Origin of the sequence: Streptomyces sp. NPDC002884 (assembly GCF_040295245.1) — a bacterium.
GTDB lineage: Bacteria > Actinomycetota > Actinomycetes > Streptomycetales > Streptomycetaceae > Streptomyces.
Window position 1 is genome coordinate 1 of the sequence record NZ_JBEOVB010000042.1, and the last position, 57,671, is coordinate 57,671.

Consider the following 57,671-nt stretch of genomic DNA (forward strand, 5'->3'; position numbering starts at 1 on the left):
ACCGGTCTGGTCGACTTCGACACCACGCTGTTCACCCAGACCACCCCGCCGAAGCTGCCCAAGTCGGACATGACCCCGCCGGTCCCGCCCGCCGGTCAGCCGCTGGTCGTCCTCACCCCGCCGCCGACCGCCACGGCCACCCCGGTGGACCTGGGCCCCGCCATGAACGGGCCGGCCGCCAACGGCGGCTGAGGCGTGTCGCGCCACGGGGAGCCGGCCCTGAGCTGAAGCCGAGAGCTTGGGGGTGCGTGCCGGGCGTCGGGGGGTGTCGGGGTGGGCGTCGGAGTCGAGGGCGCGACGGGGTCGGGGGAGCGGCGGCGCGGGCGTTGCCTGTCCGGGGACTAGCGTGTGGCGAGCCGTTCCAGCAGGGCGGCGCTCCGGGCCAGCAACGACCGTTCCTCATCCGTGAGTTCCGCCTCGATGGCCTGCGCGAGCCAGCCGGCCCTGCGGCCGCGCTCCGCTTCGAGCGCGGCCCGGCCCGCCTCCGACAGCTCGACCAGCGACTTGCGGCCGTCCGTGGGGTGCGCCCGGCGCGTGATCAGGTCCTGTTCCATGAGCAGCCCCACCGCTCGGGCCATCGACTGGGGGCGTACGCGCTGATCGGCGGCGAGGTCGCTGGTGGTCATGGCGCCGTTGCGGTCGAGTGCACCGAGCACGGCGGCCTGGCCCAGCGGGATGCGGTCCTCGTGTTTGACGCGTCGGGTGAGCTTTCCCATCGCGGTGCGCAGTTCGGCGGCGATGGCGGCGGCTTCCGAGGTGGGCATAGGGCACTTTACCCCGCTGATCAGCAGTGTTGTGCAGCTGATATGTACAGCATTGCTGTACAGCAAAACTGAGCAGCATTGCTGTACAGTTTGGCTGTCGGGCTCAGCGCCAGCGTTGCCGCAGCCGGGGCCACGGCACACGACAACGGGAAGGGACTCCCATGTCCGCAAAGGCAGCCGGAACCGTCGACGCCGCCATCGAGACCGTCACCGCCCGCCGGATCATCGACAGCCGGGGCAACCCCACGGTCGAGGTCGACATCGTCCTGGCGGACGGGTCCCTGGGGCGAGCGGCTGTCCCCTCCGGCGCCTCCACCGGCGCCCGGGAGGCCGTGGAACTGCGCGACGGCGACTCCGCGCGCTGGCACGGCAAGGGCGTCGACCGCGCGGTGGCCCACGTCAACGGGGAGATCGCGGCGTCCGTGCGCGGCCGGGACGCGGCGGACCAGGCGGGGCTCGACGCCGCGCTGGTCGCCCTCGACGGCACCGCCACGAAGTCCCGGCTCGGCGCCAACGCGATCCTCGGCGTCTCCCTGGCCGCCGCCAAGGCGGCCGCGGCGGCCCACCGCCGGCCCCTCTACCGCTACCTCGGCGGCGCCGACGCCCACCTCCTGCCGCTGCCGATGATGAACATCGTCAACGGCGGCGCCCATGCCGACAACCCGCTGGACTTCCAGGAGTTCATGATCGCGCCCGTGGGCGCGGACACCTTCGCCGAAGCCGTCCGCATGGGCAGCGAGATCTTCCACACCCTGCGCCGCGACCTGCTGGCCGCCGGGCACTCCACGGGCGTCGGCGACGAGGGCGGCTTCGCGCCCGCGCTGCGTACCGCTGAGGAGGCGCTCGACTTCGTGATGACCGCCATCGAGCGCACCGGCTACCGCCCCGGCACGGACATCGGCCTGGTCATGGACCCGGCGTCGTCCGAGTTCTTCCGCGACGGGATGTACGACTACGCGGGCGAGGGGGTGCGCCGGACCCCCTCCGAGCACGCCGACTACCTCGCCAAGCTCATCGACGCCTACCCGGTCGTCTCCATCGAGGACCCGATGGCGGAGAACGACCTGGACGGCTGGCGCGAGCTGACCGCCCGCGTCGGCGACCGCTGCCAGCTCACCGGCGACGACGTGTTCTGCACCGACGAGGCGCTGCTGCGCGAGGGCATCCGCACCGGCGTCGGCAACTCGGTCCTGGTCAAGGTCAATCAGATCGGGACTCTGACCGAGGCGCTGGCCGCGGTGACCACGGCCCACGAGGCGGGCTGGACGGCTGTCATGTCGCACCGCTCGGGCGAGACGGAGGACACCACCATCGCGGATCTGGCGGTGGCGACCGGCTGCGGTCAGATCAAGACCGGCTCGCTCTCCCGCTCCGACCGCACGGCGAAGTACAACCAACTGATCAGGATCGAAGAGGAGCTGGGTGACTCGGCGCGCTTCGCGGGCCGCTCCGCACTGCGTCGGGCGTGAACAGCGGGCAGAGGTGAAGACCACGCGGGCCTCCGATCACGATCGGGGGCCCGCGTGCGGGCAGCAGCCGTTGGGTGGCCCCGTTCGCCCGTGAGGCTGTCAGCACCACGGCGTGTCGGCGCCGTCGATACCGGCCTCGTGGTGGCCGAGGCGGTGGAGACGATGCTGGCCAGGACGGCCTACCGGCCCGACGCCGCCACCCCCGACGCCGCCCCCTCCCGGCACCGGTGCCCGGCCCGTCGCTTCGGCGTGTCCGTCAGCGGAGGGCGGACTCCAGCACCGTCAGTTGCCGTGCCGTCGGCCCCAGCGTGACCAGTCCGCTCCCGGCGCCGGCGACCTCGTCGGCCGCCGGCAGCAGCTGCGTATGCGCCCGCGCCATGACGGCCCGGTCGCCGACGGCGACCGCCGCGCGGGCCGTCAGACACCACAGCGCCTCGAACATCAGGTCGCGCGGCGGCGGTGCGGTGCCGTGCAGCGCCGCGCGCGCATCCCCGGTCCGCCCCCCTTCGGCCAGCAGCAGGGGCCGGACCCACGGTTCGTACGGTCCCCAGTCGGCGGCCTCGTCGAACCCGTCGAGTGAGGCTCCGTGCCGCAGCCGCAGGCAGAGCCGGGCCAGTGGCAGCAGACCCCGCTCCAGGCCGGGCATGCCCGAGCCGCGCAGCGACGCGGCGGCCTCCTCGTAGGCGTCCTCCGCGGCCTCGCGCGAGCCGGTGGTGGCCGTCCGCAGCGCGCGGTACCAGGTCGTGAACACCGACACCAGGGGCAGGTCGTGTCTGGCCGCCAGCCCGTCCACCGCGGTCGCGTGCCGGTCGGCCCCCGCCAGGTCGGCCAGCGCGCAGCGCGCCTGGATGCGGACGAGGTGGCCCAGCACCTCGTACCGGACCAGATCGTGGTGGGCCGAGAGTGCCTGGATCTCGGCGCCGATCGCGTCGCGGCGGGCGGCGAGTCCGGCCCGGTGGAAGGACTGCATGAACGTCCCGTTCAGGGCGAAGGCCAGCAGCCCGGCGTCATCGAGACGCCGGGCGATCTCCTCCGCCTGACCGGCGGCCTGGAGAGGACGGGCCAGGATCCCGGACGGAGCCTCGTCCGCGGGGAGGGTGCCGCGCGACTCGACCGCGATCGTCGCCAGCAGGCGGCAGCGTGCCGCTTCGTGGGTTCCCGGGGCCAGTGAACGCAGGGTGCGCTCCGCGGTCTCCACCAGTAGGCGCGCCTGCGCGGGATCGTCGGAGCGGGTCCAGATCGCGGGGACGTCGTAGACGCCGATGACGCGGGCCGTCAGCTCCGGGTCGTCGAGCTGCTCCGCAGCCGCGACGGCGGCCACCCGATGACGGCGGGCCGCCTCCAGACCGCCCCCGCCGGTGACGGCGAGGTCCCGCATCAGGCCGACCGTCGACTCCAGCCGGGTTCGGGCACGGGAGCCCAGCACCCCCTCGTAGGCAGCCGTCGCCTCCGCCCACACCCGGTCCACGGAGGAGACCCCGGCGTCCGGGTCCAGGTGGTCGGCCTGCCGCAGGACGTCCTCCTCGAGCCGCCTCAGCCGCGGCCCGGGGTCCACGCCGAGCCGGTCCCGGAGCATGCCGCGCGCTCGGCGCAGCACGGACAGGGCGTCGGTCTGCCGTCCGGACCGGTAGAGGGCCAGCGCGAGCAGCCGCCAGGCGTCCTCACGCCACGGATGGTCGGTCACGTGCGCGTCCAGGTCGGGTACGGCCTCGGCCGCCCGTCCGAGGGCGATCCGCGCCTCGGCCCGGCGTTCGACGGCGTGCAGACGAAGTTCGGTCAGCCGGGAGCGCTCCGAGCGCAGCCACCGCTCGTCGCCGAAGTCGGCGAACGCGGGCCCGCGCCACCAGCCGAGCGCCTCGCCCAACCGCTCCGCCACCCGCGCCGGACCCGCCTCCCCGAGAGAGTCGACGACCTGCTCGAACCGCCAGGCGTCGACGTCGTCCTTGGGCACCCGCAGGACGTATCCGGACCCTTCCGTGATCAGCAGCCGGGGCGGTGTCCGGGGCGGCCGGTCGGGCTCCAGGGCGCGCCGCAGATCGCCGACGAAGGTCCGCAGCGAGCTGACGGCGTCACCGGGCGGCTCCTCCCACAGGTCCTCGGCGAGCCGTGCCACGGGAACGGCCCGGCGCCGGGCGACGATCAGCCGGGCCAGGACCGCGCGATGCCGTGGCCCCTTGAGGGCCAGCGGCTGCCCCGCCTCGTCCCACGCGGTCACCGCACCCAGTACCCCGAACTCCACGCGCACGCCGTCGCCCGTTCCTCGCAACCCTTTGAACAGGTCAAACCTACAAGCGTTCATCCGCTGCTGATTCGCCGCCCACAGGCTGAGGACATCGGCCGGGGCGCACACCGCCAGGGCCGAGGGCATGCAGGACATGCCACGCGGGGGAGGGCCGGGTCCGCCCGGATCCACCCCCGCCCGTCATCGAAGCGGGCCCGCCGGACGGGCGGGCCGCAACAAGGAAAGGCGCACAGTCATGACCTACGGCATCGCGGGATTCGACTACCGGCGAGTGGAGGTGGCGGACGGCGTGGAGCTGAACGTCGCCGTCGGCGGCTCCGGCACTCCCGTCGTGCTGCTGCACGGCTTTCCGCAGACGCACCTGATGTGGCGGCACGTCGCGGGGGACCTCGCGGCCGACCACACCGTCATCTGCCCGGACCTGCGCGGCTACGGCGACAGCGACAAGCCCGCCGAGGACGGGCCGGACGTGTACTCCAAGCGGACGATGGCCGACGACATCGTCGCCCTGGCCCGCGCACTGGGCCACGAGCGGTTCGCGCTCGCCGGACACGACCGGGGCGCCCTGGTGGCGTTCCGCGCCGGACTCGACCACCCGGACGTCATCACCCACCTGGCCTGCCTGGACGTCCTGCCGACCCTGGACATGTGGGAGGCGCTGCACGGCGTGCAGGCGGCCGTGGGCTTCCACCTGTACCTGATGGCGCAGCCGCCCGGCCTGCCCGAGCAGATGATCCAGAACAGTTCGGACGCGTTCTTCTCGTACTTCCTGGACGTCTGGGCCAACGACCCCGAGGCGGTGCCGCCGGGCATCCGCCAGGTCTACCTCGACGCCTGTCGCGCGGCCGTTCCGTCCATCGTCGCGGACTACCGGGCCTCGGCCGGCATCGACATCGAGCACGACCGGACCGACCGGGCGGACGGCCGCAGGCTGGCCATGCCGGTCTCCGTGCTCCAGCAGGACTGGGGCGCGGCCCTCGGCTACGAGGCCGCCACGCTGTGGGGCGCCTGGGCCGCCGACCTGGACCATTCGACGGTCTCCTGCGGTCACTTCATGGCCGAGGAGGCACCCGACGAGATCGCGAAGGCGCTGCGAAGCCTGCTGGCGCGCTGATCCACGCGAGCCGAGGCCCGGCCGTCACCCCCGAGGGGCGACGGCCGGGGGAGGAGCCTCCGGGAGGCGCTCCAAGCCGCCCGGAAGCGGCGCGGTTCACGGACGGTGTTCGGTTTCCGTCCCCGCGGCCGGGCGTGCGGGGACGGCACGGATCCGCCGTCCCCGTGTGCTCGGCGATGGTCAGGCAGCCGCGGTGAAGGTGTAGCTCCCGGCGGGCAGGTGATAGCTCGCCGGGCCCGTCGGGACCGCTTGGGGCGGGGCGACGACCGACTCCGGGCGTGGGGTGGGCACGGTGACGTCGGCGAAGGTGTTGACGGGTACGGTGACGTGCAGTCTCAGCCGACCGTCGGAGACCGACCACCTGCTCGCCGCGGTGCCGTAGGGGGTGGCGTACGTGCTGTCGGCGGAGGTCAGGCCCCCGCCGGGCAGCGGTGCGATGCGCAGGGAGGCGTAGCCGGGGGTCGAGGGGCTGAGTCCGCCGACCTGGCGGTAGAGGAAGTCGCCGACCGAGCCGAGACCGTAGTGGTTGAAGGAGTTCATACCCGGGTCGTTGAACGAGCCGTCGGTGCGGATGCCGTCCCAGCGCTCCCAGATCGTGGTGGCACCGTGGTCGATCATGTAGCCCCAGCCGGGGAAGCCGCGTTGCAGCAGTATCCGGTAGGCCGTCTCGACATGGCCGTGGTCGGCCAGCACGGGAAGGAGGTTCTCCACGCCGAGGAAGCCGACGCTGAGGTGTCCGTCCGTCGCCGCGACCTTGGCGGCGAGCTTGTCCGCGGCCGGCCGGGCCAGGGCGGCGGGCAGCAACTCGAAGGCCAGTGCCAGCACATAACCGGTCTGGGTGTCGCCCCGGACGGTGCCGTCGTCCGTCACGAAGCGGGTGCGGAAGGCCGCTGCCACCTGGTCGGCGAGCTGTCCGTAGGCGGTGGCCTCCGCGCTGCGGCCGGTGGCGGCCGCCATACGCGACACCAGGCGGGCCGACCAGGCGAAGTAGGCCGTGCAGATGAGGTCCTGGGCCGTGTTGTCGTTGACGTTGAGCCAGTCGCCGAAGGTCTGCCGATCGCGTATCAGGTCGCTGCCGGACGTGTTGCGCAGGTAGTCGACCCATTTGGCCATGGCCGTGAAGTGCCGTTCGACGACGGTGAGATCGCCGAAGCGCTGCCACAGCGTGTAGGGAACGATGGTGCCGGCGTCACCCCAACCGGCCGTGCCGGAACCGCCGATGACCGCGGGCGCGACGTCCGTGAAGGCGCCGTCGGCCTGCTGGGCGTCCACCAGGTCGTCGACGAACTTGGCGAGGAGGGCGTGTGTGTTCAGGTTGAAGGCGGACGTCGCGCAGAAGGCGGCGATGTCGCCGGTCCAGCCCAGCCGTTCGTCGCGCTGGGGGCAGTCGGTCGGGATCGAGAGCATGTTGCTGCGCTCTCCCCAGACGATGTTGTGCTGGAGCTTGTTGACCAGCGCGTCCGAGGTGCTGAACGTGCCCGGCTGCCCGGCGTTCGTCCACACCGCGCGACCGGTGACGGTGGTGTCGCCGGGCCGGAAATCGGAGGGCAGCCCGCTGAGTTCGACGTAACGGTAGCCGTGGACGGTGAACCTGGGCTCGTATGTCTCGATGCTCCCGGTGCCGGCGAGGGTGAAGACGTCGGTGGCCTGGGCGGCGCGCAGGTTCGTGGTGTAGAGCGTGCCGTCGGGGTTGAGGACCTCGCCGTGCCGGACGGTGACCGTGGTGCCGGCGTCCCCGCGGACGGCGATGCGGTTCCACCCGGTGAAGTTCTGTCCCATGTCGAAGATCCACACCCCCGGCTGCGGCTGGGTGAGCGACACGGAGCGGAACTCCTGCTGGACGGTGACACCGTTGTCGACCTGGGCCACGAGAGGGGGAGTGGGCCCCTCGTGGACGACGACGGTGGCCCAGCCGCTGTCGTCGAAGCCGGCCGAGTCCCAGCCCTCGGCGTGCAGTCGTGCGTCGTAGGTTTCGCCGTGGTACAGATCGTCCGCCGTGATGGCGCTCGTGCCGGTCTTCCAGCTGCCGTCGGTCTTCACCAGCTGAGTGGATCCGTCGGTGAAGGTGATGAGCAGCTGCGCCGCGTAGAACGGCTGGGTGCCGTATCGCCGGCTGCCGGCGAAGCCCAGACTGCCGGAGTACCAGCCGTTGCCGAGCCAGGCCCCGAGCGCGTTGGTTCCCCGCCGGACGTGCGCGGTGACGTCGAACACCTTGTACTGCACGCGCTTGGTGTAGTCGGTCCACCCGGGAGCCAGCACATCGTCGCCGACCTTCGCGCCGTTGAGCCGCGTCTCGTGCAGACCGAGCGCGGTGGTCAGCAGCCGTGCCGAGGCGATTCGCCCCCGCACGGTGAAGCTCTTGCGCAGCAGGGGGGCCGGCCCGACGACCCGTACGTTGGACGCCCACGGTCCGCCACCGTACGAGGCGACCGCGCGTGCGGCGGGCCAGTCACCGTCGTCGTATCCCGGGCTCTCCCACCCGGAGGGCGCGTCCTGGTGCGCTTTCCACGATCCGTCGGTGACCACGGTCGGGCCGCCGGGCACCGTGAGTTTGGCGATCATCCCGGCCGGCGACTGGCTCGTGTTCCGGCTCGCGACCGCGATCGTGTTGTCGCCGCCGCGAAGGTGCGCGGTGACATCGACCAGGGCTGCGCTCTTCCACGAGTCGGCGACCCGTCGTGAGGTGCTCACCGGGGCTCCGTTGACCCAGACATCCGCGGTGTCGTCCCCGGTGACGATCAGGGTCGCCGAGGCGGGGGCGCCCGCCAGGCTGAAGGTGCGCCGGAAGAAGCGGGTCGCGGCGGGTACTCCGGCCGCCGGATCGCCCTCCGGGTACCAGATCCAGGTGGCCCCGGACAGATCCGGGCCGGGAGGCCGCCCGATGAACGCGGCGGCCCACTCGTCCGCGGCGGCCAGCAGCCCGGTCTCGAACCACTGCGGCTTGCTCCACGAGGACGCCCGGCCCTGGACGTCCCAGACACGCACCCGCCAGAAGTAGCGGGTCAGGCTCGTCAGGGGCTTGCCCGCGTAGGCGATGTCGATCTGCCGGTCGGACACGACGCGGCCGCTGTCCCACAGGTCGCCCGAGCCGCGGGCCGTGGACGAGACCTGGATCCGGTAGCCGCCCTGGCGCTGCTGCTGCTCCGTCGCGTCGAGGACCCAGCCCAAGCGCGGGTGCGCCGTGTCCACGCCCAGCGGGCCGGCGAGTCGCTCCACGGTGCAGGCTGCCACGCTCAGCGGCGAGGGGGCCGCGAGATCGGGGGCGCTGACCTGGGTGTACCAGGGGGCTGTTCCGTAGGCGCCGAGATCGCGGGCGGCCGGCCAGCCTTCGACACCGAAGCCGGGCCGTTCCCATCCCGCGGCCACGGCCTTGCCCGCGGCCCAGCGACCGTCGGTGACGACATCGGTCGTGCCACCGGTGGTCAGGACGCGGAGCCGCCCGATGACGCCGGCGGCGCCGCCCCGGGTCCGGCTCGCCAGCGCGATGGTGTTGACACCCGTGGTCACGGCAGGCCGCAGGTCCACGTACAGGGCGTTGCGCCAGGAGCGGGCGGCTCTGGGAGAGCCGGCCAGAGGCTTTCCGTTGAGCCATACGTCGACGGTGTCGTCGCCGGTGACGACGAGCTGTGCGTCGGTCACCTCGCCCTCCGCGACGGTGAACGTCGTGCGGAAGTAGCGGTGTCCGGTGGGGGCCTCGGTGCCCGGATCCCCCTCCGGGTACCAGATCCAGTGGGCCGGGGTCAGCTCGACGGGAACGGCGTGCGGTGTGCCGGTGGCCGCCTGCGCGCTGCCGGCGAGCGTGCCGGCGGCTCCCGTCGCGAGGGCACCCGCCGCCAGGGCCGACGCCGTGCTGAGGAAGTGGCGTCGGCTGAACGGGGGCCGCTCGTGCGGCACGGGCGAGTCGGGGGTGGGGGGAGTGGACTGACTGGCCAACGGAGTACTCCTTCACGCGGGTCGGGCGAAGCAGGACGGCCGGGCTGAGCGGTGGACTCGGCGGCGACTCCCGGTCCGGGCGCAGCCTGTGGCGGATGGGCGAGCGAGGATCGGGGCAGCACGAACCAAGCGTCCAGTGGGATTGAATCGTTTCAAACGGTCAAGACGCTGGAAAGCTATGAGAGTTGACGGGTGTCGTCAAGAGATGCGCCACATGGTTCCCCGGCGTTGTGTGCCCCATTCGGTCACAGCGCGTGGTGGGTCCGGTCGGATACCAGGGCATAGCAGAAACGGTGGGGGTGGAAGGGAGCGAGGGGGTGGAAGGGGCCGAGGCGGCGGAGGGGGGCGAGAGGGTGGAGGTGGCCGAGGAGGCCGAAGGCGTCGGGGGAGGCGAGGAAGCCGAAGGATCCGAGGAGGCCGCGGGGGGAGGGCGCCGGCCGGCGCGGTCGTGCGAGCGGAGAGGAGACCCGAGTGCCGGATCTTCCGCAGACGGCGGCACCTGCCACCACGCCGAACCCCGGACGGACCGCCACCACGCCGAACCCCGGACGGGCGGCGCCGAGAAGCTCCTTCTCCTCGCCTCCATGGCCGCGACGGCCACAGCCGGGCGCAGCGACACTTCTGCGCCCGCCAGGCCGTAGCGTGACCGCGGCAGTGCCGTTCACCGTCATCAGCCGCAGGTGGCTCTGCGTCCCCCACGCGCGGGAGGGGACGGAGAAGCGCCCCCGAAGCGGTCCGGGGGCGCCTCGGTGGTCAGCCGTCCAGGCGCCGTGCGCTGAGCCAGCTCACCATCGCCGGGTCGCGGTGGTCGAAGAACAGCGTCGCCCCGGTATCCAGCGCCGCGACGGCCGCCATCTGGTCGTCGGTGAGCTCGAAGTCGAAGACGTCGAAGTTCTCCGCCATGCGCTCGGCGCGGACCGACTTGGGGATCGCGACGACCCCGCGCTGGGTCAGCCACCGCAGCACGACCTGCGCCACGGACTTCCCGTGCTGTGCGCCGATCCCGCTCAGGACGGGATGGGAGAAGATGTCGTTCTTGCCCTCGGCGAACCCGCCCCACGACTGGATCTGGACCCCGTGCTCGCGCATGAGCTCCTGGTCGGCGGTGCGCTGGAAGAAGGGATGGGTCTCGATCTGGTTGACCGCGGGGGTGATCTCGTTGTTGAGCACGAGGTCGAGGAGCCGGTCGGGGTAGAAGTTGGCGACGCCGATCGCCTTGGCGCGGCCCTCGCGGTGAAGGACCTCCATGGCGCGCCACTGGCCGTAGACATCGCCGTAGGGCTGGTGCATCAGGTACAGGTCGAGGTGGTCCAGGCCGAGCTTGGTCAGGGATGCCTCGAAGGCACGCTCGGTGTTCTCCTGGGCGGGCGCGTCCTGGACCCACAGCTTGGTGGTGACGAACAGCTCCTCGCGCGGGATGCCGCTGCTCTTGATCGCACGGCCGACGGCTTCCTCGTTGCCGTAGGCGGCTGCTGTGTCGAGCAGTCGGTAGCCGGCGGCGAGGGCCTCGGTGACGGCCTGCTCGGTCTGCTCCGGCGGGATCTGGTAGACGCCGAAACCGAGGATCGGCATCTGGACGCCGTTGTTGAGGGTGACGGTCTGCATGGGACGTTCCTTGCCTTTCGCGGGTTCTTCGAGCATCCCGCCTTTCCGGCCCGGTCGGCAGGTCGAGCTGTGCCGGGGAGCGGCGTTCGGGGTAATGACAGGGCCCCCCACGCTCCTGCCACGCAGGTCAGTGCGGTGTGAGACTGGTTGCATGGCATCCGAGCAGAGCACAGACAGGAGCGGCGGCGAGCTGGGCCGGTTCCTGCGCGCGCGGCGCACGCAGACGAGCCCCGACCAGGTGGGCCTCACCGTGGGCGCCGGGCTGCGCCGCACCCCCGGTCTGCGCCGCGAGGAACTGGCCACGCTCTCCGGCATCAGCATCGACTACTACGTCCGCCTGGAACGCGGCAAGGAGACCCGCCCCAGCCCTGCCGTGCTCGACGCCCTCGCCCGCGCCCTGCACCTCGACGACGCGGAGGCCCGGCACCTGCGCGAGCTCGCCACCCGGGCCGCGCGGTACGCCCCCGAACCCCCGCTGCCGCCGAGCCGCACCGTGCGCCCGCACCTGAAACTGGTCCTGGAGACGCTCCGGCCGAGCCCCGCCTACGTCGTCAGCCGCAGCATGGACCTGCTCGCCTGGAACCCCGGCGGCCTCGCCCTGTTCGCGGGCCTCGCCGACTGGCCCGCCCCCCGGCGCAACATCGCCCGCTACCTCTTCCTCCACCCCACCGCGCGCGTCCTCTTTCCCGACTGGGACTACCAGGTCCGCGGCTGCGTCGCCCGGCTGCGCGCCCAGTCCGGCATGGACCCGGACGCCCCCGACCTCACCGACATGGTGGGCGAACTCCTGCTCAAGAGCCCCGACTTCGCGGGACTCTGGGAGCGCTACGACGTCGTCGGCCGCAAGAAGACCCAGAAGACCTTCCACCACCCGCAGGTCGGCGTGCTCACCCTCAGCGGCCAGAGCATGCACATCGAGGACACGCCCGGCCAGCGCCTCGGTGTCTACACCGCCGAACCCGGCACCCCCGACCACGACGCCATGCTCCTGCTCGACCTGACGTCTCCCCGACCCGCCGCGGATCCGGACACGATGGCCGAACAGCGACGGCGTACGCGATCGTGACCAACACGTCGTACGGCTCCAGGCACCGGTAGCCGAGGACGACCCGGCCCGTGCCGCGGCCGACGATCCCGACATCACGACCGGTCGTCGCGTGCCGGCGTCCGCTTCGCGGGCTGCTCCTGCCCGAGCAGGTCGAGCAGGACCATCGCGTCGTGATCCGCGGTGCCGGGCTCGGCGTAGTACGTCACCATGCGGTGGCCGGGGGTGCCTTCCAGTTCCATGGACTGGTAGCCGAGGGTCAGGTCGCCGATCTCGGGGTGGTGGAAGGTCTTGCGGCCGTAGGAGTGTCCCTTGACGTCGTAGCGCTCCCACAGGCGGGCGAACTCCGGGCTCTTCAGCAGGAGTTCACCGGCGAGCCGGGTGAGGTCGGGGGCGTCGGGGTCGGTGCCGGCCAGGGCGCGCAGCCGGGCCACGCAGCCGCGGACCTGGGTGTTCCAGTCGTGGAACAGCTCCCGTGAGGCGGGGTGGAGGAAGAGGTAGCGGGCGATGTTGCGCTCCCTGGGCGGCCAGTCCTGGATGCCGGGGAGGAGCCGCAGTCCGCCGGGGTTGGCCGCGAGCAGGTCGTCGGTGCGGCTGACGACGTGCGCGGGGTGGGGGCGCAGGCTCTCCAGGAGCAGCTTCACGCCGGGCCGGACGGTGCGGCTCGGCGCGGCGGCCGGCGCGGGCGCACTGCGCGCGGCACGGGCGGCCAGGCCGCGCAGGTGCTCGTGCTCGTCCTCCTCCAGCAGGAGGGCGCGGGCGAGGGAATCGACCACGGACGCGCTGGGCCGGGTCTCCTTGCCGCGCTCCAGGCGGACGTAGTAGTCGATGCTGATTCCGGCCAGGGTGGCCAGCTCCTCGCGGCGCAGCCCGGGCGTACGGCGCAGGCCGGAACCGGCCGTCAGGCCGGCCTCCTCCGGGGTCACCCGGGCCCGGCGGGCGCGCAGGAAGCGGCCCAGCTCGGTGCCCGCGCCGTTGTGCTGCTCGCTGTTCATGTCTTCCAGTCTGCGGGCCCCACGACCCGTGCGGCATATGGGTGGGGGGCCCTGTCACACCCCGGAACGCCGCTCCCCGGCACAGCCCGGCCTGCCACATGGCGCGCGGATCGGGGAGAGTCGATGGCATCGAAACCGGCACGGGGTCGCCGCGAACCGCTTCAGGGAGCACCTCGCGATACGTGAGGGGACCGGCGACGGCAGCCCCGAGACCGAGTGGCTCGAAAAGGCCCCCGACGAGGAGTACGACGCTCCGCGCAGGCGCACCCGGGGACCGACGGACCCGCGGTCGCTGTCCCCGGCCGGTTTTTGATCGTGGCGACCCCTGATCGTCGCGACCCCTGATCGATACCCATTCCCATCAACACAGCAGGGAGAAGTCTCATGCGAGCAACGCTGATGTACGGCGCCGGAGACGTGCGCGTGGAAAACGTCCCCGACCCGAAGATCCAGGACCCCACCGACGCCGTCGTACGCGTCGTGCGCTCCTGCGTCTGCGGCAGCGACCTGTGGCCTTACGGGTCGATGCCCGCCTCCGAAGCGGGCCGGCGCATGGGCCACGAGTTCCTCGGCGTGGTCGAGGACGTCGGATCGGAGGTGGCCGGGCTGAAGTCCGGTGACCTGGTGGTCGCACCCTTCGTCTGGTCGGACAACACCTGCGACTTCTGTAGCGAGGGGCTGCACACCTCCTGCCGTCACGGCGGCCAGTGGGGCCCGAACGGTGTGGACGGCGGCCAGGGCGAGGCCGTCCGCGTACCGCAGGCGCAGGGCACGCTGGTGAAGCTGCCGGTGGCCGAGGACTCGGCTCTGCTGCCGTCCCTGCTGACGCTGTCCGACGTGTACTGCACCGGCCACCACGGCGTCGTGACCTCCCGGGTCGCGCCCGGGAAGTCGGTGACGGTGATCGGCGACGGCGCGGTCGGACTGTGCGCGGTACTGGCCGCCAAGCGGCTCGGCGCGGAGCGGATCATCCTCATGGGGCGGCACGCGGACCGTACCGACCTGGGCCGGGACTTCGGCGCGACCGACGTCGTGGCCGAGCGTGGCGAGGAAGGCGTCGAGCGGGTGCGGGAGTTGACCGGTGGCGACGGTACGCACGCGGTGGTGGAGGCCGTCGGCGCCACACAGGCGATGGACACGGCGCTGAGCATCGTCCGCCACGGTGGTGTGATCAGCCGGCTCGGCGTCGCGCAGTACACCGGGATCCCGCTCGGGTTCGAGTCGATGATGGGCAACATCACGGTCACCGGCGGCGCCGCCCCGGCCCGCGCCTACATCGAGGAACTGCTGCCCGACATCCTCGACGGCACGGTCGATCCCGGCCGGGTCTTCGATCACACCGTCGGCTTCGACGGCGTACCGGACGGCTACCGGGCCATGGCCGACCGGACGGCCCTGAAGGTCCTGATCAAGCCCTGACCGACCGTCGTCGACGCGGACCGGTGGGCGAGGGCGAGTTCGCCGACGTCCGGAGGCGGACGGTCTTGCTGCCGTGGGTGTGCGCCCGTACGTCGTAGCGGCCCCAGAGCCCTACGAACTCCGGGCTCTCGGCCGGCAGTTCGTCGAAGAGCCCGAAGAGCCCGAAGAGCCCGAAGAGCCCGACGAGGTCGGGGCATCCGGGTCGGTGCCGTTGCCGCCGTTGCGCCGCTCACGTGCCATGGAACCAGTGCGGCGGGACGGGCAGGCCGGACAGGACAAGTGGGACGGGCGGGACGGTTCCCCGCGCCGGGTCGGGGGCCCTGTCGCACCCCCGAACAGCGCTCCCCGGCACAGCTCGGCCTGCCACGCGAGGCGTCCGGCGCGCAGGCTGGACGGCGCGGTTGAAGCACTCGTCCCGCCGCGGAGAATCCCTTTCGCCTCGTTCTCAGGAGAACCACTCGTGTCCAGTTCTGTCGCATCGGACAGGCCGTCGTCCGCCGACACCGCCGCCGGCCGACCCGGCACCGCGAACGGTGCCCGGTGGGCGCTGGCGGCCGCGCTGCTCGGCTTCTTCGTGATGACGCTCGACGCCCTGATCGTCAACGTCGCGCTGCCCGAGATCGGGCGCGGCTTCGGCGGCGGGATGACGGGGCTGCAGTGGGTGGTGGACGGCTACACGCTGATGTTCGCCGCGCTGCTGCTGTCCGCGGGGTCGGTGACCGACCGGATCGGTGCGCGGCAGGCGTTCGGCGCGGGGCTCGTGGTGTTCACCGTCGCCTCGGCGGCCTGCGGTCTCGCACCGGACCTGGGTGTGCTGGTCGTGGCGCGGCTGGTGCAGGGCGCGGGCGCCGCGGTGATCGTGCCGGCGTCGCTGGCGCTGATCCGCGAGGCGTTCCCCGACCCCGCCCGGCGTGCCCGGGCGATCTCGGTGTGGGCGATGGGCGGCTCGGTGGGCGCCGCGGCCGGGCCGGTGCTGGGCGGTGTGCTCAGTGAGCTCAACTGGCGGATGATCTTCTTCGTCAACCTCCCGGTGGGTGTGCTGGCGCTGTTCCTGCTCACCCGGACCGCCCGCTCGACCCGCCGGGGCGACGCCCCGTTCGACTGGACCGGGCAGATCGCCGCGGTGGCCGCGATGGGCGGCCTGACCTACGCGGCGATCGAGGCCGGCGCCGTGGGCATGGGCGCGCCGCGGGTGCTGCTCGCCCTGGCGGTGGCCGTTGCGGCGGCCGTGGTCTTCCTGGTGGCCCAGGCGCGCGGCCGCAACCCGATGGTGCCGCTGGAGCTCCTGCGCGCCCGGACGATGGCGCTCTCGGCGGCCATCGGATTCGCGCTCAACGTCGGCTTCTACGGGATGATCTTCCTGCTCGGCCTGTACCTCCAGCAGGACCGTGGCCTGTCTCCGACGGCCACCGGGCTGGCGTTCCTGCCGATGACACTGCTGACCGCGGTCGTCAGCTCGACGGCCGCCTGGTTCGCCGCGAGGTTCGGGCCGCGGATGCCGGTCGTCGCCGGGCAGCTTCTGATGGCCGTCGGCCTGGTGGCGCTGGGCGTGGTGCCGGCGTCGGCGCCCGCCTGGCTGCTCGTCGTGCTGATGGTGCCGGTCGGAACCGGCGGCGGCCTCGCCGTACCGGGTGTGACCTCACTGCTCCTCGACCGGGTCCCCGCCCGGCGCGCAGGTACCGCGAGCGGCGTGCTGAACGCCTCCCGCCAGCTCGGTGGCGCCCTGTCCGTGGCCGTTTTCGGCGCCCTGGTCTCCCACCACGCGCACTTCCTGCACGGGCTGCGCACCAGCCTCCTGATCGCCGCGCTGCTCGTGGTCCTGACGGCGGCGGCGTCCGTACTCCTCAAGGAGAAGACCTCATGACCCCGGCACCGGCGGGATGACGAGAGACGTGACGATCGTCGACGCGGCCGACGCCGACGACGTCGCGGAACCCCTCACGCCCACGACCGTCGAGCGCCGTGACGTCGGCCCGCGGCGCCGGCCGGCTCGGAGCGGGCCTCCGTACCCGGCTCGATGCGGTGCACAGGTGCTCCTTGCTCGTCGGATGTGCCCGCGGACCGTCGTGGCCTGTCGGTCTCAGGCGGGACTTGGCTTGCCCGCCCCCGCCCCGGCCCCGGCCCCCGCCCCCGCGGCCGCCGCCAGGCTCGGCTGGAGCCGGCGGGCGGCGTCGAGGTGGTCGGCGGTCCAGATCATGCGTACGGCGGTGTCCGTGGCCTGCCCGTTCTCGTCGCTCAGATCGCGGCGGAGCGATGCGACCAGCTCCGCCTCGGCACCGGGGTTGCGCGGCAGCGGATCCAGGACGGGGGTGTCCTGACCCAGACCGGCGGCGAGGTCCCGGTACCAGCCGGAGACGCGGCCCACGGTGCCCAGGAGGACGACACGAGCACCGGCCCGGTCAGGCTCGGGCCGCAGCTCGCCGGCGCGCTGCCACAGTCCCAGCACCGCGTCCGCCGCCAGGCGCAACCCCACGATGCCGGTGACCAGGGTGGTCATATCGGCCAGAGGCACCGGTTTGGGGCCGTGCTCGGCCAGATAGCTGCGGAAGGCGTCGTCGAGCCTTCGCGCGGCGGCCGCGGCTTCGAGGCGCTCCTGCAGCGCGGCATCGGCGGAGACGGGCTCGGTACCGCAGCGGCCGACGGCGTATTCCACCGCGCATGCCAGGTACCGGGCGCTCTTTCGGTACGCCTCGGCCAGCGCACGGTCGACCGCGGCGGCCGCGCCGCGAGGCCAGAAGAAGAGCCCCACCAGCACACTCACCGCACAGCCGATCGCGATGTCCTGGATCCGCAGGAGCACGATGTGCCAGTCGGGGTCCTGGCCGATGTTGAACAGGATGACCAGCGTGATGGTGAAGGACGCCTGACCGGCGGCGAAGGAGATCGCGGCGGGGGCGATGCCGGCGAGGAGCACCGCGAGGGGCAGCAGGAACCAGAGAACCGTGCCGTGATGACCGATGAGCTGCAGCAGCACGGTGCCGATGATCGAACCCGCGACGGTGCCGCCCAGGGCGCGCACCGCGTTCTGCCCGGTGTTGAGGGCGTTGGAGCGCAGCACCGACAACGTGCCCAGAAGAACCCAGAACGAGTGCTGGACGCCCGTCACGTTCGCGAGGGCGACCGCGATACCGAGACCGACCGCTCCCCGCAGACTGTTGTGCAGCCAGACGGACTGCGGCTTGAGGTGCGCGGCGGCCCGCTCGCGCGCCGAGGCCAGCGGCGCGGTCGCGGCACCGGGCTCGCCGCCGAGCACTCGCTCGAACCAGCTCCGGCGTTCGGCCGCTGCGACCAGGTCCACGTTGTCGGCGATCTGCAGCGCCGCGAAACCCAGCTCCTGCGCCCGGAACGACAGGTCCAGGGCGCCGATGACCGGGTGCACCTGGGAGGGTGTGCCGGTTCCGCCCCGGTTCACGGGCAGCCGGGTGGTGGCGTTGCGCTCCATGTCGGCCATGTCCGTGCGCAGCTTCTGCGCAGCGGAGTGCAGCCGGTCCGGGGAGCCGGCCGGGGCATCGAGCAGCGTGGCCACCTCGTCGAGCACGGCCGCGGCGGCCCGCCGTACGGACCGGGCGTCGGCGTCGCACGCCGGACGGCCGTCCGGAGAGGGCGCGCTGTCGGCCAGGATGCCGCTGAGCCACGTCAGTTCGTCGACGAGACGGACCGTGGCGCGCGAGCTGGTGGACAGGCCGGTGGGGCGATAGGGGGTGGCGTCGAACACGGTACGCAGCCCGGCCGCCGCGGCCGAGGCCTCGTCGGCCGTCGCACGGCACTGCCCGGTGCTCGGCGCGCCCTGACCGCCGGCCAGGAGGGACGCGTCGGTGCGCAGTTGCGCGGCGGCGGCACGGCAGACCTGGGCGGCGGGTGCGGCGAGCGGGTCCGCGGCGGGGCGGGGCCACAGGAAGACGATGGCGAGCAGGGAGGCGGCCGCCGCGAGGCCCGCGCCCGCGAGCCGGTCGGGAAGGTCGGAGAACGGGGCGGGTGAGGTCACCGGGAGGATGAACGCCAGCAGCAGTGCGGTGGACGCGCCCGCCAGTACGGAACTGACCACGCCGGAGAACAGCACCAGGAAGCCGATGACGACCATGGCGGTGACCGCGAGCCAGGTCACGTCGGCCACGAGCGTCCCCAGGCAGATGAGGACGGCCCAGGCCACCGCCAGACCGAGGTGTGCCCGGAGTCGCTGCACCATCGGGCCGGTGAAGTCCACGAACAGGAGCATCGAGAACGAACCGAACGCGGCGAACGTCGCCATCGTCGGTGAGCCGATGACCTGGCTGCACAGGGCGAACAGGGCGGGCATCACGATGGCCGTCCGCCCGGCACGCCGGGTGGCCGCCAGTTCGGGATCGTGGTCACGCAGCCACGAGGGCGCCGACCTGAGCCGGAATCGGCTGAGCATCTGCACGGGACCGTGTACCTCCTGTCGCCATGGCGTCCGGCTTGTCCGGCGCGACGCCTCTTCCAGCCTTGCATCTCACGGACGCGCCCACGTTCGTGACCCCCGGGAGGGGCAGCGGGTGTCCGCCCCGGAGCCGGCGATCACCAGCGGCGGCAGTGGAGAGATCGACTCGGCAGGCGCCCCGAGGGCGGGTCACGAGAAGGTGCGGTGCGATCCGGCGACCTGGTCCGACGCCGAGAGGTGAATGCCGGTGCCCCTGGACCGGTACACGGGCCGGGCCGCTACTGCAGGGCGTGGACCGCGGCCGAGAACAGCGGGGGCATTCGGGACGCCGCGGGGACGATGAGGCGGGCGGTGCCGGCACGGCGGCTCGCGGCCAGCAGGGCCCCGGTCAGTAGCCGGTGTCGTCGGGTCAGCCGCACCCAGGCGCGCTCGTACGCGGCCGGCCGGCCGTCGGTCAGGCAGCGGACGGCGGCGCCGGCCGTCGCCAGCGCGAGAGCGATGCCCTCGCCGGTGAGGGCGTCCAGGTAGCCGGCGGCGTCGCCGACGAGCAGGACACGGCCGGCGGTTCTGCGCCGCACCCGCTGCCGCAGTGGTCCGGCGCCGCGTACCTCCGTCGCGGCCGGGCCGCGCAGCGACGCGGTGAGGGCCGGGAAGGCGGCCAGGTGTCCGTCGTACCCGCAACGGTTGCGGCTCAGGATCGCGACGCCCACGAGGTCGTCGTCGACCGGTGTCACATAGGCCTCGCCGTGCTCGGACCAGTGGACCTCCACGAAGTCCGTCCACGGCGCGGCGCGGTAGTGCCGGCGCAGTCCGTAGCGGCCGTGGGGACGGCCCGGCAGGTCCAGCCCCAGGCCGCGACGCACCGGGGAGTGCAGACCGTCGGCGGCGATCAGCCAACGGGCCGTGATTCCCGCGGCCGTGACCGTGTCCGTGCTCTGGCGCACCTCGCCGACCTTGCCCGCCAGCATCCGCACACCGAGGCCGACAGCGCGCCGGTGCAGTGCGGAGTGCAGCGTCGTACGGCGGATTCCCAGCCCGTTGCTGCCGCGGAAGGACGCGTCGGCGCTGGTGGTGCCGTCCACGTAGCGGATGCCTCGCAGTTCGCGGCCGGTGACCTCGACGCCCAGTGCGCGCAGCGCGGCGACACCGCCGGGCATGACGCCCTCTCCGCAGGCCTTGTCCACGGGCGAGGTGCGGGGTTCGACGACGACGGCCTCCAGGCCGGCGAGCGCGGCGTGGATGGCGGCGGCCAGACCGGCCGGTCCGCCGCCGGCCACCAGGACGTCGATCACGCCGGAGCGGTCGTGGTCGGCGTGGCCGTGGTCGAGGGCGTCGCGGCGGCCAGCGCCCGGTTCTCGCAGCGGATGCGTACGGTGAGCAGGGCGGCGTCGAGCGCAGTGAACACGGCCGCGGTGACCCAGGCGGTGTGGACGAGGGGCAGCGCCGCGCCCTCGGCGACGACGGCCACGTAGTTCGGATGCCGCAGCCACCGCCACCGGTAGGGGCCGTCCGTCACCAGCGGCAGGCCGGGTACGACGATCACCCGGGTGTTCCAACGGGGGCCCAGGGTGTGGATGCACCACCACCGCAGGGCCTGGGCGCCCGCCAGCACGGCCAGCATCGGCCAGGCCAGGGCGGGTACGAAGGGGCGGTCGGCCAGCCAGACCTCGACCGGGCAGGCGATCAGCAGGCCGGTGTGGAGGGCGACCATCGCCGGATAGTGGCTTTGCCCGGTCACGGTCGCGCCGCGGGCGGCGCTCCACCGTTCGTTGCGGCGGGCGACGACGAGTTCGGCGACGCGTTCGGCGGCGACGACGGCCACCAGCAGTCCGTACCAGATCATGTGTCCCGTGTCCCTCGTCGTGTCCCTCGTCGGTCCGGACTACCAGCGCAGCAGGACGAGTTCGCAGGCGAAGCCGGGCCCCATCGCCAGCAGCACACCCGGGGTGCCCGGCGGCGGTCGGCGCTCGGCCAGGGTGTCGCGCAGCACGTGAAGCACCGAGGACGAGGACAGGTTGCCGACGTCGGCCAGATGACGCCACGTCATATCCAGGGCGTCGTCGGGCAGTTCGAGGCTCTCGGTGACGGCCTGAAGGACCTTGGGGCCGCCGGGGTGGCACACCCAGGCGGTCACGTCCTTCGGCTTCAGGCCGTGGTCGCCGAGGAACCCCTCGACGTCGTCGGCCAGGTACCGGCGCACCACGTCGGGGACCCGCGGGTCGAGGACGACCTGGAAGCCCGAGTCCTTGATGTCCCAGCCCATGACGCGCCCGGTGTCCGGGTACAGGTGGCTGCGGGTGTCCACGATCACCGGGCCGCCGGTGTCGGCGGGGCGGTCCGCGCCGCACGCGACGACCGCGGCGGCGCCGTCGCCGAACAGCCCGGTGGCGACCAGGTTGGCCATGGAGGCGTCGTCGCGCTGGAAGGTGAGCGAGCACAGTTCGACCGACAGCAACACCGCCACGTGGCCGGGACGGCCCAGCAGATAGTCGTGCGTACGGGCCAGTCCGGCGGCGCCGCCGGCACAGCCCAGGCCGAACAGGGGCAGCCGCCTGACATCGGGCCGCATGCCGAGGCGGCCGGCCAGACGTGCGTCGATCGAGGGGGTGGCAATACCGGTGACGGAGGTGAAGACCAGCAGGTCCACGTCGGCCGCGGACAGACGGGCCGCGTGCAGTGCCTCGCGGACGGCCTTGGCGCCCAGGTCGGTGGCGGCGGCGATGAAGACGTCGTTGGAGGAGCCGAATCCGTCCAGCTCGCCGTACCGTTCGAGCGGCAACGTCATATGGCGCGAGCCGACCTTCGCGCTGCGGTGCAGCCGGTCCAGGACCCGGCGGTCGGCGCCCTCGGGCAGGCAGGTGCGGGCCACCATGTCGGTGATCTCGGACTGGGTGCGACGGTGCGGTGCGAGGGCACCGTGAACGGCGGCGATCCGCGTCATAGGGTTCCCGTCCCGTTACCGACTGGGGTGAGTTGCTCTCCACATGTTCCCCGGCACGCGGCTCCGACACCATGGATCGCCCGTCCGGCCGTCCGGCCGCCCGTCTCGGGGGCGCGCGGCGCACCGGCGGGGCGGCGCCCGACGCCTACGATCGGCGGGTGGTCACTCCCCAGCAGTCGACGACCGGCGGCCCGGCGGCGAGGGGGGCCGGCCGGGTGACCGGCCTGGCCGGAGCGTGCCATCCCGGGCCTGTCGTGGCGGTCACCGCCTTGATGGCCGCGCTGGCCGTGATCGCGGGCCAGGGCGCCGCGCGGTGTGTTCTGACCGCTGCCGCCGTGCTGGCCGGGCAGTTGTCCGTCGGCTGGTGCAACGACGCGTTCGACGCGCGCCGGGACATCGCCGCCGGCCGCCGTGGCAAACCCGTCGTCGACGGCACGGTCGGTGTGACGGAGGTGTGGGTGGCGGCGGTGGCCGCGCTGGCACTGTGCGTGCCGCTCTCGTTCGCCTGCGGCTTGTGGGCCGGCGCCGTTCACCTGACCGGGGTGGCCGCGGCGTGGGCGTACGACCTGTGGCTCAAGGCGACTGCGTGGTCGTGGGCGCCGTACGCGGTGGGTTTCGCCGCGCTTCCGGCGTTCGTGGCGCTGGGGCTGCCGGGACGACCGTGGCCTGCCTGGTGGGTCGTCACCGCCGGGGCGCTGCTCGGGGTCGGCGCCCATCTGGGCGATGTGCTGCCGGACATCCGCGCGGATCTGGCGACGGGCGTACGGGGGTGGCCGCACCGGCTCGGCCCGCGGGGCGCGCGACTGCTGCTGCCGGTGCCGCTGGTGACCGCGTCCGCGGTTCTGGTGCTGGGGCCCGCCGGACCACCCGGCCGATGGGGAACGGCGGCGCTCGCGGTGGCCGGCCTGGTCGCGATGGCGGGGACGGTGCTGGGACGCCGCTGGGAGCGGGCGGCGTTCGGGGCAGCGGTCGCCGTGGCGGCGGTGGACGTGGCCTTGCTGCTGCTGCGCGGCACCGGAATCGCCTGACCGTACGGCCGGCCTCGCCCAGGCGTGACCGGGACTCGGCCCGGGGGAGCCGGTCGAACCGTCGGCTGCTGACGCCTGTCCGGAAGATTCATGCACCTGCAATGATCCGGCTCGGGCTTGCCTGGTACACATGGCGGGTGAGCATCCCAGTGCTGCTGTACCGCAGGTTGTACGTGGACCTGGCGCGCGTCGTCGCGGCCGCGTGTCGCCGCGTCTGACGTCGCCTTCACCTGTCCGGCAGAAGGCGACCCCAGCGTGACGTCCCCGTAACGGCAGCACACCGAGGGAGAGCCATGAGCACTGTCGCGAGCCACGAGATCCGACGGGCGGGACCGCGTTTCGGTGCGGAGGTGACCGGCATCGATCTGAAGGCCGGCGTCGACGACCGGACCGCCGAGGAGTTGCGCCGCGCGTTCCGCGAGCACAAGGTGCTGGTCTTCCGTGACCAGCACCTGACTCCCGCTCAGCACGTCGAGGCGGTACGTGTCTTCGCGGAACCGTTCGACCATCCGACCGCTGTGAAGGACTCCGCCCATCCTCTGGTCTACCCGTACAACGTCCGCAAGACGGGCAAGGCCAGTACCTGGCACATCGGCGGTCTGTGGCGGCAGCCCGTGTTCGCGATCGAGTCGCTGACCTACGAGGTGGTGCCCGAGCTGGGCGGGCACACGCTCTGGGCCGATCTGCAGGCGGCGTACGACGACCTGTCCGAGCCGTTCAAGGTGCTGCTCGAGTCGGTCGGCGCGCTCTACGACGGAGCCGCGGAGAACTACGCGCAGGGAAGCAGGCGGACCGCCGCCGGGGAGCCCGTCGAACATCCGGTCGTGCTCCGGCATCCCGAGACGGGCCGGAAGGGGCTGTTCATCAGCACGTCGGCGATCGGCCTGACCGGCGTCACGGCACAGGAGGGGAAGGTGCTCCTCGACCATCTGCTCCGGCACGCCTCCTCGCCCGACTACACGATCCGCTTCGGCTGGAACCCGGGCGACTTCGTGCTCTGGGACAACCGGGCGACCTGGCACTACGCCGTGGACGACTACGGCGACGGCGCCCGCGCCTACCGCAAGGTGATCGGAGTGGAGCCGGTGCGGCAACCAGCGGCCTGACCGAGGTCGACCAAGTCCGCCCCGTCATCGCGGACTTGGTCTCCCTCCGTACCGCTCTGGTCGTCGTCACCCGAGAGACCGGCCGTTCCCGCGAGACAGCCGACCGGGTCGTCCTCATCGAGGCGGCGAGATCGTCGAACAGGGCCCGCCCTGCGAGGTCTCGACAAGCCCCAGTACGAGCGGACCGAGGACTTCCCGAGCAGGGTCGTCCGACCGACCGCATTCCACCGCGACCCCACGGCGCATCCACGATCTCCCCCCACTCCACCACCCTCTCCCGAGCGACAAGGAACGGCCATGTCTATCCACTTCACCCGACGTAGCCTGGTACGCGGCATCACCGCGGCGACTGCCGTCGTCACCCTCGCCACCGGGCTCGCCGCCTGCGGTGGTGACAGTGACGCCGCCACCACGACGGACAACGCCGCCTCCGAGAGTGTGACCATCGGTCAGTTCTCGAACGGCGCCGCCACGGAGACCACCCTCAAGGTGTCCGAGGTCCCGTCGATCAGCGCCGAACTGCCCGATGCCATCAGGAAGAGCGGCAAGCTGGTGATCGGCCACGGCGCGCTGCCCTCCGGCTCCGCCCCGCTCGACTACGTGGGCGACGACCAGAAGACCCTCACCGGTTCCGAGACCGACATCGGCCGCCTCGTCGCCGCGGTCCTCGGCCTCGAGCCGGAGAGCAAGAACTTCACCTGGGAGAACCTCTTCATCGGCGTCGACAGCGGCAAGGTGGACGTGGCCTTCTCGAACGTCACCGACACCGAGGAGCGCAAGGAGAAGTACGAGTTCGCCTCCTACCGGCAGGACAACCTCGCCTTCGAGGTGCTGAAGTCCAGCAACTGGAAGTTCGACGGCAACTACGAGAACCTCGCTGGCAAGACCGTCTCGGTCGGCTCGGGCACCAACCAGGAGCGCATCCTCATCGAGTGGCAGAGAAAGCTGCAGGGCGAGGGCAAGAAACTCACCATCAAGCGCTACCCGGACAACAACGGCGCCTACCTGGCGCTCAGCAGCGGCAAGATCGATGCCCACTTCGGCCCCAACCCGACCATCTCCTACCACATCACCCAGACCGCGAAGACGGACAAGGCCACGGCCAACGCGGGCACGTTCTCCGGCGCGGGCGCTTCGCTGCAGGGCCTGATCGCGGCCACCTCCAAGAAGGACAGCGGTCTCGCCAAGCCGGTCGCCGACGCGATCAACTACCTGATCAAGAACGGTCAGTACGCCAAGTGGCTGGCCGCCTGGAACCTCTCCAACGAGGCCGTCGCCAAGTCCGAGATCAACCCGCCCGGGCTGCCGCTCGACAACTCCTGATCCGCTGCCCGCTCCCGGGCCCCGCCGTCGCCACCTGCGGGGCCCCGGAGCGGGCTCCGCCGCACCCGGCCGTGTCCTCGTTACGGAGAAGCCGAACCGCCGTGTCCATCAGCGTCCCCCGTCCTGTGCCGCGCGGTCCCGCAAGAGGGCTGCCGGCCTCCTCCGACGAGCTCGCCGTGAGCCTCGGCACCGCCGTGGTGATCGCGGACGCCGCCCGTACCGTGCGACCCGGTGCCTTCGGCGATGTGCCCGAGGAGATGCCGTACGCCGTCCACGACCCGTACCAGGGCTCGATGGGCACCAGGCTCATGGGCACGGCAGGGTTGCGATGATCACGCCGGCGGACTCGTCCGCGTCGACCGACCGCTGTCCGGCGCCCTCCGCCGGGCGGAGGCGGGCGGCGATAGCCGGCGCCCTGATCGCCGCGTTCGGTGGCTTCGCCGGCTTCAACCTGATGCTCTCCGCGATGCCCGCGTACGCCGTCCGCTCCGGCGCCGGACCGTCGGGAGCCGGCACGCTCACCGCCACCATGATGGCGGCCACCCTGGCCGTCCAGCCCCTCACGCCGTGGCTCTTCGCCCGGCTCGGACGCAGGCGCTCACTCGCCATGAGCGGTGCGCTGCTCGGGCTGCCGTGCCTGATGCTGCCCACCGCCTCCACGCTGCCCGCCCTGACCGGCCTCGCGGCAGTACGCGGACTGGGCTTCGGCGTGTTCGTCGTCGCCGGTGTCACCTTCACCGCTGAGCTGTTCCCGTCCGGCAACCGGGGGCGAGCCATCGGCTGGTACGGCGCGGTGGTCGGTGTCGCCGGCGTCCTGGGGGCTCCGCTGGGCATCGCCCTGGCCCGGCAGGAGGCGTACGCGCTCGCCTTCGCCCTGGCTGCGGGCACGGCCGCCCTGGTGCTGGCCGGCTCGTTCGGCTTCCCCCGCGCCGCGGCGCCCGCCCGGCCGGCCGGGCCGCGCGCCGGCCGCCCCCGGACCCCGCGCGGAACATTGCGGTCGCTGCGCGCCATGACCGGCCCCCTCATGGTGGAGGCCGCGTCCACCACGGCTTACGGCGTCGTCTTCACCTTCCTGCCGCTGACCGCCTCGGCCGCGCCCGCCGCGCTGTTCGCCGCGCAGGGCTCCACGGTGCTCTCCCGGCTCGGCGCCGGGTGGCTCATCGACCGGTACGGAGGCCGCCGGGTGCTGACACCGGCAGTGCTGGTCACCGCGCTCGGGACCGCCGCGGGCGCGGCCCCGCACGAGCCGGCTCTGCTGCTGGCCGGTACAGCCCTGTTCGGAGCGGGCTTCGGCGCGGTCCAGAGTGCCACCCTGGTGCTCGCCCTGCAGGCGGCCGGCGACCACCCCGGCGGTCTCGGCGTGGCCGGTGTCGCGTGGAACGTCGCCTTCGACGGCGGCACCGGAATCGGCTCGCTCGCGGGCGGCCCCCTGCTCTCCCTCGGCGGCCCGTCCGCCCTCTTCCCGGCGACGGCGGCCGTCCTGGCCGTGTTCCTCCTCCTGGACCTCCGCACCGCACGCCTGCCGGATTCGAAGAATTACGGTTCATCGCGGGACGGCTGACCGGCCGCCACTCCCCATGCATTCGTCTCACCGTATGCCTTGCCGACAACTGCACGTCGATGATGGGTAGTTGCTAGTGTTGGGTCATGCGGATCGGCGTGAATGTCCCCAACTTCGGCCCGGGTACGAACCCGGATATCCTGGCCCGCTGGGCCAAAACCTCGGAGGGTCTCGGTTTCGACCTGTTGATGCTCTCCGACCATGTGGCGATCACCTCGGATGTCGCCAGACAATATCCCGCTCCATTTTACGAACCTGTCACAACTCTTGCCTGGCTGGCCGGAATCACGACCAGGATCGGGCTGGGCACGACGGTTCTCATCGCGCCGTACCGGCACCCCCTGTTGGTCGCCCGCATGGCGGCCAACCTGCAGCAACTCAGTGGCGGCCGACTGATCCTCGGCGTCGGCGTCGGTTGGGCCCGAGAAGAGTTCGAGGCGCTGGGCGTCCCGTTCGAACGGCGCGGCGCTCTGACCGACGAACACCTGCGGACCATACGCGCCGCATGGGAAAACGACGCCGACTATGGCTGCGGACAGATTCCGATCTGGGTCGGTGGCAACAGCGACGCGGCAATGCGGAGGGCCGTACGGATCGGTTCTCCGTGGCATCCGCTGCGATTCACGATGCCCTGGTTCAGGGAGGCCCTGGATCGACTGAAGGATATATCGGCCGAACGCGATCAGCCGGTGCCTGAGTTGACGCCGCGCATCTATCTACGGCTCACGGAAAAGCCGATCGACGACCCGGATCGCCGGGCCGGCGAGGGCACCCTGGAGCAGGTTCTCGAGGACATCGAGGAACTGCGCCTTGCCGGTGCCGAAACCGTGCTGCTCGATCCGTACCACGGCGATCCCAACGAGACCCTGCGGCCCGAGGCGGCGTGGCAGGCACTGGCGACCGTGGCCGCCCACCGGCCTTAGCAGACACCCCAGAAGAGACGGAGTCACAGTGGCCCTCAACGACCACGACCTTCCCGAGAGCGGCACCGGCAGTGGTACCGCCGCCACCGTCGACGAGGCCGACCTGCCCTATCTGCGCCGCTGCATCGAGCTGGCGGCCGAGGCGGTGGAGGCCGGCGACTGGCCGTTCGGATCCGTGCTCGTCGACGCGGACGGCAAGATCCTCGCCGAGGACCGCAACCGCGAGTCCACCACGGGCGACCCGACGCGGCACCCCGAATTCGAGCTCGCCCGCTGGGCCGCGACCCACCTGACCCCCGAGGAGCGGACCACGGCGACCGTGTACACCTCGGGGGAGCACTGCCCGATGTGCGCGGCCGCGCACGGGTGGGCCGGACTGGGCCGCATCGTGTACGCGAGTTCGTCCCAGCAGGCCCGGGACTGGAAGGCGGAGTGGGGCGTGCCCGTCACCTCGCCCCTGAGTCCGCTGTCCGTCCAGGACGTCGTCCCCGGCATCGAGGTGGCGGGTCCGGTCCCTGAACTCGCCGAACAGGTGCGCGAGTTGCAGTGGCGGTTCCGTAACCGGGACAGCGTGGGCGACTGACGGCCGCACGAGCAGGGCCTGGCGGCGAAATCGCCGCCAGGCCCTGCTCGTTGCCGCGGGTGCGCGGGTCAGACCATGAACTGGTCGTACTTCGCCATGTGCTCCTGCAGTTCCTCCAGGCTGGGGTTGCGCCCGTTGGCCGTCAGGCGCCCCAGGCCGCGGAAGTAGTCCTCGCGGTTGTAGATCGGGTAGAACATGATCAGCAGCGTGGCGTCCTCGTTGCCCCTGTTCGTGAAGCCGTGCGGCTCGCCCTTGGGTATGTAGGCGAACGCGCCGGGCTCACCCACCACCTTGCGGTCGCCGATGGTGAACTCGATCTCGCCCTTCACCACGTAGAACATCTCGGTCGACTGCTTGTGGATGTGCGGGCTGGCACCGCTCGCCTCCGGAGCCATGTGGTGCTCGAAGAAGCCGAACTCGCCGTTCGAGTCCGCCGTGGTGAGCTTGAGGTACGTCCTCTTGGTGTCCCGGATGTTGACGAACTCGCCTTCGCCGGACGGAACATACAACGGAACGGACATTTCTCTCCTAAATGGTGATCAACTGTGCCGGCTCGTCTGCGGGGCCGGCGTACATGGGTGGTCAGGTGGCTTCGGCCAGGCTCGGGTCCGGTCGGGGCCTGCTGTCCGCCTGTGCCTGCGCCCATCGGCCGATGACCGGCGCGGCGAGGCCGCAGACGGCGAACAGCGCGGCCAGAACGGTCCATCCCGTGCTGCCGCTCGTGACGACCAGGCTGACCAGGACCGGTGCCGCGATCTGCTGGATGGCCACGCCGAGCCAGAAGACCGAGAGGTAGACGCCTTCCTGGCCGGGCAGCGCGAGCAGATAGGAGCCGCCCCAGCCACCGGCGGACTGGAACAACTCGCCGCCGGTCAGCGCGACCATGGCCAGCAGCAGCACGCCGACGGCCAGGACGACCGGCAGCTTCGGCACCGCGACCAGCAGCAGGCAGCAGACCGCCAGGGAGATGCCGGCCCATACCAGGGCCCGGGCGGCGCCGGCGATGGTCTCGGTGCCCCGGCTGGCCCGCACCTGCAGGGCGACCGCGAGCACGGTGTTGACCGCCACCAGGGGGGAGATGAACGCGGAGGAGACGTCGGTGTGTCCGACGATCCACAGCGGGATCCCGATGCTCAGCAGGGTCATGTGCATGGTGAGCACGGCGTTGATGCCGGTGAACGACAGGAACGACCCGTCCCGCAGCACACTGACCGAGAAACGCCGGCGCAGGCTCTTGGCCGGCGCACTGAGCACCGGCAGCCGGAAGGCCAGGCTCGCGAGCACGGCGAAGGAGGCGGCGTTGACCAGCAGGATCGCGGTGTAACCCGCCCGGGTGTCGATCAGCAGCCCGATACCGCCCAAGAGGGCGCCGACGGTGAAACCGACGTTGCGCAGCGACCGAAGGATCGCGACCACCCTGACCCGGTCGTCGGTCGCCGTGACCTGCCCGACCAGGGCCTGTTCCATCGGTGCCGCCGCCTTGTCGACCAGGCCGAGCAGACACACCACCGTCAGGAACTGCCACAGGTTCTGGACGAGCGGGTAGACCACGAAGCAGGCGCAGCGCCACAGGCTCACCCCGACCAGCACCTTCTTCGGGCCGGTCCGGTCGGCCAGGATGCCGATCGGGATCGCGGTGGCCAGGGCGATGGCGGCGGACAGGGTCAGACCGAGACCGAGGTTGCCCTCCGACAGGTGGACCGACCTGGTGATGAACGGGACGGAGACGGAGAGGAAGGCACCGGTGCCCACCGCGTCGATCATCGCCATCACGGCCAGCCGTAAACCGACCGATCCTCCTGGCATGGACCCGCGCCATCCGCGGACGCGTTGCCACAGAACAGACATGTGTGTTTCCTCAATCGGTAGCGATGCGGATGGCGGCATCCGCGTCCAGGACGCGCCGGCGGGCGGTGTCCGCGTCCGGCCCGGTCACGATGACGTGGCCGGCCCGGTCCCAGGAGGACGCCCACGGCCGGACCTCCTGGCCGGCCTCGACATCCACCTCCGCGACCTGGACGCCGGGCAGCCCTCGTGCCGTGTCCACACCGGCGACCTCCGTCACGGTGCCCGGCCCGGCGGCCAGGAACCGGATCGCCGAGGTCTGCCGCGCGGATCGGGGCAGCGTGACCGTACGGCCGGCGAGCAGGTCGATGAGGGTCAGCCTGATCTGTGTGCCGTACGCCAGGTCGACGAGGTCGATCAGGTAGTCGCCGGGGCAGCGGCCCGCGCTTTCGACCAGCGTCGGGCCCGACTCGGTGAGGATCCACTCCGCGTGCAGGATGCCCGTCCGGAAGCCGATCGCGGCGACCAGCGCCCGCATGGCCGTCTCGAACGCGGTCTGCGTGTCCCGGTCGAGCGGGGCGGGCAGCAGATGGCCGAGTTCGACGGGATACGGCCCCGGGACGACGGTCTTGGCCGTGATGTTCTCGAAGATGATCTCGCCCCGCCGCACCAGCGCCTCCACGCTGTACTCGGGGCCTCGCAGGCGTTCCTCGGCGAGGAAACGCCACGCCAGCTGCCGGTCGGGCACCTGCTCGTACTCGGCGGCGGACGAGGTCCGTTCCCATGCCTGTGCCGCGGTGGCGGCGTCGACCGAGTCCAGCAGCTGCACGCCGACACTCGCCTGCCGGTTCGCCGGCTTGACCACCACCGGTCCGTCGCCGGCGAACTCCAGGATGTCCGCGGGACCGTGCACCTCGCGCCAGCGCGGATTGCGGACGCCGCCCGCGCCCGAGACCTCGCGCAGCCGGACCTTGTCCCGCAGCGCCTGCGCCGCTGCTTCGGTCGCTCCCGGCAGACCGAGCTTCTCGGCCAGCGCGGCCGCCGCCGGCACCGCGTACTCCAGACCCGGGACGACGGCGGCCACCGGGCGCGTGGCTGTCAGCTCGGCCGCCAGATCGAGGGCCCCGGCCGACTGCTGGTAGCTCGCCGGGACGATCCGGTCCAGGCAGCCGAAGCGTGCCGCCGCGTCCTGCAGTTCCCGCTTGCGGATGATGTCGGGTTCCTCGATCACCACGACCGACCCGTTGGGCACGCTCCCGTCGATCGCGCGCAGGTAGGCCGCGTTGTAGCCGACGAACACCACCTGGGCGTCGGTGGCTGGGCTGGTCATGGCGACCTCCTGGTCGGGGGGTTGTACCACTGCATGGTCACTGCCTTTCTTCGGGGTGGGGGGACTCGTGACCGACGGTGCTCATACGGGCGTCCCGAGCGCCCCGGCGTGCCCGTCCGCCCGTACGGGCGTGTGGTCGATGACGACCTCGATGGCGGCGAGCACCTCCGCGCAGCGGGCCCGGGCCTCCTCGGGAGAGGCGCCGAGGACGATGACGTGCCCGTGCCGGCTCTTGGAGTCGCGGACCGCCGGCACGGTGTCACCCGGGCGCAGCCGGAGGCTCAACTCGTCGACGTGCCCGAGCCGGGCGGCTGTCTCCAGACCGTGGATCGCGTCGACGCGGCCGGGCGGAAAGGTGAAGAACCGCACGATCGCGGTCGCCGTCGGCTCGGCGGGCACGGCCGGCCCGCCCGCCAGGGCGGCGAAGATCGCCTGCTCGATGTCCAGCCCGGTGGCCAGCTCGACGAGTCGCGGTATCCGGTCACCGCCGAGCCGGGCCTGCGACTCGACGATGCGCGGGCCCTGCCGGGTCCAGATCACCTCCGTGTGCGCGGGACCGAACCGGTACCCGCATGCCGTGAGGAACTCCGTGGTGAGTTCCTCGACGGCCCGCCGGCGGTCCTGCGGCAGCGGCGCCGGATGGACGTGCCCCACCTCCACGAACAGCGGCGGGGGTCCCAGCAGCTTCTCGGTGATGCCGATGACCTGGTGCCGGCCGTCCGCGCTCAGCGTCTCCACGCTGTATTCGGGACCCCGCAGATACTCCTCGACCAGGAACGGGCCGTCGTAGCCGTACTCGTCGACGAGTGCCGTCCAGGCCGCCCGGTCCTGCGCCTCCTGCCACAGGAACACGCCTCGACTGCCGGCGAGCGCGGCCGGCTTGACCACGGCCGGGTAGCCGATCCGCTCGACCGCGTCCGGCACCTCGTGCCGCGTCGGCGCGGCCTCGAAGGACACCGGGGACAGCCCGCGCCGGGCGAGCAGGTCCCGCATCGCGTGCTTGTCGGCGAGAACGCGGATCGCCGCGGCCGGGTTGAGTTCGGCGTGCAGCTCCTCGGCCACCTCGTAGGCGGTGACCATCGTCTCCTCCCTGCCGATGTGGTAGATCACCGTGGCGCGGTGCTCCCGGGCCACCTCGCGCAGGGTGCGGCGCAGCAGCTCCGCATCCCGGAAGTCGGCCGACACGAACAGGTCCGCCAGCGCGCGCACGTCGTCGAGGTACTCGGGCGACTCCAGCCGGGGGTCCCAGACCGCACCGACCCAGAACCCCTCGGCCTGTGCCTTCCGCACGAACTGGCGGTACGGCATCACCATCAGCAGCCGCGGCCGGTCGTCGGCGGGTCCGGGCGCCGTCACCGGACACCGCCGCCGGCGGCAGCCCCGGCGGGTACCGGCTCGGCCTCGCGACCGAGCAGGCTCAGGTACCGCTCGCCGGTGTCGGGCAGCAGGGTGACGATGCGCCGGCCCCGGTACTCCGGACGGGCGGCCAGGACACCGGACGCGTGGACGACGGCGCCGGCCGAGACACCGACCATCAGGCCGGCGCGCAGCGCGAGCCGCCGGGTGGTGTCCAGGGCGTCCGCGTCGGAGACCGCGATCACCTCGTCGATGAGGTTCCGTTCCGTGGTGGGCGCGATGAAGCCGCCGTTGAAGCCCGGGATGGTGTGCGTGCCGGGCTCCCCGCCGGACAGCAGCGGCGAGCCCGCCGGTTCCACCGCCACGATGCGGACCGCGGGATGGCTCTCGCGCAGGTACCGTCCCGCGCCGCTGAGCGTGCCGCCGGTACCCACTCCGCAGACGAACACGTCGATCCGCCCGTCGGCGTCGCTCCAGATCTCCGGGCCGGTCGTCTCGTAGTGCGCCCGTGTGTTGTCCGGGTTGTCGTGCTGGCAGCAGAACCACGACCCGGGGGTCTGCCGGTGCAGTTCCCCGGCCTTGTCGACCGCCGCCTGGTAGCCGCCCGTGTGCGGGGTCCGTACCACCTCGGCGCCGAGCGACCGGAGGATGGCCACCCGCTCCTGGGTGGCGTTGTCCGGCAGCACGATGACGCAGCGGTATCCGCGGGCCGCCGCCAGCGCGGCCAGCGAGATACCGGTGTTGCCCGAGGTCGCCTCGATCACGGTGCCGTCGCCCGGGGTGAGCAGCCCCCGCTCCTCGGCGCCGCGCAGCATCGACAGCGCGGCCCGGTCCTTGCTGCTGGACCAGGGGTTGAACAGCTCGAGCTTCGCGAGCACCTCGGCATCGGCCGGGACACCGTCCACGATGCGGTGAACCGGCAGCCGCAGCAGCGGCGTGCCGCCGATCAGGTCGACCAGGGAGTCCGCGACCGGGCGCCGGGTGACCGGCTCGGTCCGGATGCTGATCTCCTGTACGGCGGCCTCCGCGGTGCGCGCCGCGAGCTCGGCGGTCTCGGCCACCACGAGCACATGACCGGCGCGGTCGCCGTTGCGGCGCAACTCCCGTACCACGGAACCCGGTTCAGGCTTGACGACGACCTCTTCGACGCCGGGCAGGGCGGCAGCCCGCTGCCGGCCGCTGACCGACACGACCCGGCCGGGCCGCGCGGTCAGGTAGCGGATGGCGGCGCCGCCGACCGGCCGCTCGGGCAGCACCCGGGCCGGCAGCGGCTGCCCGAGGTACTGCCGGGCCACAAGTTCCAGGGACCGGATGCCGAGAGCGCGGTCGACCAGGTAGGTGATCTTGCCGCCGGCGGGCCTCGGGTTGATCTCGATGAGCTTGGGCCCGGACCCGGTCACCTTGATCTCGACGTGGGCCATGCCCAGGTCGAACCCGACCGCGCGGAGCGCCTCCACGGCCAGGTCGCCGCAGGCGCGCACCACCGACTCGGGCAGGCTGGAGGGGAAGGTGTGGGCCAGTTCGACGAAGTAGCCCTGGCCGACGACCGACTTGTCGGTCACCCCGAACACCTCGTACCGGTCGCCCTCGGCCAGCACCTCCACACTGACCTCGGGACCGCTCAGGTACTCCTCGACCATCAGCTCGTGGTAGCGGGCCTGACCGCGGGTGTTCTCCACCCGGGACCGGATCAGTGCGACATGCTCGGCGGCCTGCGCCGCGGTCTCCACCAGCCGGACGTCGGCACTGCTGGTCTCGTCGGCCGGCTTCACCACGCAGGGCAGGCCGATCTCCGCCGCGGCCGCCTCGGCCTCGGCGGGGTTCCGCACGGTGCGGAACGCCGGTATCGCGACGCCGAGTTCGGCACAGCGTCGGCGCATCAACGCCTTGTTGCGCGCCGTCGCGACGCCGTCGACGCTGACCGTGGGGAGCCCGAGGTGGACCGCCACCTCGGCGGCCACGACCACGTCGTACTCCGCCAGGGTCAGGAACGCGTCGAAGGGGTGCTCGGCCCCGGCCGCGTGCACCTGCGGCAGGAGCTCCTCGAAGATGTTCGTCTCGCAGTGGACGATCTCGTCGACGTAGTTGTCGAAGTAGGCCGGCCCGCCCGGCACTTCCAGGTACCGGTCCAGGTCGCGGGTGAAGAAGGTGACGCGGCAGTCGAGTTCCTTGATGATCTGCAGGCCTTCGAAGCCGGATCCGGAGAGGTTGCTCTCCACGACACCGACGTGAATCATCTATGCCTCCGATGGCAGGCCGACACGTGGCCGGCCAGAACGATGAACAGGGAACGGAACCGGGCGGGCCGTCACCAGCACCCGGAGGTGGCCAGCGCGCGCAGCAGTTGGTCGGCCTCCTCGCGATCCGCGGCCGACAGCCGCTGCACGACCTCGGCCGCGGGGGCCATCACCCGGGCACCTGGCGGCACATCGCGCAGTACGAGCGAACCGGCGCCGATCAAGGCGTCGTCGCCGACGGTGAGCGGACCGAGCACGATCGCGCCGGCGCCGAGCACCACCCGGTCGCCGACGACCGGATGCCGGCGGGCACCGGGTTCGCGGCGCCCGTCCCGCCACCAGCCGACCGCGCCCAGCGTGACCTGATGGAAGATCGTGACATCGTTCCCGACCTCGGCCGTCTCCCCGATGACCACCGCGGCCCCGTGGTCGATGAACACGCGCCGACCCAGCGTCGCGCCCGGATGGATTTCGATGCCGCCGGTCACCGCGCGGGCCAGGTAGGCCAGGATCCGGGCGAGCTGACGGTGTCCACGGGTGTACAGGACATGTGCCAGCCGGTGGGCCCACAACGCAGGCAGCGCGGGATGCAGCAGCGCCTCCGCCCGTGTGCGGATCGACGGGTCCCGCGCGACGATCACGGAGAGGTCTTCCCTCGCCCTGATGATCACCCTACGCATGCGATCCTCCGTAATGTCTTGCCCTGGTCTTCCGATGGCATCGTCGAATTCGACGGCCGGTCTCAGTAGTTCGGGGCTTTGACCAGGTTTCCGGTGCCTTTGACGATCTCCGGTATGTAGACCCGCTCGGTCCAGGCGTCCTGGGCCACCGGTTCGAGGGCGATCGACACAGCGCCCTCGTCGACCGAGAACGCGGTCCGCACCGCGCTGGTGATCGCGTCGACAAGAGCCGATATCTGGTCGGCTTCGAGGTTGTTCGGGAAATGCTTGATGCTGACGTGAGGCACTCCGATGGCCTTTCTGGGGAGTCGTGCGGCCTGAATGGCGGTGACGAGTTCGGCTATTCCGCCGGTGCGCAGCAGTTCGTAGTGATCAGCTCTGAGCCGGCTGCTCCCGAGGGACGTGCTCGACAGCGGATGGCCGGAGTCGACGAAGGAGTTCTGGTCGCCGTCGGCCCGGAACACCGTGATCGGCGCCGCGATGCTGCGCTCGGCCAGTTCGTGAGGGGCGTACTCGAAGAGGAAGGTCTGCCGCACCACTCCGACGATCCTGCGCACCAGTTCACGGTCCAGGTGTTCGAACCGACCGCAGACGAACGCGATGAACGAGTCCTCGTCGTGGGTTGCGGCCAGGCACGCGTCGACCGCCGTCTGTTCGAGGTTGCCGGCGAACACCGAATAGAGAATCGAGAGGAAGGTGCTGTCGGTGAAGCTGACCGCCGCCTCGGTGGGCGACTCGTCGCGGACCGCCACGGGCGGCTTGCCCGGCGCGATCAGGATCACCTCGTCGACCCGCTCGCCGGCGCGTTCCAGTTGATGGGCCGCCTCGAACGCGACCCGGGCCCCGAAGGAGTAACCCCACAGGGTGTACGGGCCGACCGGCTGGACCTGCCGGAGCAGTTCGATGTCCTTGGCGACCATCTCGTCGAACGTCGGGTACGCGATCTCGCCCGCGTTGATGCCGTAGGCCTGGACACCGAGGAACGGCCGGTCCAGCTCCAGCCTGCCGGCCAGCAGCCGCAGGCTCATCGGGTAGCCGCCCAGCCCGGGCCAGCAGAAGACCGGCCGCCCGCCGTCTCCCGCTCGCAGCCGCGCGAGCCTGGGCAGCGCGGTCGAGGGCTCACGGTCGACGCGTCGGGCCAGTTGGGCGATGGTCGGCGCGTCGAACAGCACCTGGAGTGGCAGGGAACTGCCGAGCTCCCGGTTGATCCGGCCGACCAGGTTGACCGCGGTCAGCGAGTGACCCCCGGCGGCGAAGAAGTTGTCCCGGATCGAGACCCGTTCCTGCCTGAGCACCTTGCGCCACAGCGCGGCGATGGCTTCCTCGGTGGGCGTACGCGGGGGGACGACCGGTGCCTCGGTGCCGTCCACGGCGGCCTTGTCCAGCTCGCGCAGGGCCTGGTGGTCGATCTTGCCGTTCGGGGTGAGCGGGAAGGCGTCCAGTACGGCGACCCGGTTGGGCACCATGTACGGAGGCAGGGATTCGGCGAGGTTGTCCTTGACGATCTCGGCCGGCCCCCGCATGTGGACGGAGTCCTCCTTCATGCCTTCGCTGAGCCGCTGCTCGGCACTGATACGGCCGCCGACGGCGAAGTAGGAGGCCGTGTCCGGGCCGAGGCCGACGAGGTCCGCGATGCGCCGGGCGGACGGCAGCGGGTTGCCGGTCTCCGAGCTGTAGCCGGAGGACATCAGTCCCAGGTCGAGGCCGTTCAGCTGCAGGCGCTGCAGTTCCCGGCCGAGATCGATGTAGCGCTGCCACGGCCCGGACGCGCGGCCGATCATGCTGATCCCGAAGCTCGCGCGGTCGTAGACCTCCTGGTTGATGGCGATCACGTCCTGCTTGCGGACCAGGTGGTCGGACACGCGCACCAGTTCGCCGCCGTCGTACCGGTACTGGCCGGTGTCCAGATCGGCGATCCGGCCGGGATGGGCCTGCACGTACAGGTCGACCGGACCGTCGACGGCCGGGGCAGCGGCCGTCAGCACCTCGTACGTTCCCAGGTAGTAGTCCTCGTCCGGGCAGCGCAGGACGTCTTTGACCTCGGGCGCCGCCGGGCGGGCGTTGATCCGCAGCCCGTACTCGGGGAGGACATGGTCGAACAGGCCGACCAGGTGGCCGACTTCGAACTGCAGGACTTCCTGGATGTTGTTGCGGTAGACGGGCTCGATGGCCGACCGGCGCCCGACGAAGTGGACGCGCAGCCTCGGCGCGCCCACGGGAGCGGGGCCGATCAGCGTGAGCCGGTGGTTGATCGGGTGGTGGTAGTAGTAGCCCGGTTCGAGGCCCGCGATGCCGGACAGCTCCAGGTACGACTGCGCCGCGTACAACGAGCCGGGGGAGGCGTACCCGTACTTCGGCAGCAGCCGTTCGCCGCTGGGGAACTGGCCGAAATAGCGCAGCAAGGTGCCGAGTTCGTCGAGCGTCAGGGTGTCCGGGTCCCGGGGCGCGACCGGTTGCCGAGTCCGGTGGCCGAGCAGGTCCATGAGGTCGGCCCGGGTGACCTCGCCCCCTTCGAAGAATCGGTACGTCTTGCGGGCGAACACCGTGCGCCGCTGCCTGGCCGTCGCCGAGCTTCCGGGCAGCTCGACGACCGCCGCTCCGTCTTCCTGACGGACACCCAGATTCGCCAGCTGCGCCTTGAGCTGAAGCCTGCTCTGCTTCGACTGGTGGTGGGCACCGTGGTTGCCCTGGTCCATCAGCGCGGCCCGCTGGGGGTCGAGCTCGATGAACGCGATGAGATTGGCGCCGATTCTGGCGTCGTCCCGGACCAGGACGGCGGCGCGCTTCACCCAGTCGTGCTTCTCGATGGACACCTTGATCTCGTCCAGCTCGACCCGGAAGCCGCGCAGTTTGACCTGGCTGTCGGTGCGGCCGAGGAACTGCACGGTGCCGTCGTCGTTCCACCTGGCCAGGTCACCGGTGCGGTACAGGCGGGCGGACTCGGGATCGGTGGAGAACGGGTTGGGGAGGAACCGTTCGGCGGTCAGCTCGGGGTTGTTCAGGTAACCGCGGGCGAGTTGGCGTCCCGCGATGTGGAGTTCACCCGATTCGCCGGGTGGCACAGGCCGGCGGGCGGTGTCGAGGATGTGGAAGCTCATGCCGCGGACCGGTCGGCCGATGGAGATGTGGTCGGGACCGCGCTGGACGGTGTCGCGGTCCACGGTGTGGGCCGACGCGTTGATCGTGCACTCGCTCGGGCCGTACAGGTTGACCAGTTCCAGGTCCGGTAACGCGTCGAGCAGCTCGATCGCCAGGTTCCTGGTGAGCGCTTCACCGCCGCTGAAGACGTGGGTGAGCGAGGTGCAGTCGGACAGCCGTCCGGTGTCGACGAGCGCCTGCAGCAGCGTCGGCACGCCCTGAAGGGTGGTCACCCTGTTCGCCACGATCAGCTCGACGAGCCCGCCGGGGTCGGCGTAGCGGCCCGGTTCGCTCATCACCACGCTGCTGCCGCAGGCCGGTGCGAGGATCTCCCACTGGGCCGCGTCGAAACTCAGGGGCGTCTTCTGCAGCACCGTCCTGCGGTCGTCCAGGCCCTGTTCGTCGGCCAGCCAGCGCATCTGGCTGACGATGCTGTGGTGTTCGATCCCGATGCCCTTCGGGTTGCCCGTGCTCCCCGAGGTGTAGATGACGTATGCGAGGCCGTGGCCCTGTGCGGGTGCGGGTGCGGGTGCGGGCGGAGCGGCGGAACCGATGTCCGGCTCGCCGTCCAGGTGGGCTCGGGTCTGGGCGACGGTGACGATCTTCGTTCCCGGAGGCGTCATCGCGGCCAGTCGGGATGCCAGGGACTCGTTCGTCAGGATGACCTTGGTCTGCGAGTCCGCGACCATGTAACGGACCCGTTCGTCCGGGTACTCCGGCGACAGCGGCAGGTAGGCGGCGCCTGCGTGCAGGACCCCCCAGACGCTCGCCATGAGGTCGACGGACGGTTCCATGAAGATGCCGACGGGTTCGTCCGCCGCCGCACCGAGCCGCCGCAGGTGGCCGGCGATGTTCCTGCTGGCCTCACCGAGCTGCTGAAAGGTCAGCCGCTCCGTGCCACAGGAGACGGCAGTCCGGTCGGGCTGGGCGACGGTGGCCGCGCGCAGCATGTCTGACAGGGACAGTTCCTCGGACCCCGTTAGTTTCGCCATTTTCCTTCGAACCTGGAATCGTCATGGTGAGTCGACGCGCGTAACACGCCCGCGGAATCAGGCATGAGAGAAGCGCGATCGGTGATGGGCTTCGCCCGACTGGAAGAAGTCGGAAAGAATCCGACGTTCACGTGATCGGTCGCGGAAAAAGCGTGCCGGAACCATACGGTCCCAGGGCGACGCTCAGAGCCTCTCCGTACATCGACCACAAGGGTTCTGCGTTCGCTCAAGAGGTCGTACAGACATGCCTTTTACGCCTCCCCCAACCAATCCGTATGCCTGTGGCGATCTTGCGCCGTCCCCCCGGAGGGCGCTGCGCAGGCCAAAACAAGTCAGTCATCCCCGTAATGAATCGGAACGTACACGATGGAGATGTCCGACGTGAGATTGAGATACGGACCCGCTCATCCCATTTGGGCCGATTGTCACCGCCGCCCTTTCGGCCGGTCAGGGGTGGCCGAAGTGTTGCGAGGTGCAAACAGAGGGGCCTTGCTCCGGTTATGTGCCGGCGACGCGACACGGAGGGACCTTCATCCGGGTGCTGTTGCGGCGGCCTGGCCCAGGACGGTCGACGCGAGTCGGCCGGTCACCCCGCGGGCATACGAACATGTGTGGCCGTCTGCTGCTGTGAATGTCCCCTGCAGCCAGTTCCGCATTGCGGTCGGCCGGTGAAGCCGGAGCCTTAAAGAAGCGTTCACGGAGTTGCAACGGAGGGCGCCGGCGGAGCAGTTGATACCGCTTCAGCGCAGAAGCCTTCTCGGCAACGCGGTGGCTGAGGCTGGTGAACCGGCCAGGTGTACGCCTCGGCCGGTGGCTGGAAGCTCACATGGTGGGGAAGTGGTCAACGAGGTCGTGCGGGCGCGCGTTTCGAGTGGACGGCGTGCTGGCGTGAGGGTAAGAACCGCGCCCATGGCTCCGGTTGAAGCCGGGCGCCGCGATGTCGCCGGTGCGGAAGGGCCGTTGGTCGGTGCGGCCCTAGACGGCCTCGGGGATCGCCTCGCGCCGGGCGTGGCCGGCGCGAGGCGGGCGGGGGGACCGGACGGCAGGTGACGGGTCAGGCCTTGACCCGCCGCACGGTGATCTCGTACTGGTCCACGGCACCCTCCCACCGGGCCACCAGCGTGCCGCCCTCTTCCCGGGACTCGCGCATGGCGTGAGGGCAGAGGGCGAGATCGTCGGAGTAGCGGCTGCTGAAGGCGCGCAGGTGTGCTCGGATGCCGGCGTGTGCCACGGCCGAGATCGCCGCCTCCGTCTCCGGGTCCGTCTCCTCGCACGGTACGAGGCTGTCGAAACCCTTGCCCATGCCGGTGGCGACCCGGAGGGCGTCGAGAAGCGTGCCGTCCGAGGCGATCCTGGCATCCGTCACGCACCAGGTCCGTGCGGGCAGTTGCGGTGAGGTGAGGTCGATGTCATGACGTGCTGTCAGGCGTGCCAGTTCGACGCCTCTGACCCGGGACATCTCGCCGGGACCGGCCAGGTCGACCGCCGCCAGGTCTTCGGTGAAGGCGGCGGGGAACCGCGCCGTGGCGTCGATCTCGAACAGCGACCGACTCGCGTCGAACCGGAGCTCCGGGTAGCCGGTCTCGTCGAGCAGCAGCAGGTTCTCGTCGGATGTCGTCGTCCTGCCGGTGAGCGCGGCCGGCTCCAGCCATGCGGGGTTCCTGTCGAACCCGGTCTCGTAGAGCCAGTTCCCGCTGTAGTAGGCCGCGTATTCGGCGCCGGAGTCGAGGTCCGCGAGCGGGTGGCCCAGCAGGACGCCGAAGGCCTGGGTCAGTGACGACTTCCAGTCGTCGGCAGTGGTGGGGGTGGGGAGGTCGGGCATCACGTTCACGACTTTCCTGGGCGGGGACCGTGACGCCGGCGGACGAGGTCCACGGTCCGGAGGAAGGGATCCGGACCGACTGTAGGAGTGCCCACTGACATCGCCCGGCAGGGGCTCTTGGTGAACGTGGCGCCTCCTGAGCCGGCGCGCGGAGGGCGATGGTGTGCCGGGCACGGACAGTGACCGGATGGGGGCAGGGCGGTCCTCATGCTTCAGGCGTGTGTCATTGAGACGGGCTGTCTCACCTGCCGAGAAGCCTGTTTGACATCAGAGGATCTTATGGTTGATAAAGAAGATGCTTTGGCCATCTATTAACGATCCGTGATGGCCGTCTCCTTCTAGCCGAATGAGTACGCCGTGCCCCAGCCCAGCGCCGCCCCGGCCTCCGTCGACCCCGGTGAGGAGTGGAACGCCTGGCGTGCCGCGCGCCGCCGCGCGCTCACCTCCCCGACCGGGAACCTGGCCCTCGTGGAGACCCGCTGGCTCCCGGCCGGCGAGCAGCCGGACGCCGAGGCGGCGCGTGCCGGCTGGCGGGACACCGTGACCGTCACCACGCTGCGACGCACCGACATCGTCACCGGCGAACCCGAGCACGGCCTGCGGTTCTGGGACGCGGACGCGCCCGCCCTCCGCGGCTTCGAGGACGTCGAGGCCTTCCCGTACGACCCCGCCTGGGTCCTGGAGGCCGCCTACACGCCGGTCCCCGGCGCCCGACGCGTTCCCTTCGAGCACATCCGGGACAACGGCGGCGCCCGCGAACTCGTCGTGCCGGGGGACATCACCCTCACCGTCGACGGCCGCGACTACACCCTCAGCGCCTTCGACGACGACGGCACCCTGCTCCTCGTCTTCGGCGACCCCACCAACGGGGACACCACCTACGGCGCCGGCCGCTTCCTGTTCGTCCGGCGCACCGACGACGCGGGCCGCGTCGTCCTCGACTTCAACCGGGCCTTCGTGCCGCCCTGCGGATTCTCCGATCAGTACAACTGTCCGATGCCGCCGCGGCAGAACCGCTTCCACCTGCCCGTCGAAGCCGGTGAGAAGCGCCCCGTCTTCCGCGACGGCTTGGCCGCACAGCACTGACCGGCCCCGCAGCCCGCCTCTCCCACCCCGCACGAAAGCGCCCTTGACACCATGAGACTCAACCAGTCGACCCGCTACGCCGCCGCGACCACGGCCACCCTCGCCCTCACCCTCACGGCCTGCGGCGGCTCCGGGGGGAGCAGCGCCTCGTCCGGTGCCTGGGACAAGAACGCCACCGTCAACATCGGCTCCCTGTACGAGCCGCAGAACCTCGACAACACGGCGGGCGGTGGCCAGGGCGTCACCGAGGCCCTCAACGGCAACGTCTACGAAGGGCTGTTCCGGCTCACCGACGACGGCAAGGTCGACAAGCTCCTCGCCAAGGACTACCAGGCCGGCGCGGACGGTCTCACCTACACCTTCACCCTGCGCGACGGCGTGAAGTTCCACAGCGGCAAGGAACTCACCAGCGCCGACGTCAAGTACAGCCTGGAGAAGGTCCTCGCGGACGACTCGCAGTCCGCCCGCAAGAGCAACCTCGAAGTCGTCAAGGACATCGCCACCCCCGACGCGCACACCGTCAAGATCACGCTGTCGAAGAAGTCGATCTCCTTCGTCTACAACCTCTCCTACGTCTGGATCATCAACTCCCAGGCGAAGGACCTGAAGACCGGCGAGGACGGCACCGGCCCCTACACGCTCGCCAAGTGGACCCGGGGCTCGGCGCTGAGCCTCGACCGCTTCGCCGGGTACTGGGGCGACGCGGCCGCCAACAAGAAGGTCGTCTTCCACTACTTCAAGGACGCGACAGCGCTCAACAACGCCCTGCTGACCAACGGCGTGGACGTGGTCACCAGCGAGCAGTCGCCCGACGCCCTGGAGCAGTTCAAGAGCAACCAGAACTACAAGGTCAACGACGGCGACTCCACCACCAAGCTCCTGCTCGCCTTCAACGACAAGGCGAAGCCGTTCACCGACGTCAAGGTCCGCCAGGCCGTTTCCGCGGCCATCGACGACCAGAAGCTCCTGGAGTCCGTCTGGGGCGGCTACGGCAAGCTCATCGGCTCGATGGTGCCGCCCACCGACCCCTGGTACGAAGACCTCACCGAGGTCAACGCCTACGACGTCACCAAGGCCAAGAAGCTGCTCGCCGAAGCCGGTTACGCCAAGGGCTTCTCCTTCACCCTCGACACCCCCAACTACGACCCGCACCCCACCGCCGCGACCTTCATCAAGTCGCAGCTGGCCAAGGTCGGCATCACCGTCAAGATCAACACGATCACGCCGGACGAGTGGTACACGAAGGTCTACAAGAACCACGACTTCACGGCCACGCTCCAGGAACACGTCAACGACCGCGACCTGGTCTGGTACGGCAACCCGGACTTCTACTGGGGCTACGACAACAAGCAGGTCACGCAGTGGGTCGAGCAGGCCGAGGAGGCCTCCACCACCGCCGCGCAGACCGAACTGCTGAAGAAGGTCAACCGCCGGACCGCCGAGGACGCGGCCAGCGACTGGCTCTACCTCTATCCGCAGATCGTCGTCGCGAGCAGCAAGCTCTCCGGCTACCCGCTCAACGGCCTCAACTCCCAGTTCTACGCCTACGACATCGAGAAGAAGGGCTGATGGGGCGCTATCTCCTGCGCCGCCTGGCCTTTCTCCTGGTGTCGCTGGCCCTGGCGAGCGTGGTGCTGTTCGTGCTGCTGCGCCTGCTGCCCGGCGACCCGGCCAACGCGCTCACCTCGGTGGGCGCGACCCCGGAACAGATCGCCGCGGCCCGCCACTCCATCGGCTCCGACCGCCCGCTGCCCGAACAGTTCACCCACTGGCTCGGGCAGCTGGCGAGCGGCGACCTCGGCACGTCCTTCGTCAGCTCACTGCCGGTGGGCCCCGAGGTCGGTGCCCGTCTGAACGTCACCGTCCCGCTGACGCTGGCCGCGTTCGTCCTGGCCGTCGTCATCGCCGTACCCGTGGGTTTCGTGGCCGCCTACAAGCGCCACACCTGGTACGGCGCCGCCCTCAGCGGGATCTCCCAACTCGGCATCGCCATACCCGTGTTCTGGCTCGGCATGATCCTCGTCGCCGTGTTCGCGCTGAACGCGGGCTGGCTGCCGTCCGGCGGCTTCCCGCAGGACGGCTGGGCCGTGCCCGCCGACGCCGTGCGCTCCCTCGTCCTGCCGGTGGTCACCATCGCCCTGGTGATGAGCGCCTCGCTGATCCGCTACGTGCGCTCCGCCGCCCTCGACGTCCTGGGCAGCGACTACCTGCGCACCGCCCGGGCGCTGGGCGCGTCCTTCCCGGCCGCGATGTGGCGGCACGGCCTGCGCAACGCCTCCGTCCCGGTGATCTCCGTCCTCGGCATCGAACTCGCCTCGACACTGCTCGGCGCGGTCGTCGTGGAGTCCGTGTACGCCCTGCCGGGCCTCGGCTCCCTGCTCGCCACCGGTATCGCCCAGCACGACTACCCGGTGGTCCAGGGCGTCCTGTTCGTCTCCACCCTCGCCGTTCTCCTGATCGGCTTCGCCGCGGACCTCGTCCAGCGGATCATCGACCCGCGGCTGCGCGGGCGGCTTTCGGGAGGTGCCCGGTGACCGTGACCGACGTCGTTGCGCGCGAGGAACCGGCCACGCGCCGCAGGCGCTCCGTCACCCTGGCGGCCGGCTGCGTACTGACCTCTGTGATCGTGCTGCTCGCCCTCGTGTCGTTCCTCTGGCTGCCCTACGACGCCGACGACACCTCCGGCGGTCGTCTCGCAGGCCCCGGCGACGGGCATCTGCTGGGCACCGACAAGCTCGGACGCGACCTGTTCACCCAGCTGATGACGGGTTCCCGTATCGCCCTGGAGGCGGGTCTCGGCTCGGTGCTGATCGCCGCGCTCCTCGGCGTCGCCCTGGGCGTGCTCGCCGCGTTCGCGCAGGGCTGGCTCGACGACACCCTGGCCGCGTTGCTCGACATCCTGATCGCCTTCCCGACCCTGCTGCTCGCGATGCTCGTCGTCGCCGCCCGCTCGGCCACCCTCGGTTCCGCGATCCTCGCCATCGGCCTCGCCCAGAGCGCGGTCGTCGCCCGCCTGGTCCGGATCCTGGTCAAGCGGGTCCTGGCCCAGGACTACGTGACCGCCGCCCGCACCTCGGGCACGTCCTGGCCGCGCACGGTCGCCGGGCACGTCCTGCCGAACATCTGGCCCACCCTCGTCGTCAACCTGGCCCTCCAGTTCGGCCTCGCCGTCCTCGCCGAGGCCGGCCTGTCCTATCTCGGGCTCGGCGCACCGCCGCCCAACGCCTCCTGGGGGCGGATGCTCCAGGAGGCCCAGGCCACCTTCACCACCGCGCCCGCGGGCGCGGTCGCCCCCGGCGTCCTGCTGGTCGTCCTCGTCGTCGGCGTCAACCTCATCGCCGACGGACTGCGCGACACCCTCGACCCCGCCTCCAGAGGGAGGCGGGCATGACACTCCTCGACGTCCGCCGTCTCACCGTGCGCACCGGCGACGGGCGCACCCTGGTCGACGACCTGTCCTTCACCGTCGAGGCAGGCGAGCGCCTGGGCCTGATCGGCGAGTCCGGCTCCGGCAAGTCACTGACCACGCTCGCCGTCCTGGGCCTGCTGCCCGAAGGCATGACCGTGACGGGCAGTGTGGAACTGGCCAGCACACAGATCGTCGGCGCCCCCGAGAAACGACTCACCGCCGTACGGGGACGCGACGCCGCGGTGGTCTTCCAGGAGCCTCTGACCGCCCTCGACCCGCTGATGCGGGTGGGCCGCCAGATCGCCGAGCCCCTGGCCCGCCGCACCGGGCTGAAGGGCGGAAACCTCCGCGCCGCCGTCACCCGAGCACTCGAACGGGTGAAGCTGCCCGAACCCGGGCGGATCGCCCGCGCCTTCCCGCACGAGATCTCCGGCGGCCAGCGCCAGCGCGTCGCCCTGGCCATGGCGCTGGCCTGCGAGCCGAGTCTGCTCATCGCGGACGAGCCCACCACCGCGCTCGACGTCTCCGTACAGGCCGAGATGCTGGAACTCCTCGACGCCCTCGTACGCGAACGGGAGATGGCCGTGCTGTTCGTCAGCCACGACCTCGCCGTGGTCGCCCAGGTGGCCGACCGGGCCCTGGTGATGAAGGACGGCCGGGCCGTGGAGGAGGGACCCGTCCTGGACGTCATCCGCGCACCCCGGGCCGAGTACACCAGGACGCTCGTCGCCGGCGCCCGCAAACTGGAGTCCGCCCTGGACCTGAGGAGCCCGCGATGACACCCCTGCTGGAACTGACGGACGTGGCGGTGCGCTACCGGGGCGCCGACGCGGACGTGGTACAGGACGTGTCCCTCGCCGTCGAACAGGGCCGGTCCCTGGCACTCGTCGGCGAGTCCGGGGCGGGCAAGACCACGCTGCTGCGCCTGCTGCTGGGATTGATCCGTCCCACGGCCGGGAGCGTCAGCTTCGACGGCGAGACACTGTCCCTCCGTGACCGGCAGCAGATGCGCCGCTTCCGGCGCAGCGTCCAATGCGTGTTCCAGGACCCGTACTCCTCCCTCGACCCACGCCGTCGAGTGGCCGCGATCGTCGCCGAGCCGCTGCGCTCGCTCGGTCTCGACACCCGTACGACCGCGGCTTTCAAGGTGGCCGCCGCGCTCGAACGGGTCGGTCTTCCGGCCGACGCCGCCACGCGCTACCCGCACGAGTTCTCCGGCGGCCAGCGTCAGCGCATCGCCATCGCCCGTGCGATCGTGTGCGACCCGCGCGTCCTGCTCGCCGACGAACCGGTCAGCGCGCTCGACGTCACGACCCGGGTGAAGGTGGTCGACCTGCTCGCCGAGCTCAAGGAGGAGCGGCAGCTGACGCTGGTGATGGTCTCCCACGACCTGTCGGTCGTGGCCTCCCTGTGCGAGCGCACAGCCGTGCTGGCGCGTGGCAGGCTGGTCGAACAGGGCGACACCGCCCAGGTGCTGGGCGCCCCGGCCCACCCGTACACCAGGCGCCTCATCGACAGCGTCCCGCGCCTGCCCGTCTGAACCGCACTCCCGGCGGCGAACGTCGGCGAACCACGCTCAGGGGCGTCCCGCGGCGTCGGGGCTGCGGGTGTCACGGTGCGCGGTTCCCGTCCTGTGGTGCCAGGGTTCTTCCGTGGCCTCGGGACGGGTGCGGCCGACGAGGCCGAGCAGGAAGCCCGCGGTGATGGTGATCAGCCCCGGGGTCTGGAGCGGGAACCAGTGGAAGTCGTGGTCGGGGAAGAGCGCGGTGGGCGTGCCCGAGACGGCGGGGGAGCCCGCCAGGAGCAGCGCGATCAGGGGCAGGGTCCCGTAGACGGTCCAGCGCGCCCCGGTGGCGTTGTGGCCGGGCAGGAAGAGCGCGTACAGCAGGACCGGAGCGAGCACCGATGCCGCGACGGTGAACGACAGCGAGATCAGCGTCAGCCGTCCGCGGTCCTGGACGATCACGGCCAGCACGACGGCGGCGGCTCCGACCAGGACGATGCCGATCCTGGCCCGGCGGATCTCGCCGCCGGGCGAGCGGCGCGCGGTTCCGTGGACGGGCCGGCCGCCGAAGTCGCGGACGAGGCTGGAGGCGGCCGCCAGGGTGATACCGGCGACGGCCGCGAGTGTGGTCACGAAGACGGCGCAGGCGACGGTGGCGAACACCATGCTGTGCCGGACGCCCCCGGCGACCGGGTCGAGCGCGCCCGTCAGCATCAGCAGCGCGGTCGCTCCGCCGGGATCGGCGGCCCGCAGCAGGTCCCGGCCGATCAGCGCGGAGGCGCCGAGTCCGGCCACCACCACCGCGGCGCACACCACCGCGACGGGGCCCACGGCCCAGCCGACGGCACGGCGAGCGGTACGGGCGTCGCGCAGCGGGTGCAGCCGCATGGTGAGGTGCGGCAGACAGGCGGCCCCCAGCAGGAGGGTGGTCTCGAAGCTGATCAGGTCGAGGCGCCCGGCGAAGGAATGGCCGAAGTGCAGCCCGGGGAAAGCGTAGTCGGCACCCGCCTCTGAGCGGTCCCGGGCGGCGTGGAAGAGGCCCGCCGGAGACCATCCGTACCGGGCCAGGACGAGCCCGGCCACGAGCAGCACCGCGGTCAGCACGACACCGACCTTGAGGACCTGCACGTAACCGATGCCGCGCATCCCGCCGAACGCGGCGTAACAGACCATCAGTGTCCCGGCGGCGACGGTGCAGCCGGTGAGCGCGCCGTCGGGGAGACCGAACATGGCCACCATGATGTGCCCCGCCGTGGAGAGCTGCACCAGGAGGAGCGGGGTGAGGACGACGAGGGTGGCGACGCCGAGAGCCCGGCGTACGGAGAGGTCGCCGAGCCGGTCGGCGAAGAAGTCCCCCAGGGTGAACACGCCCCCGCGGCGCAGGGGTTCGGCCAGGATCCGCATGACCAGGTAGAGCGAGACGACGGTGGCGCAGGCGAAGAGGATGCCGTCGGCGCCGTCGAGGGCGACCGAGCCGGTGGTGCTGAGCAGGGTGGCCGCGGAGATGTAGTCGCCGGCGATGGCGAGTCCGCTGCCGGCCGGGCCGAAGGCGGCGCTGCCACCCGCGTAGAAGTGCTCGGGGTCGTCCAGGTCGGCCGCTGCCAGCCCGCACATCAGCAGGGACACCGCGACGAAGACGAGGAAGACCACGATGGCGAGCGAATGCCCGTCGCCGGTGCTCATGCTCGGCGCCCCGGTGCCGCTTCCGGGTACGAACTCGTCGCAGCGGACGGGGCTTTCGGCGCGTGGCCCATCGGTGCGTCCGGGTCCATCGGTGCGTCCGGGCCCGGCGGTGAAGAGGATGCGGAAGACATGCCGGTCATGCCACCAGCCGACCGGGGCCGCGTACAGCGGACGGGCCACGCCGGAGGCGGTGACACAGCACGCCCGCGGCGAGGCTGTGCGGGGGCACAGGCCCGCCGCGACGGCCCTCCCCGCGTCCGCACGCGGCCGCGAAGGAGAGGCAGGGGCCTGCCCACGTTCTTCAGCTACGAGGAGTCGGGCCTGCTCGTCGAGACGTTCGAGCACTCGGCCCGGCATCTCGGGACACGGCGCCGCCATGGCACGGACCGGGAGGATTCCTCATACGCGGCTTCTCCGCAGCCGGCCCTCAGACAAGATCGCGCTGTGTCGCCGCCATCAGGTCGCGCTCGTACCAGGTCCCCGGCTTACCGCCGATGTGGGCTGGGTCGACGGGGCCGGCGGGTACGAACCCGGCTTTGGCCAGCACCCTTTGGGACGCGACATTCCGGCGGGCCGTGGCCGCGCGCAACGTGCGCAGCCCGTGCCGGGCCGCCGCCAGTCGGCACACTTCCAGGACGGTCGCGGTCGCCACGCCGCGGCCGGCGACGTGCTGTGCGACCCGGTAGCCGAGTTCCGCGGTGCCGTCCTTCAGGTCGACCAGGTTGAACCTGCCGAGTACGGAGTCGTCCTCGCCGACGAGCACGTAGAAGACACAGATGCCCGCCTTCTGCTCAGCCAGCAAGGCGTCGTACCTGTCGGTGAACCGGGCGAAGTAGTCGTCGCCACGGTCCGAGACCGAGGCGGTGAAGTAGGCGCGATTCGCCGACTCGAAGGCCAGGACCGCGGGGGCATGGCTGAGATGCAGCTGCTTCAGCTCGGGCATTGGCCAACCCTACTCAGGCGGTACGCCGAGGCAACCTGGTTTCTGCCGGCGGCAGGCAGTCCCCGTCGAACCCACGTCGGCCGTGCGGAGGGCCGCGACACTCACCACTCTTTGGGCCAGGCCGCCGCCGTGGCGGCGCAGGCAAGGACGTGGAGGGCGGCCAGGCCCGCGAAGGCGGTGATGCCTGGTTCCACATCGGTGTCGTTCAGACGCTCGGTGGCGATGGGCGGGGCCCAGTGGTCCGGGACCACGGAGACGGTGATGACCGCGCCGACGCGTGTGCGGGTTCGTGGTCCGTGCCGCATCGACCCGAGGTCATGCCCGGTCGTCGCGTCGGCGAGGCGGTAGCGGGTGAGCCAGGTGTCCTCGTCCTCCATGTCGAGGACGGGCTCGGCCTCGACGACACGGGCCGAGACAGGCCGCCCGGCCAGATCATGGAGGGCCCAAGGAGCCAGCCACGGAGCCGTGATGAGCAGAACGGCGGCGGTGAGTCCGGGCACCGCGGTGAAATGATCCGACCCGTACCAGGAACCGCCGATCGCCACGGCGAGGACGACCGAGGCAACGGCGAGGGCGAGGAAGGCCAGCACCCATCCACCCCCCTCGTTGCGCGAGGCGAAGGGGACCGCGACCGGTACGACGGCCAGGGACCACAGCATCACGGCCGCGAAGCGCCCCTTGCCTTCCCTGTCCGACCACCAGTTCGCGACCGGTTCGACGACCAGGTTCAGCAGCATCACCGCCGCGCGGCTGCCTCTTCCGAGCATGGGCCGCCCCCTACTCCCGCTGTTCTTCGGCCGTGCCGTGCAGCGAGCGGGTGATCTCGTCGAGTGTGTCGAGTCCGGCCTGCACCGCCTCCAGTTCGTGGTCGAGAGCGGTGAGGTCCGTCGGGACGGCGGAGACGTCCGTCGCGGCCTGGAGGGACAGCAGCATGGCACCACGCTCGGCTGCGGCCTCCAGGCGCAGGGCGGTGGCCTCCATGGTGGTGATCAGGAGCCGGCGCAGTTCGGCCAGGCGCTCCAGGGTCGCGACGCGTTCGCCCGTCGCGCGGGCAGCGTCCTGCTTGGCCCGCCGCAGCGGGCCGTCCTGAAGGGCTCGGGCCTCACCCTCCAGGCGCTTCTGTTCGTGGTGCAGAACGCGGTGGTCGGCGGACGCGCCGCTGGTGTCGATGACGCGGACCGCCTCGGCTGCCGCGGTCAGCCGGTCGGCCGCGACCCGTACGGATGTCGCGGCGGTCGCCAGCGCGGGCCAGAGCGAGGCGCTGGGGCTCTGCCGGCACTGCTGCTCCAGCCGGTCGGCGGCCGCCGCCGCCCGGGTCAGCCATCCGTGGGCGTCGGCGGGCGGCTCGGGCGGTGCGTCCGTCGGTCGGTCCGCGTCCCGAGTGCCGGGCCGGCCGGTTGCGGGGCGGGTGAGACGACCGGTGATCGAGTACGCCGCCCATACGAGGCCGCCGATGCCCGCGCCGGCGGGCAGCGCGGTGACCGCCGGGGCGCCGGCGAGGAAGGCCGTGACGCTGCCCGCCACTGCGAACAACGCGACCGTGACGGCGGTGAGAAGAGGACTGCCCATCGCGTCCTCACTGTCTGCCCTGTCTGGCCTGTCTGCGCTGCCCATGGTGTCCGATCTGGAGGTGCTGGCCATAGGATCCGGATCCGTCCTCTGACGACGGCAGGTCAGAAGTTGCTGATGACGGAGACCATCACCTTGTCGATGACCGCCGGGTCGCGGGCGTCGTAGGAAGTGGCCTTGGTGGCCGTGGCGATCTTCGTGAGCGTGCCGAAGTCGGCCTGGTCGCTGAACGCGACGGTGAAGACGCGTACGGAGCGCTCCAGTTGGGCGGCGTCGAGATCGCGCAGAAGTGCGTCGAGGTCGTTGTCCGGCGGGTACTCGTTCCGGCCGTCGGTCAGTACGACGACGGCGTTGATGCGGTCGGTGTCGAGATCGGCCAGCATCTTCTGGTGGGCGGCGCGCACGGCGGAGTAGAGGGCCGTGCCGCCTTCGGCGTTGAGCCCGTTGATGGCGTCGGTGAGTCGCTGTCTGTTGTCGCGGACGCGGCCGGGTGGCACGATCTGCCGGTACGGCTCGGGGTGGTCGCCGGTCTCGGTGGAGAACGCCCACAGACCGACCTCGTCGTCGGGGTGGTAGAGGCCGAGGGTGTCGACGGCGGCCTTCTTGGCCGCCTCCAGTCGGCTCTGTCCACCGCCCGCGGCCTGGTTCATCGACCCGGAGACGTCCATCACGAGCAGCACCCGGGCCTTCTTGCGCAGTTCGTCCCAGCTGTCCAGGATCGCCGCGAGCACCTCGGGCGCGGGCGGGTCGATCAGCGACAGGTTCCGCTCGCTCTGCTCGGACAGGCTGACCGAACGGGCCAGTTCACTGCCGGCGTTGCCCTCGTGGTCGCGGAATCCGGTCTGCTGGAAGCGCTTCTGCCGGGCGTCCTCCAGCAGGAAGGCGCGGAAGTCGGCGGCAGCGGCCCGCTGTTGCGCGGAGGCCGAGGCCAGCACCACGAAGGGGTGGTCGAACATCAGGGTGCCGTCGGCGGGGTGCACGGCCACCAGAGGCACCTGCGGCTTCTTCCCCTTGCCGATCCGCTCGGTCTCACCGGTGGGACTGCCCTGGTTGTACAGGTGGATCAACTGCTCCTGAACGGCGATGGCACTGGCGTACGACAGGGCCTGCCCGTCGGCGTCCGCCTCGGCGAGGTTGGCCATGTACGCGGTCGCGTCGGAGGCGTAGTGCAGGACGCCCGCCTCGACCCCGGCCACGAACCGCCGGGTCTCCGGGTCCGCGACCTCCTTCACGGTGAGGTCGCTGGAGCGGCCGGTGGCAGCGTAGAAGGAGGCGACGGTCGCGCCCAGGCCCGAGGTGGAGGTGTGCGGGTTGTCCTTGCCCAGGCTGAAGCGGCCCCACTCGGGCCGGCCGACCGAGGCCCAGCCCTTCTGCGTCAGCGTCAGCACGTCCCGCCAGCCGATCCGCTTCTTCGGCCAGCCGAGCGCCTCCGCCATGGGCCGGGGCATGGCGATGGCCAGCGGGCTGGTGGCGAGCGACCGCGGTTGTTCGCCGGTGAGCAGCGTGCGGTCGGCGGCGGTCGCGTCGCGCTGGAGCAGTGTCAGCCACAGCGAGGAGGAGGGCGTCCACACCTGCGGTTCGGGCGCGCCGTCGCGCCGCTCGTCCCACCCCTGGGCCAGGGCGTCCTTGGCGACGCCGGAACTCGTCTCCGACACGGCCACTCGGGCGCACTTCCCGCCCGCGAGCTCCCGCCCGGAGTCGTTGTAGTCCTCGGCCAGTTCGGCGAGGAGGTTGCCCTTCTCCGTCGAGGAGTTGACCTCCAGCCGTACCTCGCAGTCGCTGCCCGAACCGCCGAGGGACGCGCTCACCACCACGCCCAGGCCGGCGAGCAGCGCCAGCCCCACCACGACCGCCACCAGCAGCGGCAGCCTGCGAACGTTCCTCATGACACCCCCGTGTCCATGCCTCACCCGAGACGGGCTCTTCCTGCGTCACCGGATCGAGGCCGTCCGGCCGGTGGCCCTGGAGCCGTCGACGGCGTCGTCACGTTGATGGAGGAAGGAGGATCCCGCCGTCCGGGGTCGTCGTCTCCGCTTCGAGGTTCCTCGCACCGCCTCCACGGTCTTCAGAACCCGCGCACGACTAGATGTGTGTCGTCACACGGTCTCCACGGCGAGTTGCGATGTCAATGGCCTTTTCGGCAGCGGGCGTTGTTCGCTTCGAACCGGTCCCGTGCCGGAGAAGCGGGCGGTCCCTCGTGCGCGCCCTCGCTCAGGCGGGACCCCGGCCCGCGAGGACCGTTTCGCGGAATGCGGACACCACGGGCCGGAGATCGACCCGGTGCCAGGCCGCCCACAGCTGAACAGACCTTCCGTACCAGGGAAGTTCGCGTACCACGACGCCGTCGGTCGTGCCGCGCACCATGCTCTTCTGGATGAGCGCGAGGCCGAGACCGGAGGCGACCAGGCCCAGCGCGGTGAGTGGATCGGCCGCATCGAGACGGATGTCCGGTGTGAAGCCGGAGGCGACGCAGGACGCGACGAACGTGTCACGCCGGGCCGGGTCCTGGGGGTCGCCGACGGCGATCCACGGTTGCCCGTCGAGGGCGTCGGCGGGCACCTCCTCCTGCCCCGCGAGGGAATGCTCCGCGGGCAGTGCGAGCAGCAAGGGATCCTTCAGCAAAGGGGTCGCGTCGAGGTCCGGGTCGTCCTCGGGCGGCGGCGTGCGCACCAGCGCGATGTCAAGGCTGCGCTGGCGCAGCCCTTCGAACTGCTCGGCCGACTCCTGGTCGTACAGCGCGACGTGAATGCCCGGGTGCCGGTCGCGCAGTGTGCGCAGGGCAGTGGGCAGGACGCCCGTGTGCATGGCGTCGGTCACGTAGCCGATGCAGAGGCCGCCCTCCTCGCCGCGGCCGAGCCGCCGGCCGAGGTTCTCCAGCCGGTCCGCGTGGCGCAGCAGAGCCTGCGCCTCGGTCAGGAAGACCCGGCCGTCGGCGGTCAGCCGGATGCGCTGCTGGCTGCGTTCGAAAAGGGTCAGGCCCAGGTTCTTCTCGAGCTGGGCCATCTGCCGGCTGAGCGGCGACTGGGAGATGTGCAGGCGCTCGGCGGCACGACCGACGTGTTCGGTCTCGGCGACGGCGACGAAATAGCGGAGTTGGCGCAGGTCAAGCATGTCGGACCTCTGAGGACTCAAGTATGTCCAAGCAAGTCTTGGACAGTCTCACCTAGGGATCCTAACCTCGAACACGCAAGGCCGACGGATCGCACATTCACTGACCAATCGGCCTGAACCACTATCGCAAGGATCCCTCCATGAGCATCAAGCCCCTCCTGCCCGGCGCCCTCGGCTTCGGCACCGCACCGCTCGGCAACATGTTCCGCGCGATCCCCGACGAGGAGGCGGCAGCCACCGTGGAAGCGGCCTGGGACCAGGGCATCCGCTACTTCGACACCGCGCCCTTCTACGGCGCCGGCCTCTCCGAGATCCGGCTCGGCGACGTACTGGCCCAGCACCCCCGGGACGAGTTCGTCCTCAGCACGAAGGTCGGCCGCGTCATCTTCGACGAGGCCGAGGACCCGGCCGTACGCGACCTCGGCGAGAAGGGCGGCCTCTTCGCACACGGCCGCCCGAACAAGATGGTCAACGACTACACCACCGACGCCACCCTCCGCTCCATCGAGGACAGCCTCGAGCGCCTCCGGACGGACCGCCTCGACATCGTGTGGGTGCATGACGTCGCGCAGGACTTCTACGGAGACGAGTGGCTGGCCGCCTACGAGACCGCCCGCACCGGTGCGTTCCGCGTCCTGCAGAAGCTGCGCGAGGAGGGCGTCATCAAGGCCTGGGGCCTGGGCGTCAACCGGGTGGAACCCCTGGAGCTCACCCTCGACCTGGACGAGCCGAAGCCCGACGCCTTCCTGCTCGCGGGCCGCTACACCCTCCTCGACCACGACCGGGCCCTGCAGCGCCTGCTGCCGGCCGCTGCCGCCCAGGACGTCGACGTCGTGGTCGGCGGCCCCTACAGCTCGGGCATCCTCGCCGGAGGAACGCACTTCGAGTACCAGAAGGCGCCCGCGCACATCATCGACAGGGTGGGGCAGATCAAGGCGCTCGCCGAGCGGCACGGGGTCGGTATCAAGTCCGCCGCGCTGCAGTTCTCCCTCGCCCACCCGGCGACGGCAGCCGTGATCCCCGGCGCCACCAAGCCCGGCCGCATCGCCGAGGACGTCGCCGCCCTCGGCGAGAGGATCCCGGCCGCGTTCTGGACGGAGCTGCGCGAGGAGCGGCTGATAGCGCAGGACGCTCCCGTACCCGCCGCCTGACCCCTGTCACCCCACACGCTTCCAGGAGAATCCCTTGGCCACGACCACCGCATCCCTCGACATCCCCGTCCCGCCCGAACGCGTCTGGCAGCTCATCGGCGGCTTCGACTCACTGCCGGACTGGCTCCCCTACATCCCCACCAGCGAACTCAGTGACGGCGGACGCGTCCGCAGTCTCAGGAACGAGGACGGCGGCATGATCGTCGAGCGCCTCGAAGCCTTCGACAACACGGCCCGCACCTACAGCTACTCCATCCTCCAGGCTCCCTTCCCCGTCACGGGCTACCTCTCCACCCTCGCGGTGCACGGGACGGCCGGGCAGGACACGGCCCGAGTGGAGTGGTCCGGCACCTTCACGCCGGACGGCATCAGCGACGACGAAGCCGTCGCCCTGTTCCACAGCATCTACGCGGACGGCCTCGCCGCCCTGCACCACACGCTCACCGTTCCTGACCGGCGTGGATAAGACCGCTTCCTGGATGGTCGGTTGGCGGTAGTGCCTGGACGGCGGAGACGGACCGTGCCGGACGGCCCGGTGCAGCCGTGGCCGCACATCCCCTGGGGGACGGCGGGGATGTCAGGAACCGGAGCGGCGGAAACCCGCGCGCGTCGCGGCGAAGGCGAGGGCGAACGTGCGACACGCGATCCTGGAGCACAACATCTCCGTCGAGGTCGCGACCAGGTACAAGAGGTCTTCGCGTGACGCCATCCGCTGGCTCGCCGCGCGGCTCCGCGACCTGCTCCCCGAGCTCGACGACGAACGAGCGGGCGCTCCGCGCCGCGCACCTGGTCATCATCCTGGTCGGCGCCCTGTGGACCCGCAGCCGTCCCGCCCCCTCGCTGCTCGCCGCCTTCCAGGCGGACTCGAGCCTGGCGTTCATGCACCCAGCCTTCGCCGAGGCTTTCGAGGCCGCGATCGCCACCTTCCTCCGGGGGCTCATCGTGGGGTCCGCCGACGCGACCTGACGGCATTCCGCCGCGGAGATCAAGGGCCCCCGCGGGCAAGAGCCCGCGGGGGCCTTTTCGGCGTACCGTCGCCGGCCCGGAGGGCCGGGTGTCAGGCGTACGGGTCGAAGGGGATTCCGGCCGGGCTCGTGTAGTCGAGAGCCCACTGGAAGTCGCCGTCGTCGATCTTGAAGGTGGCCGAGCCGAAGTCGGCGCCGCTGAGCTTGTCGCGGTAGCCGGCCGGGTAGCCCTCCCAGCCGACGAGCCTCGGGTAGAACCAGTTGCCCGTGGCGTTCTCCGCCGGGTCGTCGTTGCTGTTGGCGAAGCGGAAGCAGTGACTCGAGATTCCGTCCTTGTGGTACACGATCTTCGGGTGGGTGCCGTCGAAGCGGATGTCCGACCGCGCGAGCGTCTGGTAGCTGTTGTGCTGGGACACCGACACGTACCGGACCTCGTCGTTGTTGATCCACACGATGACGT

At 71.4% G+C, this 57,671-nt stretch carries 45 protein-coding genes and 3 pseudogenes (1 of these 48 running past the window's edge); 23 read left to right on the forward strand and 25 right to left on the reverse strand.

Going from position 1 to position 57,671, the window contains the following annotated elements:
• A pseudogene (locus ABT070_RS40835) lies at positions 1 to 192 on the forward strand (DUF4142 domain-containing protein); the annotation flags it as partial.
• Positions 193 to 341: 149 nt separating this feature from the next.
• On the opposite strand, the gene ABT070_RS40840 reads toward ABT070_RS40835, so the two are convergent.
• Positions 342 to 764, reverse strand: coding sequence for a MarR family winged helix-turn-helix transcriptional regulator (locus tag ABT070_RS40840; protein ID WP_351768020.1), 423 nt, complete (start codon positions 762 to 764; stop codon positions 342 to 344).
• Positions 765 to 925: 161 nt separating this feature from the next.
• Here ABT070_RS40840 and eno point away from each other — a divergent pair, with 161 nt between their 5' ends.
• The gene (gene eno, locus ABT070_RS40845; RefSeq protein ID WP_351768021.1) at positions 926 to 2,233 is read left to right on the forward strand and encodes a phosphopyruvate hydratase; all 1,308 of its coding nucleotides are present in this window, start codon (positions 926 to 928) and stop codon (positions 2,231 to 2,233) included.
• 256 nt (positions 2,234 to 2,489) lie between these two features.
• On the opposite strand, the gene ABT070_RS40850 is transcribed toward eno, so the two are convergent.
• Positions 2,490 to 4,478 carry an AfsR/SARP family transcriptional regulator gene (locus ABT070_RS40850; protein ID WP_351768022.1) on the reverse strand — a complete coding sequence of 663 codons (1,989 nt, stop codon included), beginning with the start codon at positions 4,476 to 4,478 and terminating at the stop codon, positions 2,490 to 2,492.
• Between the two features lie 232 nt (positions 4,479 to 4,710).
• On the opposite strand from ABT070_RS40850, the gene ABT070_RS40855 reads away from it, so the two are divergent.
• Positions 4,711 to 5,589, forward strand: a complete 879-nt coding sequence (locus ABT070_RS40855; RefSeq protein WP_351768023.1) for an alpha/beta fold hydrolase — start codon at positions 4,711 to 4,713, stop codon at positions 5,587 to 5,589.
• A 180-nt stretch (positions 5,590 to 5,769) separates the two neighbouring features.
• Here ABT070_RS40855 and ABT070_RS40860 read toward each other — a convergent pair whose 3' ends face one another.
• Positions 5,770 to 9,522: a family 78 glycoside hydrolase catalytic domain gene (locus ABT070_RS40860; RefSeq protein ID WP_351768024.1), complete on the reverse strand. Its 3,753-nt coding sequence runs from the start codon at positions 9,520 to 9,522 to the stop codon at positions 5,770 to 5,772.
• Positions 9,523 to 10,275: 753 nt separating this feature from the next.
• The gene (locus ABT070_RS40865) at positions 10,276 to 11,127 is read right to left on the reverse strand and encodes an aldo/keto reductase (protein ID WP_351768025.1); all 852 of its coding nucleotides are present in this window, start codon (positions 11,125 to 11,127) and stop codon (positions 10,276 to 10,278) included.
• A 151-nt stretch (positions 11,128 to 11,278) separates the two neighbouring features.
• Between ABT070_RS40865 and ABT070_RS40870 the strand changes: the two genes are divergently transcribed.
• On the forward strand, positions 11,279 to 12,193 hold the full coding sequence (locus ABT070_RS40870; RefSeq protein WP_351768026.1) for a helix-turn-helix transcriptional regulator: 915 nt from the start codon (positions 11,279 to 11,281) through the stop codon (positions 12,191 to 12,193).
• Positions 12,194 to 12,267: 74 nt separating this feature from the next.
• Here the strand turns inward: ABT070_RS40870 and ABT070_RS40875 are convergent, their stop codons facing one another.
• Positions 12,268 to 13,167, reverse strand: a complete 900-nt coding sequence (locus ABT070_RS40875) for a helix-turn-helix transcriptional regulator (protein ID WP_351768028.1) — start codon at positions 13,165 to 13,167, stop codon at positions 12,268 to 12,270.
• 384 nt (positions 13,168 to 13,551) lie between these two features.
• Here ABT070_RS40875 and ABT070_RS40880 point away from each other — a divergent pair, with 384 nt between their 5' ends.
• Positions 13,552 to 14,586, forward strand: coding sequence for a zinc-binding dehydrogenase (locus ABT070_RS40880; RefSeq protein ID WP_351768029.1), 1,035 nt, complete (start codon positions 13,552 to 13,554; stop codon positions 14,584 to 14,586).
• A 460-nt stretch (positions 14,587 to 15,046) separates the two neighbouring features.
• A complete protein-coding gene (locus ABT070_RS40885; protein ID WP_351768030.1) occupies positions 15,047 to 16,450 on the forward strand; it encodes an MFS transporter in 1,404 nt (467 codons plus the stop codon).
• Between the two features lie 216 nt (positions 16,451 to 16,666).
• Here the strand turns inward: ABT070_RS40885 and ABT070_RS40890 are convergent, their stop codons facing one another.
• The 4 genes from ABT070_RS40890 to ABT070_RS40905 form a co-directional block, all read right to left on the reverse strand.
• Entirely contained in the window at positions 16,667 to 18,982 is a 2,316-nt protein-coding gene (locus ABT070_RS40890) for an FUSC family protein (RefSeq protein ID WP_351768067.1), read from the reverse strand.
• Positions 18,983 to 19,263: 281 nt separating this feature from the next.
• Positions 19,264 to 20,277, reverse strand: a complete 1,014-nt coding sequence (locus tag ABT070_RS40895) for an NAD(P)/FAD-dependent oxidoreductase (protein WP_351768031.1) — start codon at positions 20,275 to 20,277, stop codon at positions 19,264 to 19,266.
• Positions 20,274 to 20,828: an isoprenylcysteine carboxyl methyltransferase family protein gene (locus tag ABT070_RS40900; protein ID WP_351768032.1), complete on the reverse strand. Its 555-nt coding sequence runs from the start codon at positions 20,826 to 20,828 to the stop codon at positions 20,274 to 20,276. Before ABT070_RS40900 ends, ABT070_RS40895 begins: the two co-directional genes overlap by 4 nt.
• 39 nt (positions 20,829 to 20,867) lie before the next feature.
• A complete protein-coding gene (locus ABT070_RS40905) occupies positions 20,868 to 21,926 on the reverse strand; it encodes a type III polyketide synthase (RefSeq protein WP_351768033.1) in 1,059 nt (352 codons plus the stop codon).
• Positions 21,927 to 22,084: 158 nt separating this feature from the next.
• On the opposite strand from ABT070_RS40905, the gene ABT070_RS40910 reads away from it, so the two are divergent.
• The 7 genes from ABT070_RS40910 to ABT070_RS40940 all read left to right on the forward strand — a co-directional run bounded on the left by ABT070_RS40910 (position 22,085) and on the right by ABT070_RS40940 (position 28,450).
• The gene (locus ABT070_RS40910; protein WP_351768034.1) at positions 22,085 to 22,954 is read left to right on the forward strand and encodes a UbiA family prenyltransferase; all 870 of its coding nucleotides are present in this window, start codon (positions 22,085 to 22,087) and stop codon (positions 22,952 to 22,954) included.
• 293 nt (positions 22,955 to 23,247) lie between these two features.
• On the forward strand, positions 23,248 to 24,060 hold the full coding sequence (locus ABT070_RS40915) for a TauD/TfdA dioxygenase family protein (RefSeq protein WP_351768035.1): 813 nt from the start codon (positions 23,248 to 23,250) through the stop codon (positions 24,058 to 24,060).
• Between the two features lie 297 nt (positions 24,061 to 24,357).
• On the forward strand, positions 24,358 to 25,383 hold the full coding sequence (locus tag ABT070_RS40920) for a transporter substrate-binding domain-containing protein (protein WP_351768036.1): 1,026 nt from the start codon (positions 24,358 to 24,360) through the stop codon (positions 25,381 to 25,383).
• A gap of 176 nt (positions 25,384 to 25,559) precedes the next feature.
• On the forward strand, positions 25,560 to 25,715 hold the full coding sequence (locus tag ABT070_RS40925) for a hypothetical protein (protein WP_351768037.1): 156 nt from the start codon (positions 25,560 to 25,562) through the stop codon (positions 25,713 to 25,715).
• Entirely contained in the window at positions 25,712 to 26,944 is a 1,233-nt protein-coding gene (locus ABT070_RS40930; protein WP_351768038.1) for an MFS transporter, read from the forward strand. Before ABT070_RS40925 ends, ABT070_RS40930 begins: the two co-directional genes overlap by 4 nt.
• An 86-nt stretch (positions 26,945 to 27,030) precedes the next feature.
• Entirely contained in the window at positions 27,031 to 27,867 is an 837-nt protein-coding gene (locus tag ABT070_RS40935) for an LLM class flavin-dependent oxidoreductase (protein ID WP_351768039.1), read from the forward strand.
• A gap of 28 nt (positions 27,868 to 27,895) precedes the next feature.
• Positions 27,896 to 28,450 (forward strand): nucleoside deaminase, encoded by a 555-nt coding sequence (locus ABT070_RS40940; RefSeq protein WP_351768040.1) that lies wholly within the window; start codon positions 27,896 to 27,898, stop codon positions 28,448 to 28,450.
• Between the two features lie 68 nt (positions 28,451 to 28,518).
• On the opposite strand, the gene ABT070_RS40945 is transcribed toward ABT070_RS40940, so the two are convergent.
• From ABT070_RS40945 to ABT070_RS40985, 9 genes and pseudogenes are all read right to left on the reverse strand, one after another.
• Positions 28,519 to 28,971 (reverse strand): cupin domain-containing protein, encoded by a 453-nt coding sequence (locus ABT070_RS40945; protein WP_326790271.1) that lies wholly within the window; start codon positions 28,969 to 28,971, stop codon positions 28,519 to 28,521.
• Positions 28,972 to 29,032: 61 nt separating this feature from the next.
• Positions 29,033 to 30,256 (reverse strand): MFS transporter, encoded by a 1,224-nt coding sequence (locus tag ABT070_RS40950; protein ID WP_351768041.1) that lies wholly within the window; start codon positions 30,254 to 30,256, stop codon positions 29,033 to 29,035.
• A 52-nt stretch (positions 30,257 to 30,308) separates the two neighbouring features.
• Positions 30,309 to 31,565, reverse strand: a complete 1,257-nt coding sequence (locus tag ABT070_RS40955) for an ATP-grasp domain-containing protein (RefSeq protein ID WP_351768042.1) — start codon at positions 31,563 to 31,565, stop codon at positions 30,309 to 30,311.
• 81 nt (positions 31,566 to 31,646) lie between these two features.
• Entirely contained in the window at positions 31,647 to 32,921 is a 1,275-nt protein-coding gene (locus tag ABT070_RS40960; RefSeq protein ID WP_351768043.1) for an ATP-grasp domain-containing protein, read from the reverse strand.
• Positions 32,918 to 34,216, reverse strand: a complete 1,299-nt coding sequence (locus ABT070_RS40965) for a pyridoxal-phosphate dependent enzyme (protein WP_502990200.1) — start codon at positions 34,214 to 34,216, stop codon at positions 32,918 to 32,920. Before ABT070_RS40965 ends, ABT070_RS40960 begins: the two co-directional genes overlap by 4 nt.
• Positions 34,205 to 35,158: pseudogene (locus ABT070_RS40970) on the reverse strand (ATP-grasp domain-containing protein); the annotation flags it as partial. The pseudogene ABT070_RS40970 and the gene ABT070_RS40965, both read right to left, overlap by 12 nt.
• Before the next feature lie 71 nt (positions 35,159 to 35,229).
• Positions 35,230 to 35,838 (reverse strand): serine O-acetyltransferase EpsC, encoded by a 609-nt coding sequence (epsC, locus tag ABT070_RS40975; RefSeq protein ID WP_351768044.1) that lies wholly within the window; start codon positions 35,836 to 35,838, stop codon positions 35,230 to 35,232.
• A gap of 62 nt (positions 35,839 to 35,900) precedes the next feature.
• Entirely contained in the window at positions 35,901 to 39,968 is a 4,068-nt protein-coding gene (locus ABT070_RS40980; RefSeq protein ID WP_351768045.1) for an amino acid adenylation domain-containing protein, read from the reverse strand.
• Between the two features lie 1,054 nt (positions 39,969 to 41,022).
• Positions 41,023 to 41,799, reverse strand: coding sequence for a hypothetical protein (locus ABT070_RS40985; RefSeq protein ID WP_351768046.1), 777 nt, complete (start codon positions 41,797 to 41,799; stop codon positions 41,023 to 41,025).
• Positions 41,800 to 42,147: 348 nt separating this feature from the next.
• Here ABT070_RS40985 and ABT070_RS40990 point away from each other — a divergent pair, with 348 nt between their 5' ends.
• From ABT070_RS40990 to ABT070_RS41015, 6 genes are read left to right on the forward strand one after another with little or no spacing between them, the layout of a single operon-like run.
• Positions 42,148 to 42,876, forward strand: a complete 729-nt coding sequence (locus tag ABT070_RS40990) for a DUF1684 domain-containing protein (protein WP_351768047.1) — start codon at positions 42,148 to 42,150, stop codon at positions 42,874 to 42,876.
• 51 nt (positions 42,877 to 42,927) lie between these two features.
• Complete coding sequence (locus tag ABT070_RS40995) at positions 42,928 to 44,445, forward strand: ABC transporter substrate-binding protein (RefSeq protein WP_351768048.1); 1,518 nt, start codon at positions 42,928 to 42,930, stop codon at positions 44,443 to 44,445.
• On the forward strand, positions 44,445 to 45,410 hold the full coding sequence (locus ABT070_RS41000; RefSeq protein WP_351768049.1) for an ABC transporter permease: 966 nt from the start codon (positions 44,445 to 44,447) through the stop codon (positions 45,408 to 45,410). The genes ABT070_RS40995 and ABT070_RS41000 overlap by 1 nt, the downstream gene beginning before the upstream one ends.
• A 2-nt stretch (positions 45,411 to 45,412) precedes the next feature.
• Positions 45,413 to 46,267: an ABC transporter permease gene (locus ABT070_RS41005; RefSeq protein WP_351768050.1), complete on the forward strand. Its 855-nt coding sequence runs from the start codon at positions 45,413 to 45,415 to the stop codon at positions 46,265 to 46,267.
• Entirely contained in the window at positions 46,264 to 47,064 is an 801-nt protein-coding gene (locus ABT070_RS41010) for an ATP-binding cassette domain-containing protein (protein ID WP_351768051.1), read from the forward strand. Before ABT070_RS41005 ends, ABT070_RS41010 begins: the two co-directional genes overlap by 4 nt.
• Complete coding sequence (locus tag ABT070_RS41015; RefSeq protein WP_351768052.1) at positions 47,061 to 47,825, forward strand: ABC transporter ATP-binding protein; 765 nt, start codon at positions 47,061 to 47,063, stop codon at positions 47,823 to 47,825. The genes ABT070_RS41010 and ABT070_RS41015 overlap by 4 nt, the downstream gene beginning before the upstream one ends.
• Positions 47,826 to 47,861: 36 nt before the next feature.
• Here ABT070_RS41015 and ABT070_RS41020 read toward each other — a convergent pair whose 3' ends face one another.
• The 6 genes from ABT070_RS41020 to ABT070_RS41045 all read right to left on the reverse strand — a co-directional run bounded on the left by ABT070_RS41020 (position 47,862) and on the right by ABT070_RS41045 (position 55,095).
• The gene (locus tag ABT070_RS41020) at positions 47,862 to 49,472 is read right to left on the reverse strand and encodes a sodium/solute symporter (protein ID WP_351768053.1); all 1,611 of its coding nucleotides are present in this window, start codon (positions 49,470 to 49,472) and stop codon (positions 47,862 to 47,864) included.
• Between the two features lie 427 nt (positions 49,473 to 49,899).
• Positions 49,900 to 50,415, reverse strand: a complete 516-nt coding sequence (locus tag ABT070_RS41025; RefSeq protein ID WP_351768054.1) for a GNAT family N-acetyltransferase — start codon at positions 50,413 to 50,415, stop codon at positions 49,900 to 49,902.
• Between the two features lie 101 nt (positions 50,416 to 50,516).
• Complete coding sequence (locus tag ABT070_RS41030) at positions 50,517 to 51,182, reverse strand: hypothetical protein (RefSeq protein WP_351768055.1); 666 nt, start codon at positions 51,180 to 51,182, stop codon at positions 50,517 to 50,519.
• 10 nt (positions 51,183 to 51,192) lie between these two features.
• Entirely contained in the window at positions 51,193 to 51,984 is a 792-nt protein-coding gene (locus ABT070_RS41035; RefSeq protein ID WP_351768056.1) for a hypothetical protein, read from the reverse strand.
• A gap of 104 nt (positions 51,985 to 52,088) precedes the next feature.
• A complete protein-coding gene (locus tag ABT070_RS41040) occupies positions 52,089 to 53,870 on the reverse strand; it encodes a vWA domain-containing protein (protein WP_351768057.1) in 1,782 nt (593 codons plus the stop codon).
• 325 nt (positions 53,871 to 54,195) lie between these two features.
• Complete coding sequence (locus tag ABT070_RS41045; RefSeq protein WP_351768058.1) at positions 54,196 to 55,095, reverse strand: LysR substrate-binding domain-containing protein; 900 nt, start codon at positions 55,093 to 55,095, stop codon at positions 54,196 to 54,198.
• Between the two features lie 140 nt (positions 55,096 to 55,235).
• Between ABT070_RS41045 and ABT070_RS41050 the strand changes: the two genes are divergently transcribed.
• The 4 genes and pseudogenes from ABT070_RS41050 to ABT070_RS41065 all read left to right on the forward strand — a co-directional run bounded on the left by ABT070_RS41050 (position 55,236) and on the right by ABT070_RS41065 (position 57,212).
• Positions 55,236 to 56,246: an aldo/keto reductase gene (locus ABT070_RS41050; protein ID WP_351768059.1), complete on the forward strand. Its 1,011-nt coding sequence runs from the start codon at positions 55,236 to 55,238 to the stop codon at positions 56,244 to 56,246.
• Positions 56,247 to 56,280: 34 nt separating this feature from the next.
• On the forward strand, positions 56,281 to 56,712 hold the full coding sequence (locus tag ABT070_RS41055) for an SRPBCC family protein (RefSeq protein WP_351768060.1): 432 nt from the start codon (positions 56,281 to 56,283) through the stop codon (positions 56,710 to 56,712).
• Between the two features lie 166 nt (positions 56,713 to 56,878).
• A pseudogene (locus ABT070_RS41060) lies at positions 56,879 to 56,944 on the forward strand (hypothetical protein); the annotation flags it as partial.
• Position 56,945: 1 nt separating this feature from the next.
• The gene (locus ABT070_RS41065; protein ID WP_351768061.1) at positions 56,946 to 57,212 is read left to right on the forward strand and encodes a hypothetical protein; all 267 of its coding nucleotides are present in this window, start codon (positions 56,946 to 56,948) and stop codon (positions 57,210 to 57,212) included.
• A 91-nt stretch (positions 57,213 to 57,303) separates the two neighbouring features.
• On the opposite strand, the gene ABT070_RS41070 is transcribed toward ABT070_RS41065, so the two are convergent.
• Positions 57,304 to 57,671, reverse strand: partial view of an NPP1 family protein gene (locus ABT070_RS41070; protein WP_351768062.1) — the end only. It continues 400 nt past the right edge of the window; 368 of the gene's 768 nt are visible here — the last part of the coding sequence; the start codon falls outside the window, past its right edge — the gene reads right to left on this strand; it ends in the stop codon at positions 57,304 to 57,306.

Excerpts from the sequence above, each read along its gene's own strand:
- ABT070_RS40870 (WP_351768026.1), top strand. The coding sequence starts at position 11,279 with ATGGCATCCGAGCAGAGCACAGACAGGAGCGGCGGCGAGCTGGGCCGG.
- ABT070_RS41035 (WP_351768056.1), bottom strand. The coding sequence starts at position 51,984 with ATGGGCAGTCCTCTTCTCACCGCCGTCACGGTCGCGTTGTTCGCAGTG.
- ABT070_RS41000 (WP_351768049.1), top strand. The coding sequence starts at position 44,445 with ATGGGGCGCTATCTCCTGCGCCGCCTGGCCTTTCTCCTGGTGTCGCTG.
- ABT070_RS41045 (WP_351768058.1), bottom strand. The coding sequence starts at position 55,095 with ATGCTTGACCTGCGCCAACTCCGCTATTTCGTCGCCGTCGCCGAGACC.
- ABT070_RS40980 (WP_351768045.1), bottom strand. The coding sequence starts at position 39,968 with ATGGCGAAACTAACGGGGTCCGAGGAACTGTCCCTGTCAGACATGCTG.
- ABT070_RS40920 (WP_351768036.1), top strand. The coding sequence starts at position 24,358 with ATGTCTATCCACTTCACCCGACGTAGCCTGGTACGCGGCATCACCGCG.
- ABT070_RS40855 (WP_351768023.1), top strand. The coding sequence starts at position 4,711 with ATGACCTACGGCATCGCGGGATTCGACTACCGGCGAGTGGAGGTGGCG.
- ABT070_RS41025 (WP_351768054.1), bottom strand. The coding sequence starts at position 50,415 with ATGCCCGAGCTGAAGCAGCTGCATCTCAGCCATGCCCCCGCGGTCCTG.
- ABT070_RS40930 (WP_351768038.1), top strand. The coding sequence starts at position 25,712 with ATGATCACGCCGGCGGACTCGTCCGCGTCGACCGACCGCTGTCCGGCG.
- ABT070_RS41050 (WP_351768059.1), top strand. The coding sequence starts at position 55,236 with ATGAGCATCAAGCCCCTCCTGCCCGGCGCCCTCGGCTTCGGCACCGCA.
- epsC (WP_351768044.1), bottom strand. The coding sequence starts at position 35,838 with ATGCGTAGGGTGATCATCAGGGCGAGGGAAGACCTCTCCGTGATCGTC.
- ABT070_RS40945 (WP_326790271.1), bottom strand. The coding sequence starts at position 28,971 with ATGTCCGTTCCGTTGTATGTTCCGTCCGGCGAAGGCGAGTTCGTCAAC.
- ABT070_RS40935 (WP_351768039.1), top strand. The coding sequence starts at position 27,031 with ATGCGGATCGGCGTGAATGTCCCCAACTTCGGCCCGGGTACGAACCCG.
- ABT070_RS40905 (WP_351768033.1), bottom strand. The coding sequence starts at position 21,926 with ATGACGCGGATCGCCGCCGTTCACGGTGCCCTCGCACCGCACCGTCGC.
- ABT070_RS40875 (WP_351768028.1), bottom strand. The coding sequence starts at position 13,167 with ATGAACAGCGAGCAGCACAACGGCGCGGGCACCGAGCTGGGCCGCTTC.
- ABT070_RS41040 (WP_351768057.1), bottom strand. The coding sequence starts at position 53,870 with ATGAGGAACGTTCGCAGGCTGCCGCTGCTGGTGGCGGTCGTGGTGGGG.
- ABT070_RS40900 (WP_351768032.1), bottom strand. The coding sequence starts at position 20,828 with ATGATCTGGTACGGACTGCTGGTGGCCGTCGTCGCCGCCGAACGCGTC.
- ABT070_RS40890 (WP_351768067.1), bottom strand. The coding sequence starts at position 18,982 with ATGCTCAGCCGATTCCGGCTCAGGTCGGCGCCCTCGTGGCTGCGTGAC.
- ABT070_RS40955 (WP_351768042.1), bottom strand. The coding sequence starts at position 31,565 with ATGACCAGCCCAGCCACCGACGCCCAGGTGGTGTTCGTCGGCTACAAC.
- ABT070_RS41030 (WP_351768055.1), bottom strand. The coding sequence starts at position 51,182 with ATGCTCGGAAGAGGCAGCCGCGCGGCGGTGATGCTGCTGAACCTGGTC.
- ABT070_RS41010 (WP_351768051.1), top strand. The coding sequence starts at position 46,264 with ATGACACTCCTCGACGTCCGCCGTCTCACCGTGCGCACCGGCGACGGG.
- ABT070_RS41015 (WP_351768052.1), top strand. The coding sequence starts at position 47,061 with ATGACACCCCTGCTGGAACTGACGGACGTGGCGGTGCGCTACCGGGGC.
- ABT070_RS40865 (WP_351768025.1), bottom strand. The coding sequence starts at position 11,127 with ATGCAGACCGTCACCCTCAACAACGGCGTCCAGATGCCGATCCTCGGT.
- ABT070_RS40950 (WP_351768041.1), bottom strand. The coding sequence starts at position 30,256 with ATGCCAGGAGGATCGGTCGGTTTACGGCTGGCCGTGATGGCGATGATC.
- eno (WP_351768021.1), top strand. The coding sequence starts at position 926 with ATGTCCGCAAAGGCAGCCGGAACCGTCGACGCCGCCATCGAGACCGTC.
- ABT070_RS40915 (WP_351768035.1), top strand. The coding sequence starts at position 23,248 with ATGAGCACTGTCGCGAGCCACGAGATCCGACGGGCGGGACCGCGTTTC.
- ABT070_RS40840 (WP_351768020.1), bottom strand. The coding sequence starts at position 764 with ATGCCCACCTCGGAAGCCGCCGCCATCGCCGCCGAACTGCGCACCGCG.
- ABT070_RS41020 (WP_351768053.1), bottom strand. The coding sequence starts at position 49,472 with ATGAGCACCGGCGACGGGCATTCGCTCGCCATCGTGGTCTTCCTCGTC.
- ABT070_RS40995 (WP_351768048.1), top strand. The coding sequence starts at position 42,928 with ATGAGACTCAACCAGTCGACCCGCTACGCCGCCGCGACCACGGCCACC.
- ABT070_RS40880 (WP_351768029.1), top strand. The coding sequence starts at position 13,552 with ATGCGAGCAACGCTGATGTACGGCGCCGGAGACGTGCGCGTGGAAAAC.